Source organism: Actinomadura scrupuli, from assembly GCF_050971785.1.
GTDB classification, from domain to species: Bacteria; Actinomycetota; Actinomycetes; order Streptosporangiales; family Streptosporangiaceae; genus Actinomadura_E; species Actinomadura_E scrupuli.
Genome location: NZ_JBPCCU010000001.1, coordinates 1 through 57,360, shown reverse-complemented (window position 1 = coordinate 57,360; position 57,360 = coordinate 1). Strand labels below are relative to the sequence as shown.

Below are 57,360 nucleotides of genomic sequence, written 5' to 3'. Positions count from 1 at the left end.
CTACGCCGCCGGACTCACCCACCGCGCCGCCTCCGGCGCACGGCTGCTGATGTTCGGGTACGGCCCCGAGGCGTTCGACGACCCGATCTCCGGCGTCACCGCCGACGAGCTGCGCGCCAGGTTCGCCGACTGGGAGCTGGCCGACGCCACACCCGGCACAAACCCGGTGCCCACCTTCTGGTTCACGCTGCGCCGCAACCCCTAGGAGGCATCACCCGGCTGGTGTTCTCCCGAGGCCACGAGCCCGCCGTAGCTGCGGGCGGACGCCGGCCGGCATCACGCGCGCCACGTCGGCTCACAAGACAACGGCTGGACGGTGGTTCGCGACCTGCTGCACAGTGCGGCTGCACCGCGGGGCCGACGTCAGCGGCCGACCCTGGGCGCAGACGGGCACGACGATTCATGGCCCGCAATCGTCAAGCCGCGCCACACGGGGGCCGGCGACCGGCTCCAGCCCCCTCCCGAACGCCACCATCCGGTGTTCCCGCCTCTCTGAACCCCCTGAACGATGAGGAAACCCAGACATGAACCTGCTGTTGTGGATTCTGCAAGCGGCACTCGCAGCGCTGTTCGGCGCCGCGGGCGTGATGACCTCGACCCAGCCCGTGGACAAGCTCGAACCCAAGCTGCCCTGGACGGCCGACTTCTCCACCCACGCCGTCCGCTTCATCGGGCTCGCCGAACTGGTCGGCGCGCTCGGACTCATCCTGCCCGCCGCCACCGGCCTCACCCCGATCCTCACCCCACTGGCGGCCACTGGCCTGGCTCTGCTGATGGCGCTGGCCGCGCTCACCCACTTGCGACGCAAAGAGTCCACAGCGATCGCACTCAACGCGGTACTGCTGATCGCAGCGGCAGTCATCGCCTGGGGCCGCTTCGGCCCCCACTCGCTATAGAAGCCCGGCTCCATCTTCTTGCGCGGCTTCGGCCACGCCGAGTCCAGCGCCTGACGCACCGTCGGGTGCGAGACGCCGTGCTTGCGCATCACCGCCCGGATCGACAGCCCGTCCCGCACATCGCGGCGGATGGCCGCGTACAGCTCGGTCTTGGACTGCCGCACCATCCGAGCCCCCTCACGGTGGGTGACACAGCAGATACGCCCACCGCAAGCCCCGAGGTGTTGCTGAAACTCGTGAACACGGCAACCCGAGGATCAGGGGTGTTGCTCAAACTCATCGACAAACGTCGCCGCTAGACGCGGACGAAAACCAACCGACGATTGATTGCATGATCACGAAAACGGGATGGGTTGTGGGTGGGACGGGGGTGGGTGGTTGCAGTCTGGGCGGGATGGGTCAGGGCTGGGTTATTCGGGCTTGACCAGCGGGAAGAGGATGGTCTCGCGGATGTTCTTGCCGGTGAAGGCCATGATCATCCGGTCGATGCCCGCGCCCATGCCGCCGGTGGGGGGCATCGCGTATTCCAGGGCGCGCAGGAAGTCCTCGTCCAGCTGCATGGCCTCGGGGTCCCCGCCGGCCGCCAGCAGCGACTGCTCGGTGAGCCGGCGGCGCTGCTCGACGGGGTCGACCAGCTCGGAGTAGGCGGTGCCCAGCTCGGTGCCGAACCCGATGAGGTCCCACTTCTCGGTGAGCAGGGGCTCGGTCCGGTGCTGCCGGGTGAGCGGCGAGGTCTCCAGCGGGTAGTCCATGACGAACGTGGGCTGCCGCAGCGTGTGCTCGACGAGCTCCTCGAAGATCTCCTGAACGATCTTGCCCTGGCCCCAGGTGGGCTTCCAGTGGATCTCCCGGGCGTCGGCCTGCTTGCGCACCGCCTCGATCGGCGTGTGCGGCGTGACCTCCTCGCCCAGCGCCTCCGAGACCGCGCCGTACAGGGTGATCCGCGGCCACTCGGGCAGCCCCAGGTCGTACTCCTGGCCCTCGTGCACGACCACCGACGTGCCCAGCGCGGCCACCACGGCCTTCTGGTACATCCGCTGGGTCAGGTCGGCCATGTCGTTGTAGTCGAGGTAGGTCCCGTAGGCCTCGAGCATGGTGAACTCGGGGTTGTGCGTGGAGTCCGCGCCCTCGTTGCGGAAGTTCCGGTTGATCTCGAAGACCTTCTCGATGCCCCCGACGACCAGCCGCTTGAGGTAGAGCTCGATCGCGATCCGCAGATAGAGCTCCATGTCGTAGGCGTTGATGTGGGTCCGGAACGGCCGGGCCGCCGCGCCTCCGTGGATCGGCTGCAGCATGGGCGTCTCGACCTCGAGGTAGCCCTCCTCGTGCCAGAAGTCGCGCACCGCCCGTACGGTGTCGCTGCGCACCCGGGCCATCTTGCGCGCCTCGTCGTTGACGATGAGGTCGACGTAGCGCTGGCGTACCCGGGCCTCGGGGTCGGTCAGCCCGGCGTGCTTGTCGGGCAGCGGGCGCAGGCACTTGGAGGTGAGCGCGTACCGGTCCGCCATGACCGACAGCTCGCCGCGCCTGGAGGTGATGACCTCGCCCTCGACCCCGATGTGATCACCGAGGTCGACGTCGCGCTTCCAGGAGGCCAGCGCGTCCTCGCCGGCCTTGGCCAGCGACAGCATGATCTGGATGTCGCCGCTGCCGTCCCGGATGGTGGCGAAACACAGCTTGCCGGTGTTGCGGATCAGCATGACCCGGCCCGCGACGCCGACCTTGTCGCCGGTCTCGGTCCCCGGTTCGAGATCGGGGTAGCGCTCGCGTACCTCACTGATCGTCGCCGTCCGCGGGAAGCCGACCGGGTAGGGGTCGATGCCGCTCGCGCGGATCCGGTCGAGCTTCTCCCGCCGGACCCGCATCTGCTCCGGGAGCCCGTCCCGCGGGCCGCCCGAGGGTACGGCGGGACCGTCCGCCCTGCTCGATGCGTCGTACATCTCGTCACTCACGGTTCAAAGGGTATCCATCACGCGAGGGGCGCGGCGTGGGCTGGACTGAGGAGCGCGCGCAGCGAGGAACGAGCGAGCACGCGACGAGGGAAGGCACCGCCAAAAAGGCGCCCCGAGCCGCCGAGCGCAGCGAGGCCATTGAACACAGCGAGGCAATTAACCAGACACGCTGATGTTGCGTTCGTAGATGAGGCGGAGGCCGATGAGGGTCAGCCAGGGCTCGAACACGTCGATGCTGCGCGCCTCGTCCAGGACGAGGGGGGCCAGGCCGCCGGTGGCCACGACGGTGACGTCGTCGGGGTTGTCGGTGAGCTCCTCGGTCATCCGGTCCACGATGCCGTCGACCTGGCCAGCGAAGCCGTAGATGATCCCGGACTGCAGGGCCTCAACGGTGTTCTTGGCGATCACGTTGCGGGGCCGGACCAGCTCGATCTTGTGTAGCTGGGCGCCGCGGCTGGACAGCGCGTCCACAGAGATCTCGATGCCGGGAGCGATGGCCCCGCCGACGTACTCGCCCTTGGGGGAGATCGCGTCGAAGGTGGTGGCGGTGCCGAAGTCGACGACCAGGGCGGGGCCGCCGTAGAGGTGGATGGCGGCCAGGGCGTTGACGATGCGGTCGGACCCGACCTCCTTGGGGTTGTCCATCCGTACCGGCACGCCGGTCTTCACACCGGGCTCCACGATGACGGCGGCCACGTCGCCGTAGTAGCGGCGGCACATCTCCCGCATCTCGTGCAGTACGGAGGGCACCGTCGAGCAGAGGGCGATGCCGCTGATGTCGGTGTCGGCCAGCAGCGGGCTCTGCTGTACGAGTCCTTGCAGGACCACCGCGATCTCGTCGGCGGTACGGCGCGCGTCGGTGTTGATCCGCCAGTGTTCGATCACCTCGTCGCCCTCGAACAGGCCGAGGACGGTGTGGGTGTTGCCGACGTCGATGGTGAGCAGCATCAGGTCCCCGCCGTGGAGTGAAAGTCAAGGCCGATGTCGAGCGCGGACGCCGAATGTGTCAGCGCGCCGACGGCAAGATAGTCGACGCCGGTCACGGCCACATCTCGGGCCCGGTCCACAGTAAGCCCCCCGCTCGCCTCGAGTTCCGCCCGCCCCGCGGTCAGGCGGACCGCCCGCGTCATCTCGGCGGGGCTCATGTTGTCCAGCAGGATAGAGGTGGCGCCCACAGCGAGGGCCTCTTCCACCTGAGCCAGGGTGTCGCACTCGATCTGCACGTGCAGGTCGGGGTGGCGGGCGCGGACCGCCTCGTAGGCCTTGGTCACCGAGCCCGCGGCGGCGACGTGGTTGTCCTTGATCAGCGCGGCGTCCTGGAGGCCCATCCGGTGGTTGACCCCGCCGCCCTGCCGGACGGCGTACTTCTGCAGGCGGCGCAGCCCCGGGAGCGTCTTGCGGGTGTCGCGCACCCGGGCCTTGGTGCCCTCGACGGCGTCCACCCAGCGCCGGGTGGCCGTCGCCACCCCGGACAGGTGGGTGAGCAGGTTGAGGGCGGTCCGCTCGGCGCGCAGCAGCGCCCGGGTGGGCCCCTCGACCGTCAGCAGCACCTGCCCGGCCGTCACGGCGTCCCCATCGGCCACGTGCGCCCGTACGACCCGTACGCCCAGCAGTTCGAAGACCACCTCGGCCACCGGGACGCCGGCGACCACCCCCGCCTGGCGGGCGGTGAAGTCCGCGGTCGCGGTGGCCTCCGTGATGATCGGCTCGCTGGTGACGTCGACCTCGCCGTCCTCGGCCAGGGCCGCCCGTACCAGGTCTTCCACAGCCTGTGGATCGAGGCCGGCCGCGCGCAGCCGCCGCTCCAGCTCCGGCGTCATGGTGATGCTCCTTGCTGTCGTGGTGTTGATGGCGAGTGGTGATGGTGGGTGGTGATCGTGCCGGGGTCGGGTCAGGGGGCCGTGGCCGCGGGCACCCGGGTGAGGGGCGTGTAATCGGTGGTCAGCCCGTCGCCGAGCCGGGTGACGAGGTGGCCGAGCCAGGCCTGGTCGTCGCGGTCGGGGAAGTCCTCGCGCCAGTGGCTGCCACGGGTCTCCTCGCGGAGCTGGGCGGCCGCGACGATCGCGGTGGCCACCGTGTGCAGGTTGGTGGCCTCCCACGCCTCCACGCACGGCTGACGGGTCCTGCGGGCCGCCAGCCCGGCGAGCTCCTTGCGCGCGACGGCCAGTCCCTCGGCGCTGCGCAGCACGCCGGAGTACGCCGACATGATCCGTTGCACCTCCTCGCGCACGGCGGGATCGAGCAGCCCCCCGGTCCCAGGGGTGAGCCGTGCCTCGTGCCCGCGGCGGGCCGGGAGCGGGTCGGTACGGATGGCCTCGGCGATGCGCTCGGCGAAGACCAGGCCCTCCAGCAGCGAGTTGGACGCGAGCCGGTTGGCGCCGTGCACCCCGGTGCAGGCGACCTCCCCGCAGGCGTAGAGGCCGGGCAGCGAGGTCCGGCCGGCCAGGTCGGTCCGGACCCCGCCGCTGGCGTAGTGCGCGGCCGGTACGACCGGGATCGGCTCGGTGACGGGGTCCACGCCGTGCGCCCGGCAGCTGGCCAGGATGGTCGGGAACCGGTGCTCCCAGGTCGCCGCGCCGAGATGCCGCCCGTCCAGGAAGACGTGCGAGGCCCCGGTCTCCTGCATCCGGGCCATGATGCCCTTGGCTACCACGTCGCGCGGGGCGAGCTCGGCGAGCTCGTGCCGGCCGGTCATGAACCTGACCCCGTCGGCGTCGACGAGGTGGGCGCCCTCGCCGCGGACCGCCTCGGAGATCAGCGGCTGCTGGCCCCGGGCACCCTCGCCCAGCCAGAACACGGTGGGATGGAACTGTACGAACTCCAGGTCGGTGACGGCGGCCCCGCCCCGCAGGGCCAGCGCCACCCCGTCGCCGGTGGAGACCTCGGGATTGGTGGTCGCGGCGAACACCTGACCGAGGCCGCCGGTGGCCAGCACCACGGCCCGGGCGTGCACGGCGCCCACTCCGTCCCGGCTGCCCTCCCCCATGACGTGCAGGGTGACCCCGGCCGCACGGCCGTCCGCGGAGTGCAGCAGGTCGAGCACCAGCGCGTGCTCGATGACCTCGATGCTCCCCGCCCCGCCCCCGGCCCCGGTGAGCGCCGTCTCGGTGAGCCCGGTGTCAGCAAGCGCCGTGTCGGTGAGCGCGGCGAGCAGGGCCCGGCTGATCTCGGCGCCGGTGGCGTCCCCGCCGGCGTGCGCGATGCGCCGTTTGAGATGGCCGCCCTCGCGGGTCAGCGCCACACCTCCACCGGGGGCCTGGTCGAAGCGGGCACCGAGCTCCATCAGCCGCCGCACGGCGTCCGGCCCCTCGGTCACCAGCGCGCGTACGGCGTCGACGTCGCAGAGCCCGGCACCGGCGGTGAGGGTGTCGCGCAGATGGTCCTGCGGGCTGTCGTCCGGGGCCAGGGCGGCGGCGATGCCGCCCTGGGCCCAGCGCGTGGAGCCCTCGTCGAGCAGCGCCTTGGTGACCAGCAGCACCCGGCAGCGGCCTCCGGAGCCGCTCGCCGAACCGGGGTTCGCCCCGGGCCCGGAGCCGTTCGGGGAGCCCGCGCCGACCGGGAATCCGGAGCCGTCCAGCGGGATCGAGGCGATGCGGAGTGCGGCGACCAGCCCGGCGATGCCGGAGCCGATCACGACGACGTCGGTCTCCCGGATCCAGCCGGGCTCCGCGGGGGTCAGCCGCGTGGGCAGGGAAAACTGAGTGGGGCTCACGTGCCCTCCTCGGGGGTGGCATTTCTCGTCATATTGACATTAACCCCGTGGGGCCCGCTTTCGCGCCACCGCCCCCGCCGGAGGGGGCTCAGTGGACGAGGTCGCCGCGGACCGCCGCGGTGCCGCGCACCGGCTCGGCCGGGTCGGCCCCGAGGGCGATGATCTCGTTGGAGGCGCCGACATGGACCACGGCAGGCCGGAACGTCCGGGCCTCCGCGTCGCTCATCGACGCGTAGCTGATGATGATCACCAGATCGCCGGGGTGGACCAGATGGGCGGCCGCGCCGTTGATTCCGATCACACCACTGCCGCGCGGTCCCTCGATGACGTAGGTCTCCAGCCGGGCGCCGTTGGTGATGTCGACGATCTGTACCTGCTCGCCGGGCAGCAGGTCCGCGGCGTCCATGAGGTCCTGGTCGATGGTGACCGAGCCGACGTAGTGCAGGTCGGCCTGGGTCACCGTGCAGCGGTGGATCTTCGATTTGAACATGGTCCGGAACATCCGGGTCTCCTCGGGGTCGGCGGCCGGGTGTGGACGCTCGCGAGAGTCGCCCCACCCGTCGCGCGTACGGCTGCGGATTCAGTCAGCCGGGGAAAACTCGATGATCATGTTGTCGATCAGATGGGTGGTACCGACCCGGCCGGCGACGGCCAGGACGGCGGTGCCCGTGCAGGTCTCGGTCACCTCGGTGAAGGTGGCCTGGTCGACCAGCACGAGATAGTCGAGCCGCAGCGGCGGGTCGGCCCGCACCGCCTCGTCGAGCACGGCCCGCGCGGCCTGGAGGACCTTCTGCGGGCCGGCGGGGGCGGCCTCCGAACCGGCCCGCAGCGCCCGGGACAGGGCCAGCCCGGTCGCCCGCTCGGCGGCGGACAGGTAGCGGTTGCGGCTGGACAGCGCCAGCCCGTCCGGTTCGCGGACCGTCGGGCAGCCGACGACCCGCACCGGCACCCCGAGGTCGGCGACCATCCGGCGGATGACGGCCAGCTGCTGGGCGTCCTTCTCGCCGAACACCGCGACGTCGGGCTGCACCAGGTTGAACAGCTTCATCACGACCGTCAGGACGCCGTCGAAATGGCCCGGGCGGCAGGCACCCTCGACGATCGTGCCCATCCGGCCCGAGCTGACCCGTACCTCCGGCTCGGTCGGATAGATCATGCTCCGGGTCGGCACGAACACGACCTCGGCGCCCTCCTCACCGCAGGCGGCCAGATCGGCCGCCAGCGTCCGGGGGTAGCGGTCGAGGTCCTCGCCCGGCCCGAACTGCAGCGGGTTGACGAAGATGCTCACGAACACCACGTCGCCCAGCTCCCGGGCCCGGCGGATCAGCGAGCGATGTCCCTCGTGCAGGGCTCCCATGGTGGGCACGAACGCCACCCGCCGCCCGTCGGCGCGCGCCCGGGCCCGCGCCGCCGCGAGCTTGTCCAGATCGTCCGCGAGGAACACGGCACCGGTCCGCTCATCCACTGTCATGGGTCGGTTCCCTTCAGTCCGCCAGCACGTCGAGCAGCCGCTCGGCGTCCTCGGGCTTGAGCAGTCCGGCCGCGAGGGCCCGGTCGGCGGTCAGCCGGGCCAGCGCGACGTAGGCCCGCAGTCCTTCGGGCGAGACGCGGCCGAGCTCGGCGATGTGCTCGGCGATCGTGCCCGCGTCACCGCGTGCGACCGGGCCGGTCAGCCCGGACATCCCGAGCCGCAGCGCGTTGTCGAGGGCGGCGCCGAGCAGCGGCCCCAGCATGCCGCCCGGATTCTCGACCCCGATGGTGCGCAGCAGGTCCATCGACTCCACGACCAGCGTGACCAGGTGGTTGGCACCCCCGGTCAGCGCCGCGTGGTACAGGGTGCGCTTGTCCTCGGCTATCCAGACCGGCTCGCCGCCCATCTCCATGACCAGCGCCTCGGCCACGGGCCGGAGCGGGTCCGGCGAGGTGATCCCGAAGGAGATGCCGGCCAGCCGGTCCACGTCGTCGGCGCGGCCGGTGAAGGTCATCACGGGATGCAGCGCCAGCGGCAGCCCACCGGCCCGGGTGGCCGGGGCGAGCACGGTCACGCCGTGCCGGCCGCTGGCATGCGCGATCAGCTTGCCCGCGACCGAGACCTCGGTCGCGACCAGGCCGGTGACCAGATCGGGCAGCACGTCGTCGGGCACGGTGAGCAGCACCAGATCGGCGGCGGCCACGACCTCCTGCGGGGTCACCAGGGCGACGCCGGGAAGGCGTTCCACGGCCCGCGCCCGGGAGACGTCGGACACCGCGGCGGCCGCCACCACGCGATGCCCGGCGAGGTTCAGGGCGGCTCCGAGCGCGGTGCCGACCCGCCCCGCGCCCACGACGCCCACCGTCAGCCGGCCTGGCCGGTCCTCGGGCGACATGGCGGAAGGCATGGCGTATGAGTCCAATTCGTTCCAGTCCTCATCAGGGGTACCGGACGGTGCGGGGACCAGAGTACCCGCGGCCCGAACCGGCGCTGCTCGGCGGGCGGTCCACCACGCGTAACGTACCGCCTTCCGCCTGGACCGGGCGGGGACCGACGACCGGAGCGCCGGAGTCTCCTCGGGGACTCCGGCGCTCCGGCCTCCGGCTCAGCGGGCACGCGGGCGGCGTGCCCGGTGATCAGTGATGGCCGCCGACCGACGCCCCGCCCTTGCAGCCGGCGCCCGCCAGGCCGATGACCGCCACGGCGTTGCCGCAGACGTTGATCGGGGCCGTGATCGGGATGATGATCTGGTTGCCGCCCAGCACGCTGTGCTTCCCGCTCGTACCGCCGCCACCGGCCGCGAAGGCAGGTGCGGACATCATCATCACGCCGCCGGCGGCCAGCGCCGCCACCCCGGTCGCCGCGAGCTTCTTGAGCATGTGATCCTCCGTATGCGGGGGGCCGGAGTCCTCCGGTCCGCGTCCTCGTGGGCGGCATCCGTCACCGGCACCACATACGGTAGCTATGCAGTTACTTTCTGGTAGGTAAATGACACGCGCGGTATCGGTGATGAAGCGTAATGCTCTTGTTACTCTTCGTAGTCGTTTTGCCCGCTCTTGATGAGGCCGGTCTCGTATGCGTAGACGACCGCCTGGACCCGGTCCCGCAAGCCCAGTTTGGCCAGAATCCGACCGACATGCGTCTTCACCGTCGCCTCGGAGACGAACAGGCGCGCCCCGACCTCGGCGTTCGACAGCCCGCGCGCCACCAGATGCAGCACCTCGGTCTCGCGCGCCGTCAGCGTCGCGAGGGCCTTGTCGGGCGCCCGTTCCTCGTCCGGCAGGTGGAGGGCGAACCGGTCGAGCAGCCGGCGGGTCGTGCTGGGCGCGACGACCGCGTCACCGGAGTGCACCGCCCGGATCGCCTCGATCAGCTGCACCGGGCCGGCGTCCTTGAGCAGGAATCCACCGGCCCCGGCCTTGAGCGCCGAGAACGCGTACTCGTCCAGGTCGAACGTGGTCAGGATGATCACTTTCGGCCCGTCCGGGCCGAGCCGGCGGGTGGCCGCGATGCCGTCCATCCGCGGCATGCGCACGTCCATGAGGACCACGTCGGCCCGGGTGCGGCGCAGCAGGTCCACGGCCTGCAGGCCGTCCCCGGCCTCGCCCACCACCTCGATGTCGGCCTGCGCGTCGAGGACCATCCGGAACCCGGCGCGCACCAGTTCCTGGTCGTCCACCAAGACCACCCTGATCATGCGCGTGCTCCTTCGCGTAGGGGGAGCCGGGCCACGACCTCGAAGCCGCCGCCCGCTCCGGGGCCGGTCCTGACGGTCCCGCCGAAGAGCGCGACGCGTTCGCGCATGCCGACCAGGCCGTGGCCGAGGCCGTCCCCGGCCGCCGCGCCGCCGAGCCCGTCGTCGGTGACGCACACCTCGATCGCATCGTCACCGTAGTGCAGCCGGACGTGTCCCGCCGCGGCCGGACCCGCGTGCTTCAGCGTGTTGGTCAGTGCCTCCTGGACCACCCGGAAGAGCGTCAGCTGCATGCCCGGCTCCAGCGGCCGCGGCACTCCGCCGATGGTGAGCTCCAGCGGCAGCCCGGCCGCGCGTACCTGGTCGACGAGGTCGGTGAGCTGCTCCATGCCGGGTTGGGGGGCGTACGGGCCGGAATCGCCGTTGTCCCGGAGCACCCCGAGCAGCCGCCGCATCTCGGTGAGCGCCTGCCGCCCGGTGAGGGAGATCGCCTCCAGTGCCCGCTTGGCCCGCAGCGGGTCGGTGTCGATGGTGTACGTCGCGCCGTCCGCCTGCACCACGATCACGCTCACGTTGTGCGCCACCACGTCGTGCAACTCGCGGGCGATCCGGGCGCGTTCGGCCGCCATCGCGATCTCTACCTGGATGTCGCGCTCGCGTTCCAGCCGGGCGGCCCGCTCCTCCAGGCCGCGCAGGTACGCCCGGCGGATGCTGGTGTAGATGCCCAGCACCCAGATGCCGACGCTGAGGACCGTGATGGCCAGCAGGGCGTCGCGGTTGAGCTCCCAGTTGCGCGGCCACCCGCCGACCCAGTTCTGCAGGACCTCCATCACCCCGCCGGCCAGAGTGACGCACAGCGCCGCCAGCCCCCAGCGGAACGCGCACTCCGCCGCCACCGTGTACAGCGCCACCAGCACCGCGAGATCGGACGCGCCGGTCGTCACGCCGGCCAGCCACTGGGCGAAACAGACCAGGGCGATGAAGGCGAACACCGCCCTCGGCCGGCGGCGACGCCAGATCAGCGGCAGGCAGAGCGCCAGATCGAGCGGAGACAGGGCGAACAGCCGGGGTTGCAGCCCCGGGTTGTTCAGCGAGGACAGGAACAGCAGCGGGCACACGAGGAGCGCGTCCATGAGCCGCTGCCGACGGCGCGACCACGCCCACAGTGCCCTCAGCATCCCCACAGCGTACGTTCGCCGAGGTCAGCTGACGTCCCCCGATGGTCGGACCCGGCGTACGACCACAGAATGGCATCGGGAAACACCGGCCGCGCGCGGTAACCTCGGCTTCGTGGGCAGTGCGAACGCGACGACCTGGCGCACGGCCATGGATCTGGCGCTCTACGGCGAGACCGGTTTCTACCGCAGGGAACGACCCGCCACGCACTTCCGCACCTCCGTGCACGCCTCCGCCCGCTTCGCGGTCGCGTTCGCCCGGCTGCTGGAATCGGTGGACGAGACGCTCGGCCACCCGCCCCGGCTGGACCTGGTCGACATCGGGGCCGGCTGCGGCAGCCTGCTCACCGGGATCCGCTCCGCCGTCCCCGCCGAGCTGGCCGTACGGCTCGCGCCGGTGGCCGTCGAGGTCTCGGCGCGCCCGGCGGACCTGCCCGCCGGGATCGGCTGGCTGACGGAACCACCCGAGGAGATCACCGGCCTGGTGGTGGCCAACGAGTGGCTCGACAACATCCCCCTCGATGTGGTCGAGCTGACCCCCGCCGGGCCCCGGCTGGTGCTCGTCGACCCCCGTACCGGCGCGGAGCGGGCCGGCCCGCCGCCCGCCCCCGAGGACGTCGCGTGGCTGGACCGCTGGTGGCCGCTACGGGAGCCGGGCGACCGCGCGGAGGTGGGGCGCACCCGCTGCGCGGCCTGGACGTCGGTGATCGGCCGGATGCGGCGGGGCCTGGCGGTGGCCGTCGACTACTCCCACCAGCGGAGCGACCGCCCGGTCTGCGGAAGCCTGACCGGCTACCGGGACGGCCATGTGGTGCCCGCGGTCCCCGACGGGTCCTGTGACGTGACCGCTCATGTGGCCCTGGACGCCTGCGCCTCGGCGGGGGTGGACGCGGGGGCGACCGCGAGCCTGCTGACCACCCAGCGCGCGGCTCTGCGCGCCCTGGGGCTCACCGGAGCGCGGCCGTCGATCGAACTGGCCGGGCGCGACCCCCGGGAGTACGTCTCCGCCCTCTGCGCCGCCGGCGAGGAGGCCGAGCTCATCGACCCCGCCGGGCTCGGCGGCTTCGGCTGGCTGGTCCAGTCCGCCGGCATCCCCATCCCCCCGCCGCTGCCCGTCGACTGAACGGCTGCACTGAACGACTGGGCTGAACGGCCGGCTGGACGAGCGCCGGCCGGTGCGGAAGATCGGCCTATCCGCTTGACGCGAACCCAGCTTGATCATCAGACTTCACCCCTGTTAATTCCGCATAAACGGGGAGCAAATGCATATTCGAACCTCGTCCGTCATCGGAGTGACGCTCCTGTCTGCAGGAGCGGTCACCGCGGGCGTTGGCACCGCGAACGCGGCGGTGAAGCACGGTATCTCCGTTCAGGCCATCGATCGCGGTGGCCGGTCCATCGCCGTCGACGCCCATCTGGTCAACGTCCAGACCAGCGACGGCTACGACGTCGGTCCGGGCCGCACCGTACAGGTCCCGGCCGGCACCTACAGCGTCGCCTCGACGATCTGGAGTGAGGACGGCACCGAGACCCTGGGCGTGCGGGTCATCTCGCTGTCCCGCGACACCAAGGTCGTGTTCGACGCCCGGCAGGGCCACAAGGTGCGGTTCTCGATCGACGACCCCACGGCCGAGACCCGGCTCCTGCAGCTGGTGCCGCTGGTCGGCCCGACGTGGGCACTCAATCCGATCGCCGATCAGGTGCCGGTCGACCAGACCTATCTCATCCCCACCACCAGCAAATATCTGACTCTCTTCGCCTACGCCGAACTCGAGAAGCAGGGGTCGTCACCTCAGCAGCCGAGCCCCTACCGGTACGACCTCACCCGAACGGTCAAGGGAAGCCTTCCCGCCAATCCCAGCTTCGCCTTCGCCAAGTCCAAACTGGCGCGGGTCGGCGTCACCATCCGCTCGTCCGGTGCGGGTGAGGCCGGGAGGCTGGGGCTGACCGCCGCGACGCAGTCGGGCGGCAGCCTGCCCGCCACCGCGACGACCGAGTTCGGGGCGCTGCCCGCCCGCATCACGAGCTACCGTTCCCCGGGCATGTGGCACACGCTGATCCAGTCCTCGGGCCCGTACGGCTCCGGCGGCAAGCGGATCTACGCCGGCTCCCCGTACAAGGCCGCCTCCTCCAGCGAGACCTACCGGGCCGCCGCCTGGGAGCCCGCGATCGGCACCGGGCTGGACGGGCGGTATCTCTGGCTCTGGCCGCGGACCGTGCTCAGCTCGCCCGGTCTGGGCGGAGGGCTCTCCGCCGCGACCAAACAGGTCCGGCTCTACCGGGGCGCCAAGCTGATCGCCCAGAGCACGGGCGACAAGAAGGTGCTGCTGTCCACGACGCCGTACTGGTACACGCTCAAGCTCAACGCGGCCAGGAAGCCCGGCCCCGGCCTCTCGAGCAAGGTCTCGGCGGTCTGGAATTTCAAGACCCACGGGTACGCCGACGGTCTCTCGCACGGCTCTCCGCGGCTCATCTGGGCGGGTCTGGCCCCCTGGGGACTCGACGGGAACAACAGCGCGGCGCGGGGCTCCGCCACCACCGTGGCACTGTCGGTCTCCGGGCCCGGCGCCAAGAGCCCGGTGAAGGCCCTCTCCCTCGAGGCGTCCTTCAACGGCGGCACGACCTGGAGGAAGGTGCAGCTCAAGCAGAGCGGCGCCCGCTGGCTGGCCAAGGTGACCAACCCCGGCGGGCCGGGCTTCGTGTCGCTGCGCGCCAAGGTCAAGGACACCAAGGGCAACGGCGTGACCGAGACGGTCGTCAACGCCTACGCCATCCGCTAGCCGGGTGGGCACGGCGGGTCCCCGGAGCGGGGATCCGCCGTGCGGCGGAAGTCAGACCGTGACGCGCAGGGACTCCAGGCCGCGCAGCACGAAGCCGGGCTTCCACGCGGGCTCCTCGGCGAGGGCCAGGCCGGGGGCCAGCCGGAGGACGGCGCGCATGGACTCGGCCAGCTCGATACGGGCCAGCGGGGCGCCCAGGCAGTAGTGGATGCCCAGGCCGAAGCTGATGTGCGGGTTGGGATCGCGGGCGACGTCCAGCCGGTCAGGGTCCGCGAAGACCGCCGGGTCCCGGTTGGCCGAGGCGAACTGCAGCGCCACCTCCGAACCACGCGGGATGCGCACTCCGGCGACCTCGATGTCCTCCAGGACCCAGCGCTCGAACATCGGCGCGGGGGTGTCGTATCGCAGCAGCTCGTCCACCGCCGTGGGCACGAGCGCGGGGTCCTCGCGCAGCCGGGCCAGCTCCGCCGGCTCATGCAGCAGCGACCGCCAGCCGTTTCCGGTCGCGTTGACGGTGGCCTCGTGGCCGGCGTTGAGCAGCAGCACGCAGGTGCCGATCAGCTCGTCCTCGGTCAGCCGGTCGCCGTCGTCCATCACCTGGGCCAGCGCGCTGATCAGGTCGTCGCGCGGGTTCGCGCGCCGATCCGAGGCCAGCGCGCGCAGATAGTCCGAGAACTCGGTGGCCGCCCGGACGGCGAGCTCCTGCGTCCGCGGCGACGGGTCGAGCTCGTACATCCCGCAGATGTCGCGCGACCACGGCCGCAACCGGGCCCGGTCGACCTCGGGCACCCCCAGCATCTCCGCGATGACCGTCACCGGCAGGGGCTCGGCGACCTCGGCCAGCAGGTCGCCGCCGCCCTTGGCCACCAGCCCGCCGACGAGTTCGCCGGCCAGCCGCCCGATCATCGGCCGCAGGCCCTCGACCATGCGCGGGGTGAAGGCCTTGGCGACCAGCCGGCGGAGCCGGGTGTGCACGGGCGGTTCGACGTCGAGCATCCCGGCCCTGATCAGGTCCCAGAACGGCCGCAGGAACTCGGGCTCGGCGAGCCGCCCGAACTCCTCGTGCGAGGCGACGTGCAGGTAGGAACGGCCCAGCCGCCGATCCCGCAGCAGCGCGTTCACGTCGGCGTACCGAGTGATCACCCATTGGCCCGTCGGCTCGTGGAAGAAGACCGGACGCTCCTGCCGGAGCACCGCGTACGCCGGGTACGGATTCGCTACGAACTCCGGAGAAAACGGGTCATAAGCCACATCGCCCATGTCGCCACCATATTTCCCTGGAGGATCACGCGGGGAGACGGGGCCAGCGGCCGGGGCCGGCACCGGCACGAGCGGCGCGGGCACGGCCGACGGTGGAGTCGAGGATGGCGCGGGCCTCGGCCAGCTCCCGGTCTACCGCCGCCACCTGCACCGGGCCGGGCGGGGCGTCGACGTGCACGGTGCCCACCTTCAGCAGCCGCTGGAGCGGGCCGGCGGTGAGCCGTACGCTCTGCGCCCGGGCGTGCGCGATCACGTCGAGACTCCGGCAGACTGCTCCGCGCCGGGAGACGAAAACGACGTCGTCGGTGCCCGCGGCGGTCATGGAGAACCGCCTGGTCGAGGCCGGCAGCAGCGGTACGGCGCCCACCCGCGCACCGGGGAAGACCAGGTCGGCCAGGTAGAGGGCGACATGGCGCGGGGCGACCGGCAGCAGCACCGATGACAGGGCCTGGCGCTCCCCCGCGTAGCCGGCGACGGTGACCTCCACCCGGGCCCAGCCGAACGACCGCCACAGCAGCGGCTCCACGATGCGCACCGCCTGCACCCGGCCCGGCGGCACCGTCTGCATCCGGGTCTCCAGCAGCCCGTACCGCAGCCGCAGGCCGTCCGGCGAGGTGGCCGCCGTGAAGTTGCCGTACATGATCAAGGGGGCCACCAGGGCCCTCAGCAGGCCCAGCAGGGCCGGGACGGCGGCACCGAGCACGCCCGGCTCGGCGTAGGCGATGCCGCCGACGAGCAGGACCAGGAACAGCAGGCCCGTGCCGATCACCGGGAGCCGCAGGATCAGCGCACCGAGCAGCGAGCCGAACCCCACCCGCCAGAACGGCCGCTCCGGCGCCTCCGGGGTGTGGCCGGGCAGCCCGGCCGCGCGGGCGAGCAGCTCGGCGCGCAGCTGGTGGGCGGCGGACTTGCCCAGGTACCGCAGCGCGATCTCGCCCTGGTCACCACCGGCCATCTCCACCCGCACCTCGGCCAGGCCGAACACCCGGGTGATGAGCGGCCGCACCACGTCGATGGCCTGGATGCGCGACACCGGCACCTGCCGCTTGCGCCTGCGTACGATCCCGGTCTCGACGATCAGATCGTCCCCGCCGATCCAGAACCGCAGCGCCCCCCACACCCACAGCCCGGTCAGCATGGCGATCACGGCCACCGGAACCGTCACGATCATGAAGCGCAGGAGCACCTCCGGGGTGATGTCCAGCGTCACCCCGTCCTCCGACCGCGACAGCAGCAGGGAGAACCCGATCAGCACGAAGTAGATGACCAGGATGGTGAACGAGCGCAGCGGGGCGGTGGCCCAGTGCAGCCGGTGCGTGCCCACCCCGAACCGCACCGGGGCCGGCCCATGCCACGGCGGCCGCCCGCCGGGCGGCACGAAGCCCTGCGGCCCGTATCCAGGCCGTCCATACCCAGGGGGCCCTCCGCCAGCGGGCCCATACCCAGATGGTCCAGAACCCGGCTGTCCGTATCCAGGTCGCCCGTACCCGGCTGGTCCCTGCCCTGAGGGCCGATGCCCGGGCTGTCCGTACCCCGGGCGTCCGTACCCCGGTGGAGGACCCCCGGGTGAAGGGCCGCCGGGCGGGCCGTACCCGCCGAGGCCGTAACCGGGCGGCATGAAGGTCGGCCGGCCCGGCCCCGGTGAGCCCTGGCCGGGCACTCCCTGACCGGGGGCTCCATGGCCGGGGGCTCCATGGCCGGGGGCTCCATGGCCGGGCGGACCCGTGCCCGGCGCGTCCGGCGCGGGCGGGCCGGGGGGCGGGCGCTGCGGGTCGGGGGGATGGGGCTCGGTCACAGTCCGCCGGCCCTGGCTTCACCGCGCTGTGCCAGCCGGTCGCGGAGCCCGGCGGCCTCCGCGGCCGGCAGCCCGGGGATGCGGGCGTCGGTGGCCGCCGCCGCGGTGTGCAGGCGTACGGTCGCCACGCCGAGCCACTGCTCCAGCAGGCCCGCGGTCACGTCCACGAACTGCATCCGGCCGTAGGGCACGACGACCAGGCGCCTGACGAAGACCCCGTTGGTCACCAGCAGGTCGTCCGGGCGTTCGGCGAAGCCCCAGGAGCGGTACGCCAGCTCGGTCACGATCCAGCCGAGCCCGCAGGAGATGACCACCGCCAGCAGCCAGACGCCCGCCCCCACCGGTCCCCCGCTCTGCGCGACGATCAGGGCCCCGACGAGCGCGATCGGCACCGCCCACAGCACGACCGTGATCCGGCGGTGCCAGGTGTAGCGCCTGGAGACCCGATACCAGGCCGTGCCCTCCGGTGGTGCGAACGCCGCGTCCGGCGACCCGCCGCCCGCCTCCCCGCCGTGATCATGCAATCGTTCGTCGAACGATTGCATGATCATGGCGGAGGGTGGGGGCGCCTCGGGCGCCTCGGGCGCGGCGGGGGGTTCGGCGGGCGGCTCGGCCGCCGGTCCGGCGGGCGGCTCGGGCGGCACGGACCGGTCTGGGGGAGGCTCACGCCGGCTGGAATCCATCGGGGGACAGTCAACCGGAAACCCATGGGGTATTGCGACACCTGATCGTGGCACGATGAAGTGTGACCACGCCGAGCGGACGCCCATGACGACGACACGCACAGTCGGGATCGGGGTGGGGGCCAAGGAGCTCGCCACCGAGGACATGATCCTCAACATCGGCCCGCAGCATCCGTCCACGCACGGAGTGCTGCGGCTGCGGCTGCTCCTGGACGGTGAGCGCATCTCGGCGGCCGAGCCGATGATCGGTTACATGCACCGGGGCGCCGAGAAGCTGTTCGAGGTGCGCGACTTCCGCCAGATCATCATGCTCGCCAACCGGCACGACTGGCTGAGCGCCTTCTCCAGCGAGCTGGGCGTGGTCCTGGCGGCGGAGCGCATGCTCGGCATGGAGGTGCCCGAGCGCGCCGTCTGGGCGCGGACGCTGCTGGCCGAGCTCAACCGGGTGCTCAGCCATCTGATGTTCCTGGGCAGCTACCCGCTCGAGGTCGGCGCGATCACCCCGATCTTCTTCGCCTTCCGGGAGCGCGAGGAACTGCAGCGCGTCATGGAGGAGATCTCCGGCGGCCGCATGCACTACATGTTCAACCGGGTCGGCGGTCTCAAGGAGGACCTGCCCGCCGGCTGGCTCGGCCGTGCCCGCACGACGGTGCACGGCGTACGGGCCCGGATGGGCAAGATCGCCGACCTCATCATGGGCAACGAGATCTTCCGGGCCCGCACCCGCGGGGTCGGGGTGCTCACCCGCGAGCAGATCCTGCAGTACGGCGTGTCCGGACCCATCGCGCGCGCCTCCGGCGTGGACTTCGATCTGCGCCGCGACGAGCCGTACCTCGCCTATGGGGACCTCGACGTGCGGGTCGTCACCCGCACCGACGGCGACTGCCTGTCCCGCTTCGAGTGCCTGCTCGACCAGGTCCACGCCTCGCTGGACCTCGCCGACGCCTGTCTGGACCGGCTGGCCGAGCTGCCCCCCGGGCCGATCAACGTACGGCTGCCGAAGGTGCTGAAGGTGCCCGAGGGCCACATCTACACCTGGACCGAGAACCCGCTCGGCATCAACGGCTACTACCTGGTCTCGCGCGGCGAGAAGACCCCGTGGCGGATGAAGCTCCGCTCCGCCTCGTACAACAACATCCAGGTGCTGTCGGAGTTGCTGCCCGGCACGCTGATCGCCGACATGATCGCGATTCTGGGCTCGATGTTCTTCGTCGTGGGGGACATCGACAAATAGCGTGAACCACTCGGGCTTCCCTCACGTCTTATGTCTGAGAGACCAACAAGGGAGCGAACGTGGCGGCCGTGGACGAATGGGCATCCCCCACCGATGCGGCCGTGCCGCCGTACACCAGCTTCCACGGCAGCTGGGACGCCTCCCAGCCGTGGGACGCCTCCCAGCCCTGGTCCACCGCGCCGCGCACCGGGCGGTCGGGTGCCCGGCGAGCGGTGTTCGGCGTGGTCGCGGCCCTCGCCACCCTGGCCGTGATCATGGCCGGGGTCATCGGGTTCGTGCTGTTCGTCGCCGGCCCCGCGGGGGCGGCCGGCGGCTGCGGCGGAGGCTGACCCGGCACGGGCCACCGCCGGTGCCCGTCAGGGCCGTAGCAGGTACGGCAGGTTGGCCGTGAGGAACCGGCGGGGGAACTCGTCACGCAGCCGCCAGAGCCCCGCGTCGATGACGAAGTGCGCCATCACCGCGCCCAGGTACGCCCCGTACAGCGCCCGTTCCAGGGCCATCGGCGAACCGTGCAGGTGCGAGGCGTAGCTCAGCGCCAGCCCGCCGGCGAGCGCCACGCTCAACATGACCGCCAGCCCGATCAGCCCGGACCGCCCCCGCCGCGGCGCCCCGGCGACCAGGCCGACGATCAGCAGGTACTGGTAGCCGTGTGCCACGACCAGCCCGGCCACGGCCGCGTACGGGGACGTGAAGAGGAAGACCGGCCCGAAGAACAGCAGCGAGATCAGATAGATGATCAGGAAGCCGGGCGGCCGCCGGTCCCGCCGGGTCAGGGCGTAGAGGCCGATCGCGACCCCGGCCACGAAGACCGCGCCCGCCACCGGGAACAGGAATCGGACGTGCGCGTCGAGGGCGAGCTGGAGCAGGTCCGGGTGGACCACCAGCCCGGCGATGCCGCCGACCCCGGCGATCACGATGCCCTGGCGTTCCGGCCGCCGCAGGGACCCGCTGCCCTGGGCCACTCCGGCCAGCGCCGCCAGCCCCAGGTTCTGCTTCTGGAAGTGGAAGAACTGCCAGGCGAAGTAGGCGAGCAGGGCCCAGGTGACCCACCCGGCCGGCACCACGGCCGCGGCCAGCGCCGTACCGAGGATCAGCGCGATCGGCGCGATGACGTACCGGCCCTTGTGCGCCCGGGCATGGCCGCGGATCTCCGGTAGCAGGTAGAACCAGGCCGTGGCGGCGACGTGCACCGACGAGCCGAGGAAGAGCAGCAGGGCCAGCGAGCGGCCGGGCGCCGCGGACCCCTCCGGCGCCAGCGCGATGGCCGCGGCGAAGGCGGCTGCCGAGAGCAGCGCCGTGCCCGCCAGCCAGACCCCCCGCAGCACCCCGAACACGCGTACGGGTGCGTACGCCGGCGCCACCATACGGCCCCCTCTGTCGTGCCCGCACGCCCTCGGTAACGCGGATGGCACGAAGGATGCCATACCGGGCGATCGGGCGGGGAGCCCTCAGGGGAGCCGGTTCTCCTCCTCTTCGGGCCGCTTGGGGACCCGGCAGGAGTACTCCAGGAAGAGGGCGGCACCGACCAGGACCAGGGCGGCCAGGAAGGTCCCCGTGCAGACGAAGAAGTCGCTGCGCGGGGTGGGCTTGTCCAGGGACGACCCGAGGTAGCCCACGAAGCCGCCGAAGAGCCCGACCAGCGCCGCGGCGGCGTGCGCACTGGCCTTGCCGAGCGCCGCCATCCGTACGACGACCAGCGGCTCCACCGGTTTGGTGTCGGGTTTGCGCTGGATGCGCGCCCGGATGTTCACCCCGGTCGCGGCCTCGCCCAGCGCGAGCAGCAGCAGCGTCGGCACGGCGGTCCAGGGCATCGGGGGCAGCGACACGTACGTGAAACCCAGTACCGCCCACGTGACCGCCGCGACGGCGACCGCGAGGACGACCAGGATCACGGGCCTGGTGGGCTTCACGCCGGCGGCTGCAAGGTCAGCTCGTCCCGGCGGGTGACGCCGCCGGTGCCGACCGCGGCGACCAGCTCGGTCACGGACCCGCGTCCGGGCAGGACCGCGTCGGGGTCGATGGCCGCCCACGGCACCAGCACGAACGCCCGTTCGTGGGCGTGCGGATGCGGCAGGGTGAGTTCGGGATCGTCGGAGACGATGTCGCCGAAGGTCACGATGTCGATGTCGAGCGTCCGGGGACCCCAGCGGATCACCCGTTCGCGCCGCATCGCGTCCTCGATGCTGAGCACCCGCTCGAGCAGCCGCTCCGGCGGGATCCGGGTGTCGGCCAGCACCACGACGTTGAGGAAGTCGGACTGCTCGATGCCGCCCCACGGCGCGGTCTCGTAGACCGGCGACAGGGCCACGAAGGTCAGGCCGGGCGCGTCGAAGAGCGCGTCGATGGCCTCCTGCAGGTTGTCCATGCGGTCACCGAGATTGCTGCCGAGGGACAGCACGGTGCGCTGCCGGGACAGCAGGTGCCCACCGGTCGGGGTGCGGTCGGGCTGAGGCGGATCGGACGCTGTCATGGGCGGCTCCTGGCTGTACTGGCCTCGTGCTGTTTCTGCGGTCTGTTCTCGGCCTGCGGTCTCTGGGGTCTCGTGGGTCTGTGGGGTCTCGTGGGTTCTAGGTCTCGTGGGGCTCTGGCGACGTTCGGTGCGGTGTCCCGGGCCGGTCCGCCGCGGTCTCAGGACCGCGTGCGGTGGATCGACACGGCCACGTCCGCGAACGGATGGGCGATGGGGGCGCTCGGTTTGTGCACCGTCACCTCCACCTGCTCCACCTTGGGATCATCCAGGCATACGCCCGCCAGCCGCTCGGCGAGCGTCTCGAGAAGATCCACCGGATCTCCCTCGACCACTCCGACCAGCCGACCGGCAAGTGTCCCATAATCGACGGTACGCGACAGATCATCCCCGGCCGCGGCCGGACGGACGTCCAGCCCGAGGACCACGTCGACGACGAACTCCTGGCCGAGCTCCCGCTCCGCCGGCAGCACGCCGTGCCGGCCCCTGGCCCGCAGCCCGCGCAGCTCGATCCGGTCTGAGTTCATTGCGCTCGCTCCGCTCGCGCGGTTCGGGGCGCCTGGATGGCGCACGCTTCCCTCGTCGCGTGCTCGCTCGTGCCTCGCTCCGCGCGCTCCTCGGTCCAGCGCACGCCGCGCCCCTCACAGCTCATGGCGCGCCCCTCACGGCGCACGCCGCGCCCCGCACGGCTCATCGCCGTCGCGCGGCTTGCGGGGCCCAGGTGGCGCACGGGGAGGGTCACTCGTCGTCCTCGATCTGGTTGAGCACCGGCGAACCGTGGTGCAGCCACAGCCGCCACTGCCCCTCCGAGCGCACGAAGATGTTGGTCGTCACCACCCGGCCCCCGGCCAGGAACCCCGTCTCGGTCTCCTCGTCGGCGGTGAGGATGTTCTCCGAGCAGGTCACGACCGCCTGGTCACCGTGCACCTCGGTCATCACGTCGGTCAGCACGAACTGGATGTACGGCGTGTTCGCCATGATCAGCGCCCAGGACCGCAGCACCTCGTCACGTCCCCGGAGCATGGGCCACCCCGGATGCACGCAGGTGGCGCTGGCCGCGTACGGCCCGTCCGCCCACAGCGCCGACATGCGGTCCAGATCGGCCTGCTCGAACGCCATGTAGAACTCGGCGTTCGCGGCCTCCAGGTCGGTGACAGTGCTCATGTACTCACTTCCGCTCGCCTGCTAGCGCTCACCGGGCGGCTCCGATGGCAGCGGCGATCCTCACGGCATCGGCATTGGGCCGCACATTGTGCACGCGTACGCACCAGGCGCCGCTCGCGGCGGCGATCGAGGTGATGGCCAGGGTGGCGTCGTCACAGCCGGTGAAGGGCCGCGGCGTGCCGTCGGGCGCCGCCAGCAACCTGCCCAGGAAACCCTTGCGAGAGGCTCCGATGAGGACCGGGAAGCCCAGGGCCCGGAGGGCGGCGAAATGCGCCAGCAGCGCCCAGTTGTGCTCGGGCCGCTTGGCGAACCCCAGCCCCGGGTCCAGCACGATCTTGGAGGGGTCGACGCCCGCCTCGACGACCGCCTCCGTACGGCGTCGCAGCTCGTCGGTGACCTCTCGTACGACGTCGTCGTAGTGGGCCCGGGACTGCATGTCATGGCTGTGCCCGCGCCAGTGCATCACGACGTAGCGCGCGCCGGTCTTCGCCACGATCTGCGGCATCTCCGGATCGGCCAGCCCGCCGCTGACGTCGTTGACCAGACCGGCCCCGGCCAGCACCGCCGCCTCGGCGACCTCGGCCCGCATCGTGTCCACGCTCACCTGCACGCCCTCGGCGGCCAGCGCCTCGACGACGGGGACCACCCGGCGCAGCTCCTCGGACAGCGACACCCGCTGGGCTCCCGGACGGGTCGATTCGCCGCCCACGTCCACCAGATCGGCCCCCTCGGCGACGAGCTCCAGCCCGTGCCGGACCGCCGCCTCCGGGTCGAACCAGGAGCCGCCGTCGGAGAAGGAGTCGGGGGTCACATTGACCACGCCCATGACGAGGCAGCGGCCTGGATCAGGCCGCCCCGCCACGACGCTGTCGGTCATGGCGAACAGCCTATGCCTTGGCGGAGTCTTCCCCGTCCGCCCCCTGGGCCACTGGAGACGGCCCTCCGGCGGGCAGCTTCGGAGGGCGCCGCCAGCCGGGCACCCGCAGCCTGGGCCAGACGATGAAGGCCTCCGCCTCGAGGGCGGCCAGCGCGATCCGCGGGGCGTCGTTGAGCCCCGGATAGACGAAGAAGCGCGGCTCCCAGACCGGCTGGAACTTGGCGTTGAACTTGTACAGCGACTCGATCTGGAACCAGCGCGACAGGAAGACCAGCAGCCCCCGCCAGGCCCGCAGCACGGGGCCGGCGCCGATCCGCTCCCCCCGGGCCAGCGCGGCCCGGAAGACCGCGAAGTTGAGCGAGACCTTCTTGACGCCCAGCGCGGGGGCGGCCTTGAGCGCCTCGACGATCAGGTAGTCGTTGAGGCCCGGCTGGGCGGCACGGTCCCGGCGCATGAGGTCCAGGGAGAGCCCGTCCTCGCCCCAGGGGACGAAATGCAGGAAGGCGTGGAGTTCACCGTCCTTGACGGCGGTCGCGATGGCGCACTCGCCGTCGCCGTGCTCCCCGACCCGGCCGAGGGCCATCGAGAACCCGCGCTCGGTGTCGCTGCCGCGCCAGGTGTTGGCCTGATCCCACAGGGCCTTGAGCTCGTCCGGTGCGAAGTCCCGCTCGCGCCGCACCTCCGCCTTGTAGCCCTGCCGGGCGACCCGGTTGACCATCTGCCGCACGTTGCGCATCGCGCGGCCCTCGAGGCTGAACTCGGAGGCGTCCACGATGGCCTCGTCGCCGAGTTCGAGCGCGCTCAGCCCGGTCTCCCGGCACCACACCTCGGCGCCGTGCTCGCTGCAGCCCATCACGCCCGGCACCCAGGCGTGCCGGTCGGCCTCCTCCATGAACGCGTGGATGGCGCCGGGCCAGGCCTCCGGGTCACCGAGCGGGTCCGCCCCGGCCAGCATCACCCCCGAGACGACCCGGTAGGTGATGCAGGACTTGCCGGTGGGCGACCAGATGACGCTCTTGTCCCGGCGGAGGGAGAAGTAGCCGAGGGAGTCCCGGTGCCCCTGCTTGGCGAGCAGGTCGCGGATCTTCTCCTCGTCCTCCGCCGACAGCGCCGGGGCGGGCTCGGCCGGCCGCAGGAACAGGAAGACCGCGACCAGCCCGGTGAACATGCCCAGCGCGCCCAGCATCAGGCTGAAGAGATCGTCGCGCCGGTCCGAGGTGAAGGTGACCGGCCCGTGCAGGCCGAACAGGCCCATCAGGACGTGCCGCAGCCGCTCGGTGAAGGAGTAGTCGCCGGCGAGGTAGCGGGAGTTGAACGCGATGAAGACCAGGCCGATCACGACGCTGGCCGCGGCGAGCAGGCCCCCGGTGTAGAGCGCCCGCCACCGGGTCCGCGGATCCCCGACCGCGTAGAACTCACCCCGGTAGTGGATCAGCGCGCCGAGCATGACGGCCGTGATCACCGCCTCGGCGATGGCGAGGTTCTTCACCACGTGGAAGACGATGCTCACGGCCAGCAGCACCACGACGGCGCGCCAGGCCCGGCGCTTACGGCGGCGGAGGGCGTGCGACAGCAGGAGCAGGACCAGCCCGGTGATCACCGTGGCCGTGCGGGCCGCGTTGCTGAGGGCGCCCGGGATGATCTCGGTGGCCTTGAGCATCCGGTGGTGCCACTCGGGGGCCATCCCCCCGACGACGTCCACCAGCCCGGTGAGCATCGCCAGCCAGCCCGCGACCGCCGGAACCCACCGGCGCCGCCGCCTGCGGTCGACCGCGGCGCCCGCGGTCTCTGGCCTGGCGCCGTCCGGGCCCTCGTGCTTCGTCTCCACCATCACGGCCCCAAAGACTAACCAGCCCCGCCCTTCCCCGCCTCCCCGCCGACGAGGCCGGAACGGGACGGCAAGGCCACATCCATCACACTCAACACTAGAACGGACGCGACGACTCCGGTTCCGTTACGCTCCCTCGACGCGCGGCTCGGCCAACACAGTGTGGTACGGGTCCGGACGGGATCCCAGGAGCCCCGGAGTGACAGTCACGGACCGGCCGGGGCCACCGGGGCCCAGGGCGGGTCCTGGCGGGCTACGGCCGGCCGAGGATGAGGCTCATCGCCTCGGCGCGGGTCTCGGAGTGCTCCCGGAAGTCGCCGCGAACGGCCGACGTCACGGTCTTGGCACCCGGTTTGCGCACCCCGCGCATGGTCATGCACAGGTGCTCGGCCTCGACCACCACGATGACGCCCCGGGGCTCCAGGACCCGCATCAGCGCGTCGGCGATCTGGCTGGTCAGCCGCTCCTGGACCTGGGGGCGGCGGGCGTAGACGTCCACCAGGCGGGCCAGCTTGGACAGCCCGGTGATGTGTCCCTGCTTGTTGGGGGTGTAGCCGACGTGGGCGAGCCCGTGGAAGGGCACCAGATGGTGCTCGCAGGTCGAGTAGAGCTCGATGTCCTTGACCAGGACCATCTCGTCGTGATCGCCCTCGAACACCGTCGTCAGCACGTCTTCGGGGGTCTGCCGCAGCCCCGCGAACTGCTCCGCGTAGGCGCGGGCGACCCGGGCGGGGGTGGCACGCAGCCCGTCGCGGTCGGGGTCCTCCCCGATCGCGATCAGGATCTCGCGTACCGCACGTTCGATGCGAGGGTGGTCGAAGCCGGAATCACCGGCTTCGACCACCGGCTCGTCGGGTACCAGGGTCACGTCGATCAGCTCTCGTGCTCACCCTGTACGGAATCGGGCACGGATCCCGAGGTGGCCTGGCCGTTGCCCTGGCTCTTGGTCAGGTCCGCGACGTCCTTGGGGCCCATCAGGGCCAGCTCCTTGGGCGTCAGGACCGGCGGCCGGTCCGAGGGCACCCGCTTGCCGTAGCCCGTGTAGGACTTCTGCAGCGGGAGCTTCTCGATCGGCGCGAAGACCGCGAGCACCTGGTCCTTGGTCAGGGTCTCCTTGTCCATGAGCTGGAGCACGAGGTCGTCGAGCACGTCGCGGTAACGGACCAGGATCTCCCAGGCCATGTCGTGCGCCGACTCGATGTAGCGGCGGACCTCGTCGTCGATCGCCGAGGCGATGTCCTCGGAGTAGTCGCGCTCGTGTCCCATGTCGCGGCCGAGGAAGACCTCACCCTGGCCGGTGCCGAACTTACGGGCGCCCAGCCGCTCGCTCATGCCGTACTCGGTGACCATGTTGCGCGCGATCGAGGTGGCCTTCTCGATGTCGTTGGCGGCACCGGTGGTCGGCTCGTGGAAGACCAGCTCCTCGGCCGTACGGCCGCCCAGCAGCATCGCCAGCTGGTCGGTCATCTCCGAACGGGTGGTGAGGAACTTGTCCTCCATCGGCAGGGTCATGGTGTAACCCAGCGCCCGGCCGCGCGGCAGGATCGTCACCTTGTGCACGGGGTCGGCGTTCGGCAGCGCGTGCGCCACCAGAGCGTGACCACCCTCGTGGTAAGCGATGATCTTCTTCTCGGACTCGGACATGACCCGGGTCTTGCGCTCCGGGCCCGCCATGACGCGGTCGATGGACTCCTCGAGCGTGGCCATGTCGATCTGCCGGCGATCGAACCGGGCGGTCAGCAGGGCCGCCTCGTTGATCACGTTGGCCAGGTCGGCGCCGGTGAACCCGGGGGTCCGCCGGGCGATGATGTCCAGCTCGACGTCCGGCGCGAACGGCTTGCCGCGCCCGTGCACCCGCAGGATGCCCTTACGGCCCTCGAGGTCGGGCCGGTCGATGACGACCTGGCGGTCGAAACGGCCGGGCCGCAGCAGCGCCGGGTCGAGGATGTCGGGCCGGTTGGTGGCGGCGATCAGGATCACGCCGCCCTTGACGTCGAAGCCGTCCATCTCGACCAGCAGCTGGTTGAGCGTCTGCTCACGCTCGTCGTGCCCGCCGCCGAGGCCTGCGCCACGGTGCCGGCCGACGGCGTCGATCTCGTCGATGAAGATGATCGCCGGAGCGTTCGCCTTGGCCTGCTCGAACAGGTCACGGACCCGGGAGGCACCGACACCGACGAACATCTCGACGAAGTCGGAGCCGGAGATCGAGTAGAACGGCACCCCGGCCTCACCGGCCACGGCGCGGGCGAGCAGGGTCTTACCGGTGCCGGGCGGGCCGTAGAGCAGCACGCCCTTGGGGATCTTGGCGCCGATGGCCTGGAACTTGGCCGGGTTCTGGAGGAAGTCCTTGATCTCCTCCAGCTCCTCGATGGCCTCGTCGGCCCCGGCCACGTCGGCGAACGTGGTCTTGGGGGTGTCCTTGGTGATCAACTTGGCCTTGGACTTGCCGAAGTTCATCACCCGCGAGCCGCCGCCCTGCATCTGGTTCATGATGAACAAGAAGATCAACACGACCACCACGATGGGCAGCAGGCTGAACAGCAGGTTCAGGAAGAAGCTCTGCTTGGGCACCTCGACGTTGTAGTTACCGGGGAGCTTGCCCGCATCGGCCTGCTGCTGGAGCAGCTTCTGGAGCTCGACCCCCTGTCCCTCGACCCACGAGGCGGACATCTTCTTGCCGCCGTTGGCCTTGTTGAGGGTGACCTCGATCCGCTGATCCTTGTCGATGATCTTCGCGGAATTGACCTTGCCGGTCTCGATGGCAGAAATGACCTTGGAAGTGTCGGCCTTGTCGGACGAACTGGGGTTGACGCCCCAGAAGACCAGGGCCACCAAGAGACCGAACAACAGGACCCATAGCAGTGGTCCGCGGAAGTAGCGCTTCACGTCCATTTATCCGGTAACCCCTTCCGGGGCCCTTCCTCCTGACCAGCGTCTGTGAAAACCTCACCGGGCCCGACGGCCCGCCGAGGCGACCTCCCAAAGTGTGACCGCCCCGCTTTGCAGCCGGGACACCGAAGGTACACCGGCATGAGAAGGGGCGCAGCCCGCGCACTTCATCGATCCATCCCGGCGCACTCACACTTCGGAACGTGCAACGTCCCGCCCAGTCTGGTTGTTCCCTGGGGCGTTCGGTCTGCGTTCCACCGTACTGTCAGGACGGCGGTTATGCCCGTCCACCGTAGACGTGCGGGGCAAGTGTCCCGACGAAGGGCAGGTTGCGGTACTTCTCCGAGTAGTCGAGGCCGTAGCCGATGACGAACTCGTTGGGGATATCGAACCCGATGTACTTGACGTCCACCTCGGTCTTGACGGCCTCGGGCTTGCGCAGCAGGGCACAGATCTCCAGCGAGGCCGGATGCCGCGACTGCAGGTTGCTGACCAGCCAGGAGAGCGTCAGACCGGAGTCGACGATGTCCTCCACGATCAGCACGTGCCGGCCCGAGATGTCGGCGTCGAGATCCTTGAGGATCCGCACCACCCCGGAGGACTTGGTGCCCGAGCCGTACGACGACACGGCCATCCAGTCCATCTCGATCGGCGTGTGCAGCGCGCGGGCCAGGTCGGCCATCACCATCACCGCGCCCTTGAGCACCCCCACGATGAGCAGGTTCTGGCCGGTGTAGTCGGCATCGATCTGTGCGGCCAGCTCCCGGATCTTGGCTTGCAACTGATCTTCTGGAATGAGCACCTTCGCAAGGTCGGCACCCAGGTCCTTCTCTTCCACCCCACCCCGCCTCTCCATGATCAACGGCACGGTGGCCGTTCTTCCCCCGCCCGGCCGGACATGCACGCTCACCTGGGGCCGGACGGGCCGAAGAGCAGCTTGCCATACCGGCGGAACACTCGTACTCCCCCGGGCAGGTCAACGTGCCGCTGCCCGTGCCAGGCCGTGACCAGCCGATCCATTTCCTCGACATGAGCGGCGGCGAGCCCGCCCGGTGACCCGCCCGCCTCGATGGCCAGCCTCCGCAGCACCCGGGTCCGTACTGCTCGCGGCAGCTCGGCGAGCGCGGCGACGTCCGGCTCGCGGACGGTGGCGGCCCAGGCGTCCAGGGCGTCGGCGTCGTCGCGCAGCAGCCTGGCCGTACGGGCCAGCGCCTCGGCCATCCCGGGCCCCAGTGCCTGCTCCAGGGCGGGCAGCGCCTCGCACCGGACCCGGACCCTGGCGTAGGAGGTGTCCGTGTTGTGCGGGTCGTCCCAGGGGCTCAGGCCCATGGCCAGCGCGGCCCGCCGGACGGTCGCCCGGTCCAGGCCCAGCAGCGGGCGCCGGTAGCGGACCGGGCCGCCGTCGCCCGGCGACGCGCGTTCGAACGCGGCGGGCATCCCGGCCAGCGACCGGGCCCCCGAGCCGCGGCCCAGCCCGAGCAGCACGGTCTCGGCCTGGTCGTCCAGGGTGTGCCCCAGCAGCACGGTGGCGTCCAGCCGGCGGGCCGAGTCGTCCAGGGCGGTGTAGCGCGCCGCCCGGGCCGCCGCCTCCGGCCCGCCCGGGCCGTCCACCGTCACCGCGACCGAACCGGACGGGTCCAGGCCCAGCCCGCGCATGATGCCCACGACCTCGTCCGCGCGCTCCGCGGAGCCCTCCTGCAGCCCGTGGTCGACTGTGACACCGCCGGCCTGGTGCCCGGAGCGGGGCGCCTCGAAGGCCAGCGCCCCGGCGAGGGCGAGGGAGTCGGCGCCTCCGCTGCAGGCGGCGAGGACCATGTCGCCCACCGGGAGGCCGGCGAGCACGATGCGCACCGCACGCCGGACGGCCGCGACGGCCGGATCAGGTCCCACCCGCGAGTCTTCCCGCGCCCGCTCAGCCGGCGCCGTCGCCCGGCTTGTCACCGGAGTCCGGGCCGCCCGGCCCGGTGCCCGCGGACGCGGGACCTGGCCGGACGGGGTCGGCGGGATCGGGACGGACGGAGCCGGGGCCGGCGGGGTCGGTGCCCGCGGAGGCCGGGTCGGCGGGGTCCGGGGTGCCGAGCCGGGGGCCGGGAGAGTCGAAGGCACCGAGGTCGGGGCCGCCGGGCTCGTCGGCGGCGCCCGCGACGAGCTCGGCGGGCTCCTGGCCGGGCGCCGTCACGATCAGGGTGCCGGTGATCCGGGCGATCCAGGCGGGCGGGTCCTTGATCTCGTCATGGGTGGGCAGCGACTCGGGGGACGTCCAGACCTTGTTGAACCCTTCCATCCCGGCCTGCGCGACCACCTCGCGGACGAAGTGCGACCCCTCGGCGTACTGCTTCATCTTCAGATCGATGCCGAGCAGCCGGCGGATGGTCTTGTCCAGCTGCGAGCTGCCCTCGCGGCGGCCCTGGAACCGGGACCTGATCTCCGCGACCGAGGGCACCACCTGCGGGCCCACCGCGTCCATCACATAGTCGCCGTGGCCCTCGACCAAGGTCATCACCGCGGTGAGCCGGCCGAGGATCTCGCGCTGCTCCGGCGACTGGATGGCGTCGATCAGGTTGGAGTCGCCGCCGCGCACCGCGTCCGCCACGGCGTCGGCGACATCGCGCAGCCGCTCCAGCAGGGCACCCGGATCGAGGTTGGAGGCCAGCAGGAACTCGGTCATCTGCTCCTGGACGTAGGTGCGCAGCCACGGCACGGAGGCGAACTGGGCGCGGTGCGTCTCCTCGTGCAGGCACACCCACAGCCGGAAGTCCCGGGAGTCCACCCCCAGCTCCTGCTCGACGTGCACGATGTTGGGCGCGACCAGGGTCAGCCGGCCGGTGGGCGCCCGGCCGTCGGGGTCCGGCGGCAGGAACAGCTCGTACTGGCCGAGCACCCGGCTGGCCATGTAGGCCAGCAGCGCGCCGACCTGGGCCCCGGTGACCCGGGAACCGACGGCCTGCATCACGAACCCGCCCGGGCCGCTGCTGAGCGGCCCGGATCCGCGCTTGGCGGACAGCTGGTCCATCAGGGGCTCCAGTACCACCCGGAAACCGTCGACGTTGGCCCGGATCCAGCCCGGCCGGTCGACCACCACGGCCGGTGACGGATCGAGCGCACCGTCCATGCCGGTGAAGTCCCGGACGTGCCCCTGCGCCACCTGCGAGAGCTCGCGGAGCTCGGTGACGACCTGGTTCGCCTCGTCCTGGCTCACCTGTGGCCCAGGGCGCACCAGACGGGTGCCCGTCTGGACGGCCGTGTTCCAGTCGATCATTGTGCTCACAGCGACTCACTCCGCTCGACGTCCATGCACATTGCCGCGTTCTCCACCGTACGACGTTCGACTGTGCCAACGATCGAACGCCCAGGTTTTCTCCCCACCCGAAGCCAGCCGAACCGGATCGAGCGTGAGAAACCACACGTCATGGGCGGCGGGATGCCAGGCGGGGATGGACGGCGCGGGCCAGTGCGACCCGGCCCGGGACCGGCGGGAAGCGGCTAGCAGCCGCAGCCCGCGACGGCGGTGGCGAGCTGGTCGAGCGAGCCCCGGATGGCGCCGACGTCCTGCACCCTGTTGGCCATGAACGCGAAGGCCAGCAGGCGGCCGTCCGCGTCGTAGGCCAGCCCGGCGAGGGTCGTGACGTCCGAGAGCGTGCCGGTCTTGGCCCGTACGAGACCGGCGGCGCTCTGCGTGCCGGGCCCGAGGTAGCGGCCGGAGAGCGTGCCGGAGAATCCGGCGACCGGCATACCGGTGATCACTGAGCGCAGCTCGGGGTGCCCGCCGGACGCGGCCAGCGACACGATCCTGGCCAGCGCCTCCGGGGTGATCAGGTTCTTGATCGACAATCCGCTGCCGTCGAAGGTCTGCACGCCCTGGGACACGCCCAGGGCCAGCAGTTCGTCGTGCACTCCCTTGGCGACTCCGGCGAAGTCGGGGGTCAGCCCCTGCTTGATCGCGACCTGCCGCGCCATCGCCTCGGCCAGGTCGTTGTCGCTGGTGGTCAGCAACTGCTCCACCAGCGCGGACACCGGCGGCGACTGCACGGCGGCCAGCTGGGTGGCGCCCTTGACGGAGATCACCCGGCTGCCCGTCCGGACGGTGATCCCGAAGCGCTGCAACTGACGGCGGAAGACCTGGACCGCCGTGGTGACGGGCTCCTGGACCCGCGGTGCCGTGTCGGCGCCGGGGGTGACGCGCCCCTCGTCCACCATGAGCGCGGTGACCGGTGCGGCCTCGCCGTCCCGGAGGTAGTTCGGCTTCCAGCCGGGAGCGGTGCGCTGCCCCTCGTACAGCGAGGCGTCGTAGTCCAGTCGCACCTGGGTCCGGCCGCTCTGCCTGAGCACGGCGGCGGTCTGCCGGGCGAGGTCGACGATGGAGGCCGGCCGGGGGTAGGCCGCCGCCAGCCGCGCGGGCGTCAGCGCGGGCCCGGCCAGCGTGGGGTCGCCGCCGCCGACGAGCACGATGCCGTTCCCGGTCGCGCTCTGCACGACCTTGGTGGTCAGCCGGTGGTCGGGACCGACGGCCGCCAGCACCGCCGTGGAGGTGACGAGCTTGGTCGTGGAGGCGGGCACCGCCGCCTGCGCGCCGCGCTGGTCGAACAGCACCCGCCGGGTGGCGGCGTCGATCACCACCGCGTTGATCTCCGGGCGCATCAGCCCGGCGAGCCGGGAACTCAGCGCCGCGGCGCCGGGCACGGGCGCCTCCGCGTCGGCCGCGGGCAGCGCCGCGACGTTCGATCCGACCAGGTCACGGCCTGCCACCGTGGCCGGGCGGGGCTCGAGGTCCCGGGTCGGTGTGAGCTTGACCACGGCCACAGCGGCACCGACGGTGAAGATATGGAGAAGAAACAGTGTGACCATGGCCACAACCCGATCTCGTCTCAGCACCAGACCCCCCTCCTCCCCACCCAGCAGTCCTCAGCGTGCGACATTCTTATATCGGCAACACTCACCCCATGGGGCTTCGCCCCCAGGTAACCCCGACAATTGACGTAAGTATCGTGCATCGTGCATCGACCGCGCGGGGAGCGGAGGACATAGTGGAATTCGACGTCACCATCGAGATCCCCAAGGGCCAGCGCAACAAATACGAGATGGACCATGTGACCGGCCGGATCCGGCTGGACCGCATGTTGTTCACCTCGACGCAGTACCCGGCCGACTACGGATTCGTGGAGGGCACACTAGGCGAGGACGGCGATCCGCTGGACGCCCTGGTGCTGCTCCAGGAGCCGACCTTCCCGGGGTGCCTGATCCGCTGCAGGGCGGTCGGGATGTTCCGGATGACCGACGAGGCCGGCGGTGACGACAAGGTGCTCTGCGTGCCATCGACCGATCCGCGCAGCGAACACCTGCGTGACATCCACCATGTTCCGGAGTTCGACCGGCTGGAGATCCAGCACTTCTTCGAGGTCTACAAGGACCTCGAGCCGGGCAAGTCGGTCGAAGGCGCCTCCTGGGTCGGCCGGGTGGAGGCCGAGATCGAGATCGAGCGGTCGCGCAAGCGGGCCGAGGAGCTGGATCACGGGCACTGACCGCGACTCCGATGGCCGGCCGCACGGCTGAGCCGTGCGCGCCCGACCGGCAGTACGGCGGTCCGGTGCGTGATCACGTGACCGTTCCCCCTCGATGCGCGTCCGCCGAGTGCCGGGAGAACGACCGCAGTGATCACGTACCGGACGGTCCTCGCCTCCCGGGTGCCGGTCCGGCCCATCAGCCGGCCGGGCGGGTTGCACCGATGAAGCCGCTGCGCCAGATCGACGAGATGCGGACCCGGCCGCCGGTGTAGGGCGCCTCGACCATCTGCCCGTGGCCGATGTAGAGGCCCACGTGATGGATGGTCCGCGGGTCGCTGGTGTTGCTGGCGAAGAAGACCAGGTCGCCGGGCCGGAGCTGGTCGGCCGGGATGTGCGGCCCGGAGGTCCACTGGGTGCCGGTCCAGTGGTCGAGCCGGACTCCGGCCCGGTTCCAGGCGTAGAGCGCCAGACCCGAGCAGTCGAAACCTTTGATCCCCGAGCCCTGGGCGATGCCGTAGGTGGGGCCCGAGCCGGTGCCGCCGCCCCAGGAGTACGGCGTGCCGAGCCGGCTCAGTGCCGCGCGCACCGCGACGGCACCCCGGCTGGAGCCCAGCGCGGCGAAACGCCCGCCATGACGGGCCCAGGCGGCGGCCGCACGGGTCCGTTCGAGTGCCAGCTCGCGGCGCCGGCCGAGATCCGCGGCGTGCGCCTGGGCCTTGCCGAGCTGCTCGGCCAGCTCCGCCTTGACCTGCTCGATCCGCTCGACCTCCGAGCGCTGCCGCGCCACCGCCGCCTCGGCGGCCCGCCGGGCCTCCTCGGCGGCCTCGGTCGCCGCCCGCTGGGCGCGCACGGCGGCCTGGGCCTGACCGCGGAACAGGTCGGCGACCACCTTGGCGGCCCGCAGCCGCTGGACCACCCCCGCCTGCCGGCCGGCGAGCACCTCGACCATGCCGGCGCGGTCCAGGAAGCCCTGCGGCCCGCCCTCGCCGGAGACCGCGGCGGTCAGCCCGTTGAACCCGGTGTCCATGCGGTACGCCTCGCCCGCGAACGTCGCCAGCTCCGTGCGGAACCGCTGGTAGCTCTCCTCCGCCCGGAGCACGCGCTGCTGCGCGGCCTGACTGTCCCGGTCGGCCCGCTCCAGCTTGACCTGCTCGCCGTTGTAACGTTCCATCGCCAGCTCGGCGGTGTCGGCGAGGTGGTCCAGCTCGCCGTCGGCCTGGGCCAGCCGGGCCTTGATCCGGCCCACCGCCGCGGCACGGTCCCGTACGACCTGTTTGCTCTTGGCCACCTCGCGCGCGCTGGGCGCGGGATCGGCGCCCGCGGAGCCGCCGGCGGCCGCCAGGACGAGGACCGCGCTCGCCGACAGGGCGGCCAAAGAGATCTTCCGGCGCCTTCGCGGTGGCAGCACAACGGTCCCCCTTCCCCGATCAGCTCAGCGTCCGCGTGTGATGACCAAGAGTAATCAATCCAGGTCGCGAAGTGAACAACGATCACACTGGACTCAGGGGGCACTACCCTCTCGCTGCGCCCCGCACACCACACGCGTCACATCGAGCGATCTTGGACGGCACCTGTGCCGCTCTGTCAGGGCGCCGGTGGGGAGGCCGGCGCGGAGGGGTCGGCGGACGGTGTGGAGGAGGGCGGTTGTGCGGTGCCGGTGGGGGTCGGGCCCGGGACGGTCGGGCCCTGGCTCGGCGAGGCACCGGGCGGGCCCTCCCCGGCCGGTTCGCCGGGGGCATGGGGCCAGACCGGCCAGGACTGGTGGACATGGACCGGCGGCGACTGCGGCGTGGCGCCGGGGACGGGCGCCTGCCTGACCCCCAGCGGGCCGACCGTCCGTGCCGGGGCACCGCCGGACTCCTGCCCGATGCCCCGCGGAGCGGGCGCGGTGGCGACCCCGGGCCGGGCGGTGACGGTGGGCCGGCCCCGGGAGGCGATCGTGCGGACGTCGCGGGACCGTTCACAGACCAGGCCGGCCAGCGCCGAGCCGAGCAGTCCCAGGGCGACCAGTGCCGCCACCACCACCATCGTCCTGGTCCGCCACCGGCGCCGGCGCCGACCCGTGGCGGCCCCCGGGCCGCTCCTGGCGGGCAGCCGCCCGCGCGGCCGGCGGGGGAACCCGCTCGAGCCGAACTCACCGGTCCTGGTGGCGACGAGCAGGCGGTAACCGGCCAGCTCGGGGTCGGTGAAGCAGCTCATCACCAGGGCGCGCAGCTCCTCGGGCGGCCGGGCCGTGGGCAGCATGCCGTAGACCTTCGCCGCGGACACCGTCCGCTCCCGATGGGCGCCACAGACCTCGCAGGCACGGGCGTGCAGCACCAGCCGGCCGCGGAGGTCCGCGGTGAGCTCACCGCGGCGGCCGACGAGAATGGCCGCCCGCCCGTCGCAGCCGTACGGCCCCTCGTGCGCCAGGAGTTCGGCGGTCAGCGCCGCCTCGAGCTCGGCGTGGGCCTCGTCGAGCGCCTCCGCCAGGTGTTTCACGGGCAGCCCGGCCACGGCGGACAGCTCGGCCTCCGGCAGCCCGTGCCGCTCGCACAGGTCCAGGAGCTCCCGGCTGAGCGGCGTCAGGCTCATCACCGCCCGCCAGGCCATGATGCGCTGGTCGACATCGGCCTGGTCGTGGGTGGCGATCGGCATGTCCGGCTTCTGGTTGGGCAGCGGCAGCCGGCGGCGGCACTCCTGCCGGGCGATCGCGTACAGCCAGGGGCCGAACCGGCCGGGGTCACGGAGCCGGTCGATGTGCGCCTCGGCCACGATGAGCGTGTCGCGCAGCGCCACCTGGGCGGCATCGTGGCCGCGCAGCTGGAACCAGCAGTAACCGTAGATCCGGGCGCAGTAGGAGTCGTAGACCGCGCCGACGGCGTCAGGGTCTCTCGATTGCAGTGCCTCGACCAGTAGACGGTCATCCATATCACCGAAGGTAGGTGTTCGACCACGCTCCGTTCGGTGGTTTCCCGGGAATCGGCCGCCGGTCTCGGCTAAATTGGGCCCCCTCGCTCAGCCCGACACCCGGGCGATCCCGGCTTCCGCGCAACCGGCCATCAGCGCGCCCAGCCCGAAGGCCTCGACCGGCCCGACCGCGCCGGTGCCGCTCGTACCCCCGTCGAGGGACTGGCGGGCTCCCCACGCCAGCAGGCGCGCACTGAACTCGTAGGGATCGGTGCCGGACAGATGGACCTCCGCGAGCGGCAGGCCGGTCGCGTCGTAGACGATCGCCACCACGCGGGCGGTCAGGGTCGCCCGGTGCGGGCGGCGCCGGGCGAACCGGGCCATGAGCCGCAGGCTGGGACGGCTTACGGCGGTGATCAGCGGGCTGGGGATCCGCGCCGCCAGCCGGGTCGCCGCACCCAGCATGCCGGTGTAGACGTCGATCGCCTGGAGCTCGGGGTTCAGCCGGGGCAGCGTGAAGTGCTCACCGGCCGCCACGGTCGCCGCGGGGCGCGTCCGGTCGCCGACGACGAAGTCACGCACCTGGGGGCGCCCCTGCGGGACGATGCCCTTGCGATAGGTGTATCCCGGGAGGCCGAAGATGGGGGCGATCGACTCCAGGGTGCCCGCGCTCGCCCTCGGCCACAGGCTGCCGCCGCCGACGAAGTAGGCGACGTCGACCCGGGACGCGGCGTCCCCGATCTCGTCGAGCCCGATGGCGGCGGCGAGCGTGCCCGCGACATAGCAGTAGGCCATCGCGGGGATGAGGGTGGCGCCCCGCCGCTCGGCCCGCGGGCCGTACACCTCGAAGACGTCCTGGACGAACGGCGCCTCGCCCGCCGTGTCGAGGTAGATGGCACCCGCCTCGATGGCAGCCTTCAGCGGGAACGCGCCATTCCGCATGAAGGGACCGGCGGTCGTGGCCAGCACATCGCCCGGCTGTACGAGGGCGCGCATCGCGGCGGGGTCGGTGGCGTCGGCGACGGCGATCGGCACATCGCCGCCGAGCTCGGCCGACAGCCTGCGCAGTGCGCTCCGGTCACGGCCCACGAGCACGGGGCGGGCTCCCGACTCGGTCAGCGCGCCGGCGGCCAGCCGCCCGAGGGAGCCGGTGGCGCCGAGAAGAACGATACGACCGCTTGGTTCGGTCATACCCGGAGGTTACTGGCGAGCCACTCTGTACCGGTAGCTTCCCTCACTCATCATCGGTGGCAGAACCCGTTCCGCCGCGGCGGCGAGCGCGGCGACCTCCGCCCCCGTGAAGATCACCGGTTGCCCGTCGATGAAGCGCGCCAGCCGCCGGACCGGCTGGAACGTGACACCACCGTGGCTCAGCCCGCCCCGGGGCAGCCGGGCTCCGTGCACGGAGACCACCGGGACCACCTCGACGATCTGGTCGAGCTCGTGTCCGAGGACCACCGCGACCGTCTTCGCCGCCTGGGCCGTCGTGGCGCGCAGGCCGATCAGCGGCCGGCGGCCGGCCCACACCCGGCGGTGGTCGGCCCAGATCCGCATCCCCCAGGTCCAGCGCCGGCTCGCGATCGCGTAGACCCCGGTGAGCCCGATCACCAGATGGTCGAGGTTGACCGTGGGCGTGTCCGGCAGCACCCGGTCGTGAAGGACGCGGAAGGCGGCCGGGTCGAGCCCGGCCAGGCGGCGGCCGGTGCGCCGCTCGGCCAGCGCGCCCTGCCGCCAGCTGGTGGCGGGGCAGGACCGGTTGCGCAGGTAGAGGGCGTGCGCGCCGAACAGCAGGACCGCCGTGGCCAGCCCCGCCCATACCCCGCCCAGCGCCGCGACGAGGGTCCCGCCGGCGCCGGCCAGCACGAACCGGACGACGACCCGTTCCTGGCGGTGCTCTCCGGACAGCATCTGGTAGCGCGCCCACGCCGAGGCCCCGGCGCCGCTACCCGCTCCGCGCACCGAGCCCTCCTCCCGGAATCGCCACCTGTGGCACTGAGGCCAGGGTGCTGTCAGGAGAGTGATTGTTCAAGGACTTTGACCAGGTCGTGGCCGCCTTCTCGCCCGTCCGATGAGCTCTTGTCATCCGCGACATCCGGTATGCGAAAAATGCCGTGGTCTGCCCAGCGCCATGGTCTGTCCCGCAGGCGACACAGGCTCACCCGAGACCGACCTTGACACTGTCATCATTACAGTGTCACTATTGAGACATGGAACGGACCTGGACGATCACTGAGCTGGCCGGGGAGGCCGCCGCGATCCTGGCGGCCGGCCCGGCCGCGCCCGCCGACCAGGTGAACGGGCGGGTGCGGGACATGCCCAACGAGCGGCTGATCCGCTGGTACACCACCATCGGGCTGGTCGACCCCCCGCTGGCCCGCCGGGGCCGCACCGCCCTCTATGGGCAACGACACCTGCTCCAGCTCGTCGCGGTGAAACGGCGGCAGGCCGCCGGCCTGACCATCGCCGAGATCCAGACCGAGCTGGCGGGTGCGCCCGACGACACCCTGCGGGCGATCGCCCGGCTGCCCGGTGCGGTCACGGAGACCCGCACCGGCCCTGGTCCCCGCCGGGACCGCTTCTGGGCCGCCGCACCCGCCCCTGGCCCCGATGGGACACCTCCCGCGGTTCCCACCGGAGCACCCGCCGCCACCTCCCCTGCGGCACCCGCCGCGGCGAACCCGGGGGCTTCCGCCGCGGTTCCCGCCGTCCCCGGACCCGCCGCCCCGGCGCGGGCGGTCGCCTCCGCGAGGGCGCGTCCGGCCGAGGGCGACGCAGCCGTACCGCCCGCCGCCGTACCGCCCGCGGTCGTGCACGGCGTGCGGCTCGCGCCGGGGGTGACGTTGCTGCTCGACGGCGGGGCCGTGCCCGGACCCGACGACCTGGCCGCACTCGCGGTGGCCGCCCGGCCCGTACTCGACGAACTGCACCGGCGCGGCCTCGCCGGCCCATCCGTCCCCGCCGACCAGCCCGCCCACGACACCTCCCCCGGGAGCTCATCATGACCGTGCACATCGCATCTCTTCCTGACGAAGTCCCCCCGCTCCCCGACGCGGGGCTGGGCGCGCTCACCACCGACCGGGGCAACCTGCCGCTGGACTCCGTGGACGTCCACGCCGCCGTGACCGGGCTGGCGGCCGGCATCGAGGTGACCCAGGGGTTCCGCAACCCCTTCGACGTCCCGCTCGAGGCGACGTACGTCTTCCCGCTGCCCGACCGCGCGGCCGTGACCGCCATGCGCATGGAGGCCGCCGACCGGGTGATCGAGGGCACCCTGAAGGAGCGCGGCCAGGCCCGGCAGGACTACGACACCGCCATCGCCGCCGGGCAGCGCGCCGCGATCGCCGAAGAGGACCGGCCCGACGTCTTCACCATGCGGGTCGGCAACATCCTGCCCGGCGAGCGCGTGACCGTGCGGCTGACGCTCAGCCAGCCGCTCCCCTACGAGGACGGTGCCGCGACCTTCCGGTTCCCCCTGGTCGTCGCGCCGCGCTACATCCCCGGCAGGCCGGTCGACGACCTGCCGGCCGGAGACGGCGTCGAGCCGGACACCGACGACGTCCCGGACGCCTCCCGGATCAGCCCGCCGGTGCTGCTGCCCGGCTTCCCCGATCCGGTACGGCTGTCGCTCACGCTGGAACTCGACCCGGCGGGCCTGCCGCTGAGCGAGATCCGCTCCAGCCTGCACGTGGCCGCCACGGAGACCTCCGGCGACCGGACGACCCTGCGGCTGCAGCCGGGAGAGCGGCTGGACCGCGACTTCATCGTGCGGCTGGGCTACGCGCCGCGGGAGTCCTCGGCGCTGGCGCTGGTGCCCGACGCGTCCGGCCAGGAGGGCACCTTCACCCTGACTGTGCTGCCCGGCGAGGCCACGGCGCCCCGTCCGCGCGACGTCGTCCTGGTGATCGACCGGTCCGGCAGCATGATGGGCTGGAAGATGGTCGCGGCCCGGCGCTCGGCCGCCCGCATCGTCGACACGCTCACCGACCGGGACCGGTTCGCGGTGCTGTGCTTCGACGACCGGATCGAGGAGCCCGACGGGCTGCCGGCGGGCCTGTCGCCCGCCACCGACCGGCACCGCTTCCGGGCGGTCGAGCACCTGGCCAAGCTGGGGGCACGTGGCGGCACCGAGATGCTCGCCCCGCTCGAGCAGGCCGCGCGCATCCTCTCCGGGACGTCCGAACGGGACCGCGTGCTGGTGCTCATCACCGATGGCCAGATCGGCAACGAGGACCAGATCCTGGCCCGGCTCGCCCCCGCTCTCGAGCGGGTCCGGGTGCACGCCGTCGGCATCGACCAGGCCGTCAACGCGGGCTTCCTCAACCGGCTGGCCGGGATCGGAAAGGGACGCTTCGAACTCGTGGAGTCCGAGGACCGGCTCGACGAGGTGATGGAACACATCCACGAGCGCATCGGCTCGCCGCTGGCGACCGGGCTCAGCCTCGCCGCCGAGGGCCTGTCGGTGGTACCCGGCACCGTCTCCCCACGCCGGCTCGGCGCGCTGTTCCCGGGAGTCCCCCTGGTCATCGCCGGCCGTTTCACCGGGGAGGCCGCCGGTTCGCTGGCCGTACGAGGCGTGGCGGCCGACGGTTCCGCCTGGGAGCAGCGGGCCGAGGGCGCCGTCGTGGACGACACCGCGTCCGCGTCCATCTGGGCCCGCGGGCATCTGCGCGACCTCGAGGACGCCTACGTCGTCGCCGGCTCGGACGAGCTCGAGAAGCGCATCGTCTCGGTCTCGCTGCGGTTCAACGTGCTCTGCCGGTTCACCGCGTTCGTGGCCGTGGACAGCAGGGTGGTGACCTCGGGTGAGACCCCGCATCAGGTGATCCAGCCGGTCGACGAGCCGCGCGGCTGGCAGCCCACGGCCGCTCCAGCGGCGCCGGCCGCCTTCGCGCCGATGTCGGCCCCGGCACCCGCCGGTCCACCGGTGTGGGCGGCGGGAGCGCCCACGTCCGCCTTCCCGCAGACCCCCGCGCCCTTCGCCGCCCCGCCCGCTCGGCCCGCTCCGCCCGCTCCGTCCACTCGGCCCGCTCCGCCCGCCGGGCCCGGCTCGGCGGCGCTGCCACGGGGTCGTGGCCGCTCGTTCCTGCGCGGCCGGATGCCCTTCCCGGACGCTCCCATACCCCCGGAGGCCGACGAGCAGGCGCAGGCCCGACGGCAGGCCGCCGAGGAGGTCACGCTGCTGGCCGGCTGTGTCCACGACTCCGAGCCGGTCCGGTGGCACCTGCTGTCGGATCTGCGCACCCGGCTGGAGGGCCTGATCTCGCGGCTGCGGGCGCTCGGCACCGACGTACCCGGCCTGCCCGCGCTGGTCACGCTGGTCGCCGAACTGGCGATCGCCGACGACCACGCTCAGCGCTCCGACCTGACCGGGCTCTGGGACCGTACCGTCCGGGTGCTCACCGAGTTCGCCGGCGCCACCCCGGAGTCCCCCAGGATCACCCCGGCCGAGAACATCACCCCGGCCGAGGAGCCCGCCCCCACCCGCCTGCCCTTCTGGAAGAAACGCCCCTGACACCCCCGCCCCGCCCTCCACCCTCCGCTCCGTGATCACGCAATCGTTCGTCGAACGATTGCATGATCACGGAAGTGGAGGGGGGTGCTGGGGCCGGTTCTGGCCTGTTCCGGACCGGACTTCGGGACGCCGGTCGGAAACTTCCCGCGGTCATCGTGCGTACTCTCATGTGAGGATTGGACGGCCGAGGAGTGGCGATGGCGAGCAACGGTCCGAGCGCGGAAGCGATGATCGCCGAGGCCCGCAAGGCACTGTGGGTGATGGTCACCTTCCTCGCCGTCATCTGGAGCGTCCAGATCATGAACTGGGCGCTCGGCTACCACCTCAGCCGTGACCTGGGGGTCCGCGCCCGGGACGTCGGCAGCCTGCCGGACATCTTCACCTCGCCGCTGCTGCACGGGAGCTGGGCGCACATCGAGGGCAACTCCGGCCCGCTGTTCATCTTCGGGTTCCTCGCCGCCTACCGGGGGGTCAAGAAGTTCCTCGCGCTGACCCTTCTCATCGTGATCGTGGGTGGTCTGGGCGAATGGTTCACCTCCCCCACCAACACCGTGACCGTGGGCGCCAGCGGCCTGGTCTTCGGTTTCCTCGGGTACGTCATCGTGCGCGGCATCTTCGACCGGCACACCGTCGACATCGTGATCGGCCTGGTCATGGCGCTCTGCTTCGCCTACCAGTTCACGGCGCTGCTGCCCGCCAACGGCATCAGCTGGCAGGGACATCTCTTCGGCCTCGTCGCGGGTGTCCTCGGTGGCTGGATCTTCCGCGATCGCAGGTTCGGTGACCGCAGGTCCGGCGTGGTGCCCGCCGCCCCGGCGAAGAGCGTGAAGGGCGGGAAGTCCGGGCAGGGCTCGCCCGCCGGGGCCGGGGAGCCCGCGGCCCCGGGCAGCGCCGCCGCCCTGCTCAAGGAGCTGGACGATCTCGGCCTCTGAGCGGGGTCCGGCCGACGTGGGCAGGAGAGCAGCGCCCGGCACGGGCTCGTGCAACCGGCCGGCGTCCCCCCGCCGAAATCAAGGTATGAGCCCGCTCAAGGGGCCCGGCGCCCTCGCAGTGCCGCCGGCGTGACGTCCCGCGTCCCCGGCCGGCGGCCGCCGCTGCCGGGCCACTCCGCGCCCGTGTCCTCCTGGCGCAGCAGCCTGGAGTCGCTCGGCATCGCCACCGGCCCGCTGGCGGATCCGCTCACCTACCCGGGCCGGATGGCCGGGTGGTCCGGCCTGCTCGTGGACGATCTCTATCTGCGGGTCAGCCCACGTGCCCGTACCCCGCTCGGCGGGTGGGCCGTGCCGGGGAGCTCCGGCCCCGGCGCGCAAGGGATCGACGACGTACTGCGGGAGCTGGGGCGGCCGGCGGTCTCCGAACGCCACGTGGTCGTCTCCATCGGCAGCAACGCCGCCCCCGCCCAGATCCATGCCAAGTTCACCACAAGGGACGTCCGGGTGGCCCTGCCGATGATCAGAGCCGAGGCAAGCGGGATCCGCGCCGGGGTCTCCGCGCATGTGAGCCGGCCCGGCTATCTCCCCGCGACGCCCGTCGCCGACCCGGCCGCCGTCTCGACACTGGTCGTGCTGTGGCTCGACGACGACCAGCTCGCCGCGCTCGACGACACCGAGCCGAACTACCACCGCGTCCGCCTGCCCACGGACCCGTTCACCCTGTCGCTGCCGTCGGGGGGGCGTCTGTCCGACCCGTACTGCTATGTGAGCCGGCACGGCTGCCTCACCGACGGCCTGGGCTCGCCGCGGCCCCTGCGGAGCCAGCACGAGCTGATCTCCGATCTGCTCGCCGGGAGCCCGGCGCTCCGGCGGCTGTGCGGCGCCACTCCGCTGGAATGGCTGAGGAGAACCGCCGACCTGGGGGTTCGGCACAAGGTCCGCGACCTGCTCCGGCGGGAGCGGCTCGTCGCGCACCAGGCCGAGTTCGCCGATCTCCCGCGGGCCGGATTTCCAGATGCGTCACGGCGGTGAGCCCGGTACGGTTCGAGCCTGATCACGGGAGGAATCGTGGCAAAGCTCAACCAGATCATCGCCGCGGAGAAGGGCGTCAAGGCCCGGACGCTACGAGAGATCACCGACGTCTACCACGCGCTCCAGAAGCCGGCCCTGCTGTCCGGGATCTCACGCGTGTACCAGCCGGGCAACGAGGACGGCGAGCAGCTCCCCGCCGAGTCCACCCGGGTCCAGATCAGCGCCGAGACCGTGCTGTCCGATGTCGCCACGGCGCTCACCAAGCTGTTCGACGTCGTCGCGACCAAGGACATCGCGAACTGCGAGGCCAAGGCCGACGTGAAGGTCGACGGGGTGACGATCCTGGCGGACCTGCCGGTGTCGTACCTGCTCTTCCTGGAGAAGCAGCTCGTCGACGTGCAGACGCTGCTGTCGAAGCTGCCCGTCCTGGACGCCGCCGAGGTGTGGTCGCGCGACGAGTCCGCGGACTCCTGGCGCACCGAGCCGGTCAAGACCAACCGGACCCGCAAGGTCCCGAAGGTCCTGGTCAAGTACGAGGCGACCAAGGAGCATCCGGCACAGACCGAGGTCTACCACGAGGACGAGATCGTGGGTCAGTGGACGACCACGAAGTTCTCCGGTGCCATTCAGGCCGCACGGCTCAAAGAACTCACCGAACGGCTGGTGAAGCTCCAGGACGCGGTCAAGTACGCTCGCGAAGAAGCCAACGCCATCGAGGTCGTCGACCAGCGGGTGGGCGACAAGGTGTTCGGCTACCTGTTCGGATAACTCCATAGACTCCCCCGCCGGAGCGCGGGGGCGCGTCCCATGAGGGGCGCAAAGCTGAAGATGAGGCTCAACCTGAATCGTGGCGACAGTGGAGGTTCGATCCCTCCCCCGGGTACCTGCCCGGGTAGCCCAATCGGCAGAGGCAGCCCGTCAAACTCAGGCTCTCGCTCCAGATTCAGCATTCTCCGCCGATCGCCAGATCGACCGGGAGCGGACGAGCACGTTGGATGCCGGTTCAAGTCCGGCCTGCGGCGCCACTCATGCCGCGGTAGTTCAAAGGCAGAACACAACGGACTAAGGACTGATCCGCTCTCTTAAACGGCGCTGGCGTGTGCAGCACGGTGGTACATCGAGGGCCCCGGCAAGATGGCTACTCTTGTCGGGGCCCGCTGCCACCTGAGTTCGAACACCCACTGCATCGGCACAGTGGGCCGAATGGCTTTGGGCGCCCGGACCACCCCTCGGCGACCGGGCACCCACACCTCGATCCTGCTTCCGCGCTGGACTACGGAATCAAGCCGCAGCGCCGGCAGCCGACTTCGAGCCGGTCAGCTCACGCCGCCGGACCGACGACAGCCACAGCAGGACGACACCGGTCAGCACGGCCGCGCCGCCGCCCACCGCCATCCTCGTGGAGTTTCCGCCCGTGACCGGGAGGGCCTGCTGCACAGGCGCCCGGTAGACACGCGGCTTGGCGCGGTAGTGGCGGTGGTGGCAGTGGAAGCAGACCGGCGGCCGGTAGTGCTCGTGGCCCGAGCGGTGCCGTGAATTGCTCTTGGTGTGCTGGCGGACTTTGACCCTGACCGCCGTGTCGTCCTGCTGGCGGTTCCGGTTCGCGTCGTGCTCGCGATCGCGCTCGCGCTCGTCGCGACTGTGCAGGTCGCCGTCCTCTCCATCCGGACCGGGCTCGTACAGCCGACCGTAGTTGGGCGCCCGATCGACGCTCATCGATGAGGCCGCCTTGAGGTGCTCGACCGAGGCGGCCGACGCGCTCGAGACGGCAGGAATGGACGTCGCGGCGCAGAGTGCGAACATCGCCGCCGCTTCGGCGGCGAACAGGGTCAATATGCGGTGACCACGCATCTTTTCTCTCCCAGAAAGGCAAAATTTGGTTCCGATGAGCTTTTGAATAGGCCCCGGACTCCTTCGACCTACCCATTCTCTCAGAGTGAATCACCTGCATGGCAACCCATTGATCACCCAAAAAATATCCGTAGTAAATGTCCGAAATGATCAACCTGAGAGGGTGATCGAAAGCCATTACAACGGAAGATCAACTCCATTTGCCGTGCAAACACTTAATAGCGGGATGCACCCTTTTATTCTCGGACAGTCCGGGCGGCCCACGAAGGGTTCGCCGATGTGCCACCGCTCGCACCGCGCGGCCTTCAGGCCGGGCGCGAGTGCCCGGCCACTACTCGCCGATCTTCTTCGAGTACAGGGTGACCGTGGTGGTCTTCGGGTCGGCGAGCGTCCCGCCCCTCGGCGACTGCCGCACCACGACCCAGTTCCGATCCCACAGCAGCAGGCGGTCCTGCCCGGTCGCGTCCTTCTCGACGAGCCGGTAGAAGCCCGCCGCCTGCAGGGTGTCCTGGGCGACCTGGTGGTTGGTGCCGACCAGGTTCGGCACGCGGACCTTCTTCGGGGCGGCGGTCACTCTCTTCGGGGCGGTGCTCTCCGTCGCCACCGGTGCGGCACCGGCACCCGGAGGCCCGGCCGTCGGGGAGGCCGAAACGGTCACCGTGACCGCCGGTGCCGGCGCCGCTCCTCCGCATCCTGTGACCAGCAGTGCCGCCGCGATCGCCGCGTACCTGATTCGCATGTGCGCCCCCTTCACACAGGAAGCCAACACCTCACACCGCCGTGATGCAGTAGCGCAGCGGATACAGCGCGGTACGTCCGGACTTGTCAGCTCAGCAGATGTACTTCTTCGCCGCCGCGACGATCACCTTGGCCTGCTCGGGGTTGACCGTGACGTGCCCGTCCGTGAACCGCACTTGCGCGTTCTTCACCACCGCCGCCGCGTCCTTGCCCTGTTTGATGTCCAGGCAGACGTCCCAGGCGCGGATCAGTGCGCGGTCCCGGTCCAACGTCAGACCCGCGTCGAGCGCGATGAGCGCCGCCAGGAAGTCTCCGTCGCTGTCCACCGTCGGGGTCGGCGGCTTCGCCTTGACGGCAGCGGTCGCCGGTGACGCGGGCTCTGCCGCCGGATCCTGTACACCGCACCCGCAGAGCACCAGGAGTGCGGCCGATGTGCTCACGATGACGCGCATGGGCGGACCGTATGGCCGCACGCGACGGTAGGCCCACCGATGTCCAGAGTCCGGCCTTATCCGGCCAGCGGCCCGCACAGGACTCGGCGCCATGAACTCGGCACACGCAGTCAATGGTGGGAATGGGACGGTTTGAAGCGTCTTATAGACCGGCCCGAAACAGATCGCAGCGTCCGCCAGGCGAGGGGGGAACGCCTTGACCCTGGCGGTGAACAGCGCCATGCCGTTGCCGACGACGACATTCTTCGCCGGCGCGGGATGAGGAACGAAGGTGTATAAAGGGCTGCTGTGACCTCAAGGTCATTTGGAGCAGATCTCACAACTCGGATTGCTCCGTCACAGCGCGGGCCTTAGCCCGGCTCCTCATCACGGAGGCCCGCCGCATGCCCGACCTCGGAGTCTGGGAACTCCTCATCCTGCTGGTCGTCATCGGTGTGCCCGTCCTGGCGGTGATCGGCATCGTCCGGTTGGTCACTCGCCTCACCAGGCCCAAGGCGTAGGCCTACCCACACTGGACTGCCCTGTGGATGCTCCTTTGCGGTTCCGGCGGTCGGCGGTCGTCTGGCTCGCCGCTGCTGCTTGCCGGTGTGCGCAGTTGGGTGTCCTGGCATTCCTCGGGACCTTCGATGCCGCATGGCGGGATGGGCCGATCGGACGGGCGTTGGCCGATCGCGGGTTGTCGCTCGCCTGCGATCACCCACAGCGATCGAGACGGCCCCGCGGCGGTGGCCTGTGCTCTTCCGTGAGGGACACGGTCAGGTGCCGACGTAGGCCGCGAGGTGCTCGCCGGTGAGGGTGGAGCGGGCGGCGATGAGGTCGGCGGGTGTGCCCTCGAAGACGATCCGGCCGCCGTCGTGGCCGGCGCCGGGGCCGAGGTCGATGATCCAGTCCGCGTGCGCCATGACCGCCTGGTGGTGCTCGACCACGATGACCGACTTGCCGGAGTCGACGAGCCGGTCGAGCAGGGCGAGCAGCTGCTCGACGTCGGCGAGGTGGAGGCCGGCGGTCGGCTCGTCGAGGACGTAGACGCCGCCCTTGTCGGCCATGTGGGTGGCCAGCTTCAGCCGCTGCCGCTCACCGCCGGACAGCGTGGTGAGCGGCTGGCCGATGGTGAGGTAGCCGAGCCCGACGGCGGCGAGCCGGCCGAGGATGGCGTGCGCGGCCGGCGTACGCGCCTCGCCGGCGCCGAAGAACTCCTCGGCCTCGGTCACCGGCATGGCCAGCACCTCGCTGATGTCGCGGCCGCCGAGGTGGTAGTCCAGCACCGCTGCCTGGAACCGCTTCCCCTCGCACTCCTCACAGGTGGTGCTGACGCCGGCCATCATCGCCAGGTCGGTGTAGATGACGCCGGCGCCGTTGCAGGTGGGGCAGGCGCCTTCGGAGTTGGCGCTGAACAGCGCCGGCTTCACGCCGTTGGCCTTCGCGAACGCCTTGCGGATCGGGTCGAGTAGTCCGGTGTAGGTCGCCGGGTTGCTCCGCCGTGACCCGCGGATCGCGCCCTGGTCGATCGACACCACACCCGCGCCGGCGGGGATCGACCCGCGCACGAGCGAGCTCTTGCCGGAGCCCGCCACGCCGGTGACCACGCAGAGCACCCCGAGCGGGACGTCGACGTCGACGTCCCGCAGGTTGTGGGCGTTGGCACCGCGGATCTCCAGCGTGCCGGTGGCCTTCCGCACCGTCTCCTTGAGGGTGGCCCGGTCGTCGAAATGGCGGCCGGTGATGGTGCCGCTGGCCCGCAGCCCCTCGACGGTGCCCTCGAAGCAGACGGCGCCGCCCGCCGTACCGGCGCCGGGACCGAGGTCGACGACGTGGTCGGCGATCACGATCGTCTCCGGCTTGTGCTCCACGACGAGCACCGTGTTGCCCTTGTCCCGCAGCCGCAGCAGCAGGTCGTTCATCCGCTGGATGTCATGGGGATGCAGGCCCGTGGTCGGCTCGTCGAAGACGTACGTGGTGTCGGTGAGCGAGGAGCCGAGGTGACGGATCATTTTGACGCGCTGCGCCTCGCCGCCCGACAGCGTGCCCGACGGCCGGTAGAGCGAGAGGTAGCCCAGCCCGATCTCCACGAACGAGTCGAGAGTGTGCCGCAGCGTGGCGAGCAGCGGCGCCACCGACGGCTCGTCCAGGCCGCGGACCCATTCGGCCAGGTCGCTGATCTGCATCGCGCAGGCGTCGGCGATGCTGATTCCCTCGATCTTCGACGAGCGGGCCGCCTCGCTCAGCCGGGTGCCACCGCACTCCGGGCAGGTGGTGAAGGTGACCGCCCGCTCCACGAAGGCGCGGATGTGCGGCTGCAGCGAGTCGACGTCCTTGGAGAGCATCGACTTCTGGATCTTCGGGATCAGGCCCTCGTACGTCAGGTTGATGTTGTCGACCTTGATCTTGGTCGGCTCCTTGTGGAGCAGGTCGTGCAGCTCCTTCTTGGTGAACTTGCTGATCGGCTTGTCCGGGTCGAAGAAGCCGCAGCCGCTGAAGATGCGGCCGAACCAGCCGTCCATGCTGTAGCCGGGGATGGTGAGCGCACCCTCGTTGAGCGACTTGGCGTCGTCGTACAGCTGGGTCAGGTCGATGTCGTTGACCGAGCCCCGGCCCTCACAGCGCGGGCACATGCCACCGGTGATGCTGAAGCTGCGCCGTTCCTTCACGGTCTTCCCGGCGCGCTCCAGGGTGACCGCGCCCGCTCCGCTGATCGAGGCGACGTTGAAGGAGAACGCCTGGGGCGAGCCGATGTGCGGCTGCCCGAGCCGGCTGAAGAGGATGCGCAGCATCGCGTTGGCGTCGGTGGCGGTGCCGACCGTGGAGCGGGGGTCGGCACCCATCCGCTGCTGGTCGACGATGATCGCTGTCGTCAGCCCTTCGAGTACGTCGACGTCGGGCCGCGCCAGCGTCGGCATGAAGCCCTGTACGAAGGCGCTGTAGGTCTCGTTGATCAGTCGTTGCGACTCAGCGGCGATCGTGCCGAACACCAGAGAGCTCTTGCCCGAGCCGGAGATGCCGGTGAACACCGTGAGGCGGCGCTTCGGGAGCTCGACGCTGACGTCCTTGAGGTTGTTCACCCGCGCGCCGTGCACGCGGATCAGATCGTGGCTGTCGGCAACGTGCAGCGCAGGCGACTGCGTCTCCGGCGTCGTGGCCATGCTCATCATGTCTCCAAGTGTTAGGCGGGGTTGCCTTCGCGGTCCCGTCGGCGTCGCCTGGCTCGATCTAACCAAATCCGAAGAGTACGTCTGGTTCTCCTCCGCTTCGGCCTGTTCTGCCGCTGTGCCCCGGCCACGCGGCCGTGCAGGCATGGCTGCGATCACCCGGACGGCTCAGCGCAGCTCCTGGATGCGGAGCAGGTTGCCCGCGGGATCTCGGACGGCGCAGTCGCGAACGCCGTACGGCTGCTCGGTCGGCTCCTGGACGAGTTCGGCGCCGCCGGCCCGCAGCCGCGCGAAGGTGCCGTCGAGGTCGGCGGTGGCCAGGAGGATGCGGGCGTAGGTGCCCTTGGCCATCATCTCGGCGATGGTGCGGCGCTCGTCGCCGGTGACGCCGGGGTCGGCGGCCGGTGGCTCCAGGACGATGGACGTGCCCGGCCGGCCGGCGGGGCCGACCGTTATCCAGCGCATCCCGCCGTATCCGACGTCGTTGCGGACCTCGAAGCCGAGGGTGTCGCGGTAGAAGGCCAGCGAGGCGTCCGGGTCGTTGTGCGGGAGGAAGCTCGCGTGGATGGTGATGTCCATGCCGGTCACGTTAGGTGCGGCTCGGGGGCCTGCGCTTCTCGATTCCTGATCGGATCCCCGCTCCGGCGCGCGGGGGGCTGGGAAGTCCCGCTTCGGGCACGTCCAACCGATGAGTTCCTCGGCGAGTTCAGGTCATCATCAGGACGGCACGTAACACCTACCGGAGGCATGATGGTCGGCCCGCTGTGTTGGTTGGCTGAGCATGCTCGTTGACCTAAGGATGTGACATGTCAGACAGTGAACCGGATGCTGTGCTGGGGCCGTTCTCGTCTCCAGACGCGCAGGCGACGCCGTGGGCGTCGGCATTGGCGGTCCTCGGTGAGGCGGAGGTGTTCTGGCTTTCCACGGTCCGGCCTGACGGGAGACCGCACGTGACGCCGTTGTTGGCGGCCTGGAGTCTGGGCGGCATGTGCTTCACCACCGGTGGTGAGGAGCGCAAGGCGCGGAACCTTGAGCACAATCCCCGCTGCGCGCTGACGACCGGCACGAACGCCTTGACCGGTGTGGACGTCGTCATCGAGGGTGTCGCATCCGTGGTGGATGACCGCTCCGAGCGTGAACAGGCCGTCGCGGACTTCGAGCAGAAGTACGGCGCGCATCTGACCAGCCCCGAGGGTGTCTGGTATCGGCTGGGCGAGGCCGTCATCGCCGGCGACACCAGGCTGTATCGAGTCGCGCCGACTGTCGGATTCGCTTTCGGCAAGCTACCGACGTCCAGCCAGACTCGCTACACGTGGCCGAGCCGGTGACGACGATGTCCGCACTGCAGCAAAAGGTCCAGAGCGTTCTCGACGACCTCGTCGGCACCGGAGCCGAGACCGGCTTGCAGGTCGCCGTTTATCACCGCGGTGCTCTTGTTGTCGACGCCGTCGCCGGCGTCGCCGACGGCCGGACCGGGCGCAGGGTGACCCCGGAGACTCCGTTCTTCAGCTTCTCTGCCGGCAAGGTCATGACGTCGCTGATCGCTCACCTGCTCGTCAGGACCGGTGCTGTCGGATACGACACGCCAGTGGTCGACCTGTGGCCGGAGTTCGGTGCCCACGGCAAGGCGACCGGGACTCTTCGACACGTGCTCACGCACTCCGTGGGCGTGCCGGCGCTACCTCGTGGGATCGGCCCTGCCGACCTGACTGACTGGTCGCGGGTCTGCGCCGCGATCGCCGACGCCGAACCGCGGTGGCGACCCGGGACCGAGACGGGGTACCACTCGTTCACCTACGGCTTCCTCGTCGGCGAGATCGCACGCCGGGCCACCGGCAAACCGATGCGGCAACTCCTGCACGAGTGGGTCACCGTGCCCCTGGGCATCGACGGCGACCTGTACTTCGGTGTGCCCCGAACCGACCTGGCCCGACTGGCACGACTCGAAGACGCCGCACCGCAGCCGGTCGCCCCACCTGACGACGATGCCGTTCTTGCGCCCTGGGAACGGCAACCGACCGCGGCCATGGGCAACAGCCACGAGATCCTGCAAGCGGACATCCCGTCGGTCGGCACCTTCACCGCGCGGGGAATCGCTGCCATGAACGCCGCGGTCCTCGACGGTCGGCTCATCGATTCACAACAGCTCGAGGAGTTGACGGCGGTGGCCTTCGAGGGCACCGACCAGGTCTTCGGTAACCCCGCGCGGCTGGCCCTCGGCTATCCGCTCGGTCGCATCGGGGCTCGGCCGGACGAGGCACCCACCACCTTCGGCTGGATCGGTGGTGGCGGCAGCTACGTCTATGCCGACACCGCCACCGGTACCTCCTTCGCCATGACCAAGACCCGTCTCACCCCCCACTTCAACACCGCACAACGACTCGCAGACCTGACCACAGCCGAGATCAACCCACCTGCTTGAGCATCGGTACCAAGAAGACTCTCCGCGTCCACATCCCGCCGGCATTGCCGAACATGCACGCAACAGGCCGCAGGGCCCAGGCGGCCGATCAGCTCTTGATCTACGCCACATCCACGCGACCAGACTGCTGCCGGCGGGAGTGCCCGTCCCAAGCCCCTGAGCAAAAGGCCCCTTGCGAAGATCGTAAGGGGCCTTTGAGCTGGGAGCCGCCTATCGGAATCGAACCGATGACCTATTCATTACGAGTCTCACGAACAAGATCCACGCCCGTCCAGACACGTCTGCTGACCTGCTGAGCAGCCCCTCCGGACACCATTCGGTTCCACCGTCGTCCGGGTCCGTCCAGACCCGCCGTTAGCACCCGCGTTAGCAACCACCTCGATGTGACCGTACTTCTGCCCCGCCCCAACCCACTCTGTGCCGCCGTAAGATCGCGTAAGCCTTTGTATGCCGCCGTTGCTTTCCTTCTCTTCTGTACAGCAGTCCTCTGCCCACACGTGACAGTGCCCGAGGTGTCCGGGGGCAAGCGGACCCGGAGCGCAGGGCCGTCCACGGCCCGAGCATCGGAAGCCGCGCGGCAGCGATCGCCCCCAACCCCGCGCCAGCCTCAACCACCCAGTGGCGATCGTAGGGTCGAGCCAGCGCGCCACCTCAATCAAGTTCATATGAGCAAGATCCACAACTTGTCCGGTCCTTATGCGCGCTGACGCCCTCACTACTGAAGCAGGGACAGCAAAGAAACCTGATGCGAGATTTTCGACTTGTCACTAACATCCTGGATGTCCCGAGAGGAGGTGGCGTGAACAGCAAGTATGTAGCCCCCCGTTATGAGGCCAAGGCTTTTACGTGCCCAGAATGTCTGGTATGTACATCACATGGCTGGTTTGACCTCTCCTGGCCCTACACCGCCGGGAAGGGACGGTTCTATAAGGGATGGAAATGGAGCCTTTGTTCACACTGCAATATCTTGACAGTCTGGACGCATGATAAAAAAATGGCGGACCCCCTGGTAAGCGTAGGTGGTCCTGACCCGAATCCCGACATGCCTCAAGCGGTTCAGGACATCTATGAGGAAGCTCGTGCAGTCTACGAACTTTCTCCCAGAAGTTGCGGAGCTCTTCTTCGCCTCGCACTTCAGGTCCTCGTTGACGAGCTTGAACCTGGGGCTGGCTCCATCAACAAGAAGATTGGTCGACTTGTCGAGCATGGACTTGATCCGACCATCCAGAAGGCGATGGACGTGCTGCGAGTAGTCGGGAATAATTCCGTCCACCCCGGGAGTATCTCTCTCGCGGAGGATGTCGAAACAATTCCTTCTCTGTTCGAGATGTTGAACCTGATAGTTCAACATGTCGTGTCTCGCCCACGCCAAGTTGAGGCACTATTCAACACACTTCCTGATGGCGCTCGAGAGGCAATCCGTCAGCGTGATAGCACTTGATCCAATGGCAGTTTTGTTTACATGGAAGCTAGCGGAGAAGCGGCGGCCGTGTGCGGGACGCGCGGCGGGACCGGACGGAACAGGCCGCATCCCCGGCGCGCGGCCCGGGCGCGGCTGCCCGGCGGCCGCGTAGCGGGCGCCCTTGAAACCGTAGAGAAACTTCTCATCCAGCGGGTACGACAGTCGTGTCAGGTCTCATGACCTGCGTGACAGATCGTTCTCAGGACCTGTGTGACACTCCGCCGAGTGCTGGTGGAGTTGAGCGTGGTCGAGCAGCGGTATCAGGCCGTGCTGCAGGTGTTGGCGGGGGCGAGTGTCACCGAGGTCGCTGGCCGTTTCGGTGTCTCGCGTCAGGCGGTGCACCGGTGGCTGGGCCGCTATCGCGAGCAGGGACTTGCGGGGTTGTCGGATCGGTCGTCGCGGCCGGTGTCGTCGCCGACCCGTACGGCGCCGGAGGTGGAGGCGCTGATTTGTGAGCTGCGGCGTAACCACCCGTCGTGGGGTGCCCGCCGGCTGGTGTGGGAGCTGACCCGGCGGGGCTGCCCGGGGCCGGTGCCGTCACGGGCGACGGTGCACCGGGTGCTGGTGCGGCACGGGCTGGTGCAGGTCACCCCGCGGGGGCGGCGCCGGGAAGACTACAAGCGCTGGCAACGCAGCGAACCGATGCAGCTGTGGCAGATGGACATCGTCGGCGGGGTCATGCTGGCCGACGGCACCGAATGCAAGGTCGTCACCGGGGTCGATGACCATCCCGGTACTGCGTGACCGCCACCGTGGTGGCCCCGCCCCACCGGGAGGGCCGTGTGCCTGGCCCTCGCTGACGCACTGGGCCGGTTCGGGATCCCCGATGAGCTGCTGACCGACAACGGCAAGCAGTTCACCGCCCGGTTCGGCCGCGGCGGGGAGGTGCTGTTCGACCGGATCTGCCGGGAGAACGGGATCACCCACCGGCTGACCCGCCCGAACTCACCCACCACCACCGGCAAGGTCGAACGGTTCCACCAGACCCTGCGCAGGGAACTCCTCGACGACCACGAGCCGTTCGCCGACCTGGAACAGTCTCAGCAGGCGATCGACGCCTTCGTCACCGAGTACAACACCCAGCGACCCCACCAGGCCCTGGACATGGAGTGTCCCGCCGACCGGTTCCGCCCCCGCCACGACGACCAGCTCCCACTACGGCTGCCCCCGACCCTGCACGCGGTCGAGGCACTCCCCGACCCAGAACCCGAACCCGAGCCGAAAACCCAGCCCGAGCCGACGGTGACGCCGACGCCGACGCCGGTGGAGATTGCCAGGCCGGTGATATCGGCGAACGGGGTCGACCCGGTCGACCTGGCGGTGGAGTTCACCCGAGTGGTCCCCGCGTCGGGGAACCTGACCGTCTGCGGGCAGCAGTTCTGGCTCGGTACCCACCGAGCCGGCCTCACCCTCACCCTGCGGGCCGACACCGGCACCATCGAACTCCTGGCAGCCGGAGCACGGATCAAGAAAGTCCCCTCCCGCCTCACCGCGCAGCACCTGCGGCAACTACTGGCCGGCGGCGGCACCCACATCCAGCCCGCACCCAAACCGGCCCGGCCAGGCACCGGCCAGGCGTTCGAAGTCGACCGGACCGTCAACGGCTGCGGGCTGGTCTCGCTCGGCGGCCGCCAGCACCCGGTCGGCTACCAGTTCGCCGGCCGCCGGGTAACCGTCCGCATTGACGGCGCCCTGCTGCACCTGACCGAGGCCGGGACGTTGCTGCGGGCCCTGCCCAACCCGCTCACCGACACCGACCTGGCCCGGATTCGTGACGCCCGCCCAGCAGGCCCCGAGCCGCAGCCCGCGGGTGAGCCGGTGCGGGTGCAGCGGCGGGTCAGCTGCCGCGGCCAGATCGCCATCGCCGGGCAGCGCATCCACGTCGGCATCGGCCACGCCGGAACCACCGTCACGATCGAGGACACCGATGGCACCTTCCGCATCACCCACGCAGGCCTGGTCGTCGCCGAGGTCGCCCGCACCACCACCAAACCGATCGCCCGGTTCAAAGTCCGCAAGCCGCAACAGCCCAGGCAGGTCACCGGCCGGCAGAACGGGCCTGCGCAGCAGGAGGAGACAACCGCGGCACTCACCACCTCAGCGCAGGACCAGGCGATCTAGCCGAGACGGCGGGACCCGTTGCCACGCGGAAACAGACCACGTGGGTGGGCTGAACGGCAGCTCAGTACGGTTTGCTGGTGCCTTCCGAACCGCCTTGCCGCCACGACCTCACCGTCCTCGCCGACCACGGACAGTTCTACCTGCAAGATCTCCAGGCCCATGGGTTGTGGATGCAGTCGCACGGAGCAGACCCCGATCTCGCTCCCGCGGGATGGACCCACGAGGCCTCGCAGATCTACCGCATCGGCGTGGAGCCACACTCGATCGCCGTCGGAACCGCCCGAAGCGACGTCGTGAAGACCACGCTGCACCTCCACCTCACCGCACCGGTCACAGACCCGCAGGACGCCGAACACGTCGTGGAAGCCGACCTCGACCTGCCCAACGGTGACCTGGCCATCTACGGCCCGGCAGACGACCCCGGCCAAGAACAGCACCTGCAGGTAACACCCGGCCGCTACCGGACCCGGGTCTCATACCTGCCTTCTGAACCACCGGCCGCGCCAACCACCGGATCCGAACTCGGCGACCACTTCCTCTATCGGATTGACCTCTGGCCAACCGACCAACCAACCGCCACCACCGTGGTGAAGCAGGGAGAAACCCCCTGGGCCGGCTGACCGCACCCAGCACCAGGACGCGGTACCGTCAGGCCAGAGCAGGACAACAGATCATCTAGCCGGAGTGTCACCCACCTCCCGAGCCGGATCTGTCACACACCTCCTGAGACTCGACACGGGTACGACAGTCGCGTTTCTACTGGTCAGAGCCACATCGTCTCGGGCCGCGCTCTAGGGGTCAGGGGACTGTCCGGATCTTTGTGTGCAGAGCGGTGATCGCTTGGTTAGTTGAGGGTGATGCGGTCGCCGTAGTAGAGCGACAGCGTGTTGAGCGCCGTTTTCCACCCGGGGGTCTTGCCGGTGAC

50 protein-coding genes and 2 pseudogenes (1 of these 52 only partly in view) are annotated in these 57,360 nt (G+C 70.8%); 17 read left to right on the top strand and 35 right to left on the bottom strand.

Annotated elements, in window-relative coordinates:
* Together ACRYCC_RS00260 and ACRYCC_RS00255 are read left to right on the top strand one after the other, a co-directional pair.
* On the top strand, window positions 1-205 hold the final stretch of the coding sequence (locus ACRYCC_RS00260; protein WP_433807387.1) for a class I SAM-dependent methyltransferase. It extends 440 nt beyond the left edge of the window; only the last 205 of its 645 coding nucleotides appear in the window; the start codon falls outside the window, past its left edge; its stop codon occupies window positions 203-205.
* 319 nt (window positions 206-524) lie between these two features.
* Complete coding sequence (locus ACRYCC_RS00255; RefSeq protein WP_433807385.1) at window positions 525-896, top strand: DoxX family protein; 372 nt, start codon at window positions 525-527, stop codon at window positions 894-896.
* Between the two features lie 410 nt (window positions 897-1,306).
* On the opposite strand, the gene lysX is transcribed toward ACRYCC_RS00255, so the two are convergent.
* The 10 genes from lysX to ACRYCC_RS00205 all read right to left on the bottom strand — a co-directional run bounded on the left by lysX (window position 1,307) and on the right by ACRYCC_RS00205 (window position 11,403).
* Window positions 1,307-2,836 (bottom strand): bifunctional lysylphosphatidylglycerol synthetase/lysine--tRNA ligase LysX, encoded by a 1,530-nt coding sequence (gene lysX, locus ACRYCC_RS00250; protein ID WP_433809879.1) that lies wholly within the window; start codon window positions 2,834-2,836, stop codon window positions 1,307-1,309.
* A gap of 168 nt (window positions 2,837-3,004) precedes the next feature.
* On the bottom strand, window positions 3,005-3,796 hold the full coding sequence (locus tag ACRYCC_RS00245; protein ID WP_433807383.1) for a type III pantothenate kinase: 792 nt from the start codon (window positions 3,794-3,796) through the stop codon (window positions 3,005-3,007).
* Window positions 3,796-4,668, bottom strand: coding sequence for a carboxylating nicotinate-nucleotide diphosphorylase (gene nadC / locus ACRYCC_RS00240; protein WP_433807381.1), 873 nt, complete (start codon window positions 4,666-4,668; stop codon window positions 3,796-3,798). The genes ACRYCC_RS00245 and nadC overlap by 1 nt, the downstream gene beginning before the upstream one ends.
* A gap of 71 nt (window positions 4,669-4,739) precedes the next feature.
* Window positions 4,740-6,560, bottom strand: coding sequence for an L-aspartate oxidase (locus ACRYCC_RS00235; protein ID WP_433807379.1), 1,821 nt, complete (start codon window positions 6,558-6,560; stop codon window positions 4,740-4,742).
* Window positions 6,561-6,648: 88 nt separating this feature from the next.
* Complete coding sequence (gene panD / locus ACRYCC_RS00230; protein WP_433807377.1) at window positions 6,649-7,062, bottom strand: aspartate 1-decarboxylase; 414 nt, start codon at window positions 7,060-7,062, stop codon at window positions 6,649-6,651.
* A 78-nt stretch (window positions 7,063-7,140) separates the two neighbouring features.
* Window positions 7,141-8,031 carry a pantoate--beta-alanine ligase gene (panC, locus tag ACRYCC_RS00225; RefSeq protein ID WP_433807375.1) on the bottom strand — a complete coding sequence of 297 codons (891 nt, stop codon included), beginning with the start codon at window positions 8,029-8,031 and terminating at the stop codon, window positions 7,141-7,143.
* 13 nt (window positions 8,032-8,044) lie between these two features.
* Window positions 8,045-8,938, bottom strand: coding sequence for a Rossmann-like and DUF2520 domain-containing protein (locus tag ACRYCC_RS00220; RefSeq protein WP_433807373.1), 894 nt, complete (start codon window positions 8,936-8,938; stop codon window positions 8,045-8,047).
* Window positions 8,939-9,167: 229 nt separating this feature from the next.
* Window positions 9,168-9,410 carry a chaplin family protein gene (locus ACRYCC_RS00215; RefSeq protein ID WP_433807371.1) on the bottom strand — a complete coding sequence of 81 codons (243 nt, stop codon included), beginning with the start codon at window positions 9,408-9,410 and terminating at the stop codon, window positions 9,168-9,170.
* A gap of 149 nt (window positions 9,411-9,559) precedes the next feature.
* Window positions 9,560-10,228, bottom strand: a complete 669-nt coding sequence (locus tag ACRYCC_RS00210; RefSeq protein WP_433807369.1) for a response regulator — start codon at window positions 10,226-10,228, stop codon at window positions 9,560-9,562.
* The gene (locus ACRYCC_RS00205) at window positions 10,225-11,403 is read right to left on the bottom strand and encodes a sensor histidine kinase (RefSeq protein WP_433807367.1); all 1,179 of its coding nucleotides are present in this window, start codon (window positions 11,401-11,403) and stop codon (window positions 10,225-10,227) included. The genes ACRYCC_RS00210 and ACRYCC_RS00205 overlap by 4 nt, the downstream gene beginning before the upstream one ends.
* A gap of 112 nt (window positions 11,404-11,515) precedes the next feature.
* On the opposite strand from ACRYCC_RS00205, the gene ACRYCC_RS00200 reads away from it, so the two are divergent.
* Window positions 11,516-12,523, top strand: a complete 1,008-nt coding sequence (locus ACRYCC_RS00200; RefSeq protein WP_433807365.1) for an SAM-dependent methyltransferase — start codon at window positions 11,516-11,518, stop codon at window positions 12,521-12,523.
* 139 nt (window positions 12,524-12,662) lie between these two features.
* Window positions 12,663-14,180, top strand: coding sequence for a hypothetical protein (locus ACRYCC_RS00195; RefSeq protein ID WP_433807363.1), 1,518 nt, complete (start codon window positions 12,663-12,665; stop codon window positions 14,178-14,180).
* A gap of 51 nt (window positions 14,181-14,231) precedes the next feature.
* On the opposite strand, the gene ACRYCC_RS00190 is transcribed toward ACRYCC_RS00195, so the two are convergent.
* From ACRYCC_RS00190 to ACRYCC_RS00180, 3 genes are all read right to left on the bottom strand, one after another.
* Window positions 14,232-15,440: a cytochrome P450 gene (locus ACRYCC_RS00190; protein ID WP_433807361.1), complete on the bottom strand. Its 1,209-nt coding sequence runs from the start codon at window positions 15,438-15,440 to the stop codon at window positions 14,232-14,234.
* 25 nt (window positions 15,441-15,465) lie between these two features.
* Entirely contained in the window at window positions 15,466-16,776 is a 1,311-nt protein-coding gene (locus tag ACRYCC_RS00185; protein ID WP_433807359.1) for a PH domain-containing protein, read from the bottom strand.
* Window positions 16,777-17,231: 455 nt separating this feature from the next.
* Entirely contained in the window at window positions 17,232-17,918 is a 687-nt protein-coding gene (locus ACRYCC_RS00180; RefSeq protein WP_433807357.1) for a PH domain-containing protein, read from the bottom strand.
* Window positions 17,919-18,003: 85 nt separating this feature from the next.
* Between ACRYCC_RS00180 and ACRYCC_RS00175 the strand changes: the two genes are divergently transcribed.
* A complete protein-coding gene (locus tag ACRYCC_RS00175) occupies window positions 18,004-19,152 on the top strand; it encodes an NADH-quinone oxidoreductase subunit D (RefSeq protein WP_433807355.1) in 1,149 nt (382 codons plus the stop codon).
* 59 nt (window positions 19,153-19,211) lie between these two features.
* Window positions 19,212-19,481, top strand: a complete 270-nt coding sequence (locus tag ACRYCC_RS00170) for a hypothetical protein (RefSeq protein ID WP_433807353.1) — start codon at window positions 19,212-19,214, stop codon at window positions 19,479-19,481.
* A gap of 27 nt (window positions 19,482-19,508) precedes the next feature.
* Here ACRYCC_RS00170 and ACRYCC_RS00165 read toward each other — a convergent pair whose 3' ends face one another.
* The 13 genes and pseudogenes from ACRYCC_RS00165 to dacB all read right to left on the bottom strand — a co-directional run bounded on the left by ACRYCC_RS00165 (window position 19,509) and on the right by dacB (window position 33,222).
* Entirely contained in the window at window positions 19,509-20,516 is a 1,008-nt protein-coding gene (locus ACRYCC_RS00165; protein WP_433807351.1) for a hypothetical protein, read from the bottom strand.
* Between the two features lie 84 nt (window positions 20,517-20,600).
* Complete coding sequence (locus tag ACRYCC_RS00160) at window positions 20,601-21,062, bottom strand: DUF3180 domain-containing protein (protein ID WP_433807349.1); 462 nt, start codon at window positions 21,060-21,062, stop codon at window positions 20,601-20,603.
* Window positions 21,059-21,622 carry a 2-amino-4-hydroxy-6-hydroxymethyldihydropteridine diphosphokinase gene (gene folK / locus ACRYCC_RS00155; RefSeq protein ID WP_433807347.1) on the bottom strand — a complete coding sequence of 188 codons (564 nt, stop codon included), beginning with the start codon at window positions 21,620-21,622 and terminating at the stop codon, window positions 21,059-21,061. Before folK ends, ACRYCC_RS00160 begins: the two co-directional genes overlap by 4 nt.
* 158 nt (window positions 21,623-21,780) lie before the next feature.
* Window positions 21,781-22,146: a dihydroneopterin aldolase gene (gene folB, locus ACRYCC_RS00150; RefSeq protein ID WP_433807345.1), complete on the bottom strand. Its 366-nt coding sequence runs from the start codon at window positions 22,144-22,146 to the stop codon at window positions 21,781-21,783.
* Between the two features lie 211 nt (window positions 22,147-22,357).
* On the bottom strand, window positions 22,358-22,783 hold the full coding sequence (locus ACRYCC_RS00145) for a nuclear transport factor 2 family protein (protein WP_433807343.1): 426 nt from the start codon (window positions 22,781-22,783) through the stop codon (window positions 22,358-22,360).
* A 28-nt stretch (window positions 22,784-22,811) separates the two neighbouring features.
* The gene (gene folP / locus ACRYCC_RS00140; RefSeq protein ID WP_433807341.1) at window positions 22,812-23,660 is read right to left on the bottom strand and encodes a dihydropteroate synthase; all 849 of its coding nucleotides are present in this window, start codon (window positions 23,658-23,660) and stop codon (window positions 22,812-22,814) included.
* A 10-nt stretch (window positions 23,661-23,670) separates the two neighbouring features.
* Window positions 23,671-25,491: a GNAT family N-acetyltransferase gene (locus ACRYCC_RS00135; RefSeq protein WP_433809878.1), complete on the bottom strand. Its 1,821-nt coding sequence runs from the start codon at window positions 25,489-25,491 to the stop codon at window positions 23,671-23,673.
* Between the two features lie 250 nt (window positions 25,492-25,741).
* Window positions 25,742-26,356 carry a GTP cyclohydrolase I FolE gene (gene folE / locus ACRYCC_RS00130; protein WP_433807339.1) on the bottom strand — a complete coding sequence of 205 codons (615 nt, stop codon included), beginning with the start codon at window positions 26,354-26,356 and terminating at the stop codon, window positions 25,742-25,744.
* A gap of 5 nt (window positions 26,357-26,361) precedes the next feature.
* A complete protein-coding gene (ftsH, locus tag ACRYCC_RS00125) occupies window positions 26,362-28,380 on the bottom strand; it encodes an ATP-dependent zinc metalloprotease FtsH (RefSeq protein WP_433807337.1) in 2,019 nt (672 codons plus the stop codon).
* Between the two features lie 274 nt (window positions 28,381-28,654).
* Window positions 28,655-29,215: a hypoxanthine phosphoribosyltransferase gene (gene hpt, locus ACRYCC_RS00120; protein ID WP_433807335.1), complete on the bottom strand. Its 561-nt coding sequence runs from the start codon at window positions 29,213-29,215 to the stop codon at window positions 28,655-28,657.
* 68 nt (window positions 29,216-29,283) lie between these two features.
* Window positions 29,284-30,267: a tRNA lysidine(34) synthetase TilS gene (gene tilS, locus ACRYCC_RS00115; protein WP_433807333.1), complete on the bottom strand. Its 984-nt coding sequence runs from the start codon at window positions 30,265-30,267 to the stop codon at window positions 29,284-29,286.
* A gap of 283 nt (window positions 30,268-30,550) precedes the next feature.
* Window positions 30,551-31,636 (bottom strand): annotated as a pseudogene (locus ACRYCC_RS00110) (zinc-dependent metalloprotease); the annotation flags it as partial.
* 224 nt (window positions 31,637-31,860) lie between these two features.
* Window positions 31,861-33,222 carry a D-alanyl-D-alanine carboxypeptidase/D-alanyl-D-alanine endopeptidase gene (dacB, locus tag ACRYCC_RS00105; protein WP_433807331.1) on the bottom strand — a complete coding sequence of 454 codons (1,362 nt, stop codon included), beginning with the start codon at window positions 33,220-33,222 and terminating at the stop codon, window positions 31,861-31,863.
* A 179-nt stretch (window positions 33,223-33,401) separates the two neighbouring features.
* On the opposite strand from dacB, the gene ACRYCC_RS00100 reads away from it, so the two are divergent.
* Window positions 33,402-33,896 carry an inorganic diphosphatase gene (locus ACRYCC_RS00100; protein WP_433807329.1) on the top strand — a complete coding sequence of 165 codons (495 nt, stop codon included), beginning with the start codon at window positions 33,402-33,404 and terminating at the stop codon, window positions 33,894-33,896.
* 178 nt (window positions 33,897-34,074) lie between these two features.
* Here ACRYCC_RS00100 and ACRYCC_RS00095 read toward each other — a convergent pair whose 3' ends face one another.
* From ACRYCC_RS00095 to ACRYCC_RS00080, 4 genes are all read right to left on the bottom strand, one after another.
* A complete protein-coding gene (locus ACRYCC_RS00095) occupies window positions 34,075-35,286 on the bottom strand; it encodes a coiled-coil domain-containing protein (protein WP_433807327.1) in 1,212 nt (403 codons plus the stop codon).
* A gap of 176 nt (window positions 35,287-35,462) precedes the next feature.
* Window positions 35,463-36,788 (bottom strand): RNA polymerase sigma factor, encoded by a 1,326-nt coding sequence (locus tag ACRYCC_RS00090; RefSeq protein ID WP_433807325.1) that lies wholly within the window; start codon window positions 36,786-36,788, stop codon window positions 35,463-35,465.
* 87 nt (window positions 36,789-36,875) lie between these two features.
* Window positions 36,876-37,958, bottom strand: coding sequence for a saccharopine dehydrogenase NADP-binding domain-containing protein (locus ACRYCC_RS00085; protein ID WP_433807323.1), 1,083 nt, complete (start codon window positions 37,956-37,958; stop codon window positions 36,876-36,878).
* Window positions 37,959-37,967: 9 nt separating this feature from the next.
* The gene (locus ACRYCC_RS00080) at window positions 37,968-38,726 is read right to left on the bottom strand and encodes a nuclease-related domain-containing protein (protein ID WP_433807321.1); all 759 of its coding nucleotides are present in this window, start codon (window positions 38,724-38,726) and stop codon (window positions 37,968-37,970) included.
* A gap of 248 nt (window positions 38,727-38,974) precedes the next feature.
* On the opposite strand from ACRYCC_RS00080, the gene ACRYCC_RS00075 reads away from it, so the two are divergent.
* From ACRYCC_RS00075 to ACRYCC_RS00055, 5 genes are all read left to right on the top strand, one after another.
* Complete coding sequence (locus tag ACRYCC_RS00075) at window positions 38,975-39,769, top strand: helix-turn-helix domain-containing protein (protein ID WP_433807319.1); 795 nt, start codon at window positions 38,975-38,977, stop codon at window positions 39,767-39,769.
* Window positions 39,766-42,279, top strand: coding sequence for a VIT domain-containing protein (locus tag ACRYCC_RS00070; protein ID WP_433807317.1), 2,514 nt, complete (start codon window positions 39,766-39,768; stop codon window positions 42,277-42,279). The genes ACRYCC_RS00075 and ACRYCC_RS00070 overlap by 4 nt, the downstream gene beginning before the upstream one ends.
* 197 nt (window positions 42,280-42,476) lie before the next feature.
* Window positions 42,477-43,211, top strand: a complete 735-nt coding sequence (locus ACRYCC_RS00065) for a rhomboid family intramembrane serine protease (RefSeq protein ID WP_433807315.1) — start codon at window positions 42,477-42,479, stop codon at window positions 43,209-43,211.
* Window positions 43,212-43,340: 129 nt separating this feature from the next.
* On the top strand, window positions 43,341-44,243 hold the full coding sequence (locus ACRYCC_RS00060; protein ID WP_433807313.1) for a hypothetical protein: 903 nt from the start codon (window positions 43,341-43,343) through the stop codon (window positions 44,241-44,243).
* A 36-nt stretch (window positions 44,244-44,279) separates the two neighbouring features.
* Complete coding sequence (locus ACRYCC_RS00055; RefSeq protein ID WP_433807311.1) at window positions 44,280-45,011, top strand: DUF7873 family protein; 732 nt, start codon at window positions 44,280-44,282, stop codon at window positions 45,009-45,011.
* 513 nt (window positions 45,012-45,524) lie between these two features.
* On the opposite strand, the gene ACRYCC_RS00050 is transcribed toward ACRYCC_RS00055, so the two are convergent.
* The 5 genes from ACRYCC_RS00050 to ACRYCC_RS00030 form a co-directional block, all read right to left on the bottom strand.
* On the bottom strand, window positions 45,525-46,076 hold the full coding sequence (locus tag ACRYCC_RS00050; RefSeq protein ID WP_433807309.1) for a hypothetical protein: 552 nt from the start codon (window positions 46,074-46,076) through the stop codon (window positions 45,525-45,527).
* A 349-nt stretch (window positions 46,077-46,425) separates the two neighbouring features.
* Window positions 46,426-46,833: a PASTA domain-containing protein gene (locus ACRYCC_RS00045; protein WP_433807307.1), complete on the bottom strand. Its 408-nt coding sequence runs from the start codon at window positions 46,831-46,833 to the stop codon at window positions 46,426-46,428.
* A 91-nt stretch (window positions 46,834-46,924) separates the two neighbouring features.
* Window positions 46,925-47,284 (bottom strand): DUF732 domain-containing protein, encoded by a 360-nt coding sequence (locus ACRYCC_RS00040; protein WP_433807305.1) that lies wholly within the window; start codon window positions 47,282-47,284, stop codon window positions 46,925-46,927.
* Window positions 47,285-48,039: 755 nt separating this feature from the next.
* Window positions 48,040-50,430: an ATP-binding cassette domain-containing protein gene (locus tag ACRYCC_RS00035; RefSeq protein WP_433809877.1), complete on the bottom strand. Its 2,391-nt coding sequence runs from the start codon at window positions 50,428-50,430 to the stop codon at window positions 48,040-48,042.
* A gap of 168 nt (window positions 50,431-50,598) precedes the next feature.
* Window positions 50,599-51,009 (bottom strand): VOC family protein, encoded by a 411-nt coding sequence (locus ACRYCC_RS00030; protein WP_433807303.1) that lies wholly within the window; start codon window positions 51,007-51,009, stop codon window positions 50,599-50,601.
* Window positions 51,010-51,236: 227 nt separating this feature from the next.
* On the opposite strand from ACRYCC_RS00030, the gene ACRYCC_RS00025 reads away from it, so the two are divergent.
* From ACRYCC_RS00025 to ACRYCC_RS00005, 5 genes and pseudogenes are all read left to right on the top strand, one after another.
* A complete protein-coding gene (locus tag ACRYCC_RS00025) occupies window positions 51,237-51,758 on the top strand; it encodes a pyridoxamine 5'-phosphate oxidase family protein (RefSeq protein ID WP_433807301.1) in 522 nt (173 codons plus the stop codon).
* On the top strand, window positions 51,743-52,852 hold the full coding sequence (locus ACRYCC_RS00020; protein WP_433807299.1) for a serine hydrolase domain-containing protein: 1,110 nt from the start codon (window positions 51,743-51,745) through the stop codon (window positions 52,850-52,852). The genes ACRYCC_RS00025 and ACRYCC_RS00020 overlap by 16 nt, the downstream gene beginning before the upstream one ends.
* Window positions 52,853-53,651: 799 nt before the next feature.
* A complete protein-coding gene (locus ACRYCC_RS00015; protein WP_433807297.1) occupies window positions 53,652-54,293 on the top strand; it encodes a DUF4145 domain-containing protein in 642 nt (213 codons plus the stop codon).
* 258 nt (window positions 54,294-54,551) lie between these two features.
* Window positions 54,552-56,312, top strand: a pseudogene (locus ACRYCC_RS00010) (IS481 family transposase); the annotation flags it as partial.
* A 200-nt stretch (window positions 56,313-56,512) separates the two neighbouring features.
* The gene (locus ACRYCC_RS00005) at window positions 56,513-57,055 is read left to right on the top strand and encodes a hypothetical protein (protein ID WP_433807295.1); all 543 of its coding nucleotides are present in this window, start codon (window positions 56,513-56,515) and stop codon (window positions 57,053-57,055) included.
* Window positions 57,056-57,360: the final 305 nt, after the last annotated feature.

What these genes read in the sequence shown, in the direction of transcription:
- ACRYCC_RS00255 (WP_433807385.1), top strand. Translation starts at nt 525, where the DNA reads ATGAACCTGCTGTTGTGGATTCTGCAAGCGGCACTCGCAGCGCTGTTC.
- lysX (WP_433809879.1), bottom strand. Translation starts at nt 2,836, where the DNA reads ATGTACGACGCATCGAGCAGGGCGGACGGTCCCGCCGTACCCTCGGGC.
- ACRYCC_RS00245 (WP_433807383.1), bottom strand. Translation starts at nt 3,796, where the DNA reads ATGCTGCTCACCATCGACGTCGGCAACACCCACACCGTCCTCGGCCTG.
- nadC (WP_433807381.1), bottom strand. Translation starts at nt 4,668, where the DNA reads ATGACGCCGGAGCTGGAGCGGCGGCTGCGCGCGGCCGGCCTCGATCCA.
- panD (WP_433807377.1), bottom strand. Translation starts at nt 7,062, where the DNA reads ATGTTCCGGACCATGTTCAAATCGAAGATCCACCGCTGCACGGTGACC.
- panC (WP_433807375.1), bottom strand. Translation starts at nt 8,031, where the DNA reads ATGACAGTGGATGAGCGGACCGGTGCCGTGTTCCTCGCGGACGATCTG.
- ACRYCC_RS00220 (WP_433807373.1), bottom strand. Translation starts at nt 8,938, where the DNA reads ATGCCTTCCGCCATGTCGCCCGAGGACCGGCCAGGCCGGCTGACGGTG.
- ACRYCC_RS00215 (WP_433807371.1), bottom strand. Translation starts at nt 9,410, where the DNA reads ATGCTCAAGAAGCTCGCGGCGACCGGGGTGGCGGCGCTGGCCGCCGGC.
- ACRYCC_RS00210 (WP_433807369.1), bottom strand. Translation starts at nt 10,228, where the DNA reads ATGATCAGGGTGGTCTTGGTGGACGACCAGGAACTGGTGCGCGCCGGG.
- ACRYCC_RS00205 (WP_433807367.1), bottom strand. Translation starts at nt 11,403, where the DNA reads ATGCTGAGGGCACTGTGGGCGTGGTCGCGCCGTCGGCAGCGGCTCATG.
- ACRYCC_RS00195 (WP_433807363.1), top strand. Translation starts at nt 12,663, where the DNA reads ATGCATATTCGAACCTCGTCCGTCATCGGAGTGACGCTCCTGTCTGCA.
- ACRYCC_RS00190 (WP_433807361.1), bottom strand. Translation starts at nt 15,440, where the DNA reads ATGGGCGATGTGGCTTATGACCCGTTTTCTCCGGAGTTCGTAGCGAAT.
- ACRYCC_RS00180 (WP_433807357.1), bottom strand. Translation starts at nt 17,918, where the DNA reads ATGGATTCCAGCCGGCGTGAGCCTCCCCCAGACCGGTCCGTGCCGCCC.
- ACRYCC_RS00175 (WP_433807355.1), top strand. Translation starts at nt 18,004, where the DNA reads ATGACGACGACACGCACAGTCGGGATCGGGGTGGGGGCCAAGGAGCTC.
- ACRYCC_RS00165 (WP_433807351.1), bottom strand. Translation starts at nt 20,516, where the DNA reads ATGGTGGCGCCGGCGTACGCACCCGTACGCGTGTTCGGGGTGCTGCGG.
- folK (WP_433807347.1), bottom strand. Translation starts at nt 21,622, where the DNA reads ATGACAGCGTCCGATCCGCCTCAGCCCGACCGCACCCCGACCGGTGGG.
- folB (WP_433807345.1), bottom strand. Translation starts at nt 22,146, where the DNA reads ATGAACTCAGACCGGATCGAGCTGCGCGGGCTGCGGGCCAGGGGCCGG.
- ACRYCC_RS00145 (WP_433807343.1), bottom strand. Translation starts at nt 22,783, where the DNA reads ATGAGCACTGTCACCGACCTGGAGGCCGCGAACGCCGAGTTCTACATG.
- folP (WP_433807341.1), bottom strand. Translation starts at nt 23,660, where the DNA reads ATGACCGACAGCGTCGTGGCGGGGCGGCCTGATCCAGGCCGCTGCCTC.
- ACRYCC_RS00135 (WP_433809878.1), bottom strand. Translation starts at nt 25,491, where the DNA reads ATGGTGGAGACGAAGCACGAGGGCCCGGACGGCGCCAGGCCAGAGACC.
- ftsH (WP_433807337.1), bottom strand. Translation starts at nt 28,380, where the DNA reads ATGGACGTGAAGCGCTACTTCCGCGGACCACTGCTATGGGTCCTGTTG.
- dacB (WP_433807331.1), bottom strand. Translation starts at nt 33,222, where the DNA reads ATGGTCACACTGTTTCTTCTCCATATCTTCACCGTCGGTGCCGCTGTG.
- ACRYCC_RS00090 (WP_433807325.1), bottom strand. Translation starts at nt 36,788, where the DNA reads ATGGATGACCGTCTACTGGTCGAGGCACTGCAATCGAGAGACCCTGAC.
- ACRYCC_RS00085 (WP_433807323.1), bottom strand. Translation starts at nt 37,958, where the DNA reads ATGACCGAACCAAGCGGTCGTATCGTTCTTCTCGGCGCCACCGGCTCC.
- ACRYCC_RS00075 (WP_433807319.1), top strand. Translation starts at nt 38,975, where the DNA reads ATGGAACGGACCTGGACGATCACTGAGCTGGCCGGGGAGGCCGCCGCG.
- ACRYCC_RS00070 (WP_433807317.1), top strand. Translation starts at nt 39,766, where the DNA reads ATGACCGTGCACATCGCATCTCTTCCTGACGAAGTCCCCCCGCTCCCC.
- ACRYCC_RS00065 (WP_433807315.1), top strand. Translation starts at nt 42,477, where the DNA reads ATGGCGAGCAACGGTCCGAGCGCGGAAGCGATGATCGCCGAGGCCCGC.
- ACRYCC_RS00045 (WP_433807307.1), bottom strand. Translation starts at nt 46,833, where the DNA reads ATGCGAATCAGGTACGCGGCGATCGCGGCGGCACTGCTGGTCACAGGA.
- ACRYCC_RS00040 (WP_433807305.1), bottom strand. Translation starts at nt 47,284, where the DNA reads ATGCGCGTCATCGTGAGCACATCGGCCGCACTCCTGGTGCTCTGCGGG.
- ACRYCC_RS00035 (WP_433809877.1), bottom strand. Translation starts at nt 50,430, where the DNA reads ATGAGCATGGCCACGACGCCGGAGACGCAGTCGCCTGCGCTGCACGTT.
- ACRYCC_RS00030 (WP_433807303.1), bottom strand. Translation starts at nt 51,009, where the DNA reads ATGGACATCACCATCCACGCGAGCTTCCTCCCGCACAACGACCCGGAC.
- ACRYCC_RS00025 (WP_433807301.1), top strand. Translation starts at nt 51,237, where the DNA reads ATGTCAGACAGTGAACCGGATGCTGTGCTGGGGCCGTTCTCGTCTCCA.